Source organism: Paenibacillus sp. FSL H8-0548 (assembly GCF_038630985.1).
In the GTDB taxonomy this organism is placed as follows: Bacteria; Bacillota; Bacilli; order Paenibacillales; family Paenibacillaceae; genus Pristimantibacillus.
Genome location: NZ_CP152049.1, coordinates 2,139,988 through 2,197,658, shown reverse-complemented (window position 1 = coordinate 2,197,658; position 57,671 = coordinate 2,139,988). Strand labels below are relative to the sequence as shown.

Below are 57,671 nucleotides of genomic sequence, written 5' to 3'. Positions count from 1 at the left end.
AGTCGATCTGCTCCCTCTTGTATATTGCTCATTTTCACCGTCGAATAGCTTCTAATCGTTTGAATCGGCATGAGCAGCATTCGAGGAGAAATCGTGTCTCTCTTTTTCTTGCCTTTTGTGCTATGTTTTGTGTTAGTCAGAACTTTAATGAGAATACGCAAATAGATACGTGTAGATTTGGCGAACAAGCCCTCAGGCAGCTTGAAAATTTCAAAGCCAAGCCGATCAGCGCCCCGATGTATCATCGTTACGCCATAGACCGCTTTAATATCTTTAGCCTCGCTGTCAGCCGCTAGTTGATTTGCAAGATGCGGAAGCGCCTGCTCGACCTCGCGGAGCATTCGAATTCCAGTCGCTACCGGCGATTTGGAGGTTGCTGCAATTGAGGATAATTTTTTGTTGTCAAAATGTAATTCTGCAACTTGATCGCCTTTTTCCACTCGTCCACCTGCTGCAAGCTCAACGTTTTCTCCATTGTACGTTGTAATGCGATAATGGAAAGCCGCATCAGTCGTATCGCCAACTGTTTTCAATCGGAACATAATGTGAAACACTCTCTCCCACTGCAGCCAAAGCGCTATGATCGCTTTCTTCCAGACCGAAGTATGGGCTGCTTGCGCTGCCTCGGTTAGCTTCATCATTTCCACAATATCAACAAACCGATAGCCGAGCTTAGTCCCTTCCTTCAAGTATGCCTCCAGCGCAATAAGCATATTTTGCGGAGCATCCTTGTCTGCACCAAATGTCATGCCGCAATCATGCAGGAGCATCACTTCGCCTGGTCTAAGCTTCTTCAGCATTCGCTTCCCAAGGCGCTTATGACCCAGCCTAATTCGCCAATCACCAAACATCGCAGACCATAAAATAATTTGCAAATGGCCCAGGTTCGCATAATCGAACACGTTTACGATACCCCAGGGCGGTCGATAATAAGTTGAACGTATGCCCGTTGCATTCTCAATGACGTCATTTGTTCGTTCAATTTGGCGTTTAACCGTCCGAGGCCTCATCAGCCAATTCGATTTATGAACGTAATTATGAACGCCTAAAACATGTCCCTCATCCTTCATACGGCGCAGCAGCTCTTCCTGTCCCTCAGCATGCGAGCCTACGATAAAAAACGTTGCCTTCGCATTATAACGAGCAAGAAGATCGAGAAGCTGCGGTGTATAAACCGGATCAGGTCCGTCATCGAATGTAAGCGAAATTTCTTTTTCAACTCTGCCTTTCTTAAACACACGGAAGCCAAATGTCCGACTAATGAGTCCAGGAAGAAACGCATAGAAGGATGCAACGTATAATCCCCATAAGAACAAATTTTCCATTTTGTTTTCCCCACCGTTATATGATTTAATCGACGAATGAATAGCGGTACAAAACAACAACAGTAACTTTAATTGTAGCATAACGCAATAAAAAATAGGCATCTTTTTAGAAACTATAGTACAATCTTATTGGAAATACGATTATGGAAAAAGAAGGAGTACCCTATGCTGCCCTTTTATAGAAAATATTGGAGAACCGCCTTTGACATCGCTCTCATCGCACTCACTGTCTATTTAATTATGTATTCCTTCAGCTATTTGTACCGCATTGCAACACCTATATTTTTTTCTTTTGTTATTTTCTTATGTATCGAGCCTCTGGCTAGACGACTGAACAAGCTGGGAATGAAAAAATCAATCGCCTCCGGCATTTCCGTTCTTCTCTTTACACTGGTCATACTCGCCGCCTTCTCAGGCGCTGCTTATTTAATAACGAAGCAAGGCAATGAGCTGATTAGCAATTTCCCTAAATATCAAAAAATACTCGCCATCCAAATAGCGAATATTACGGAGGAGATACAGCTAAGGTTCGGAACAACCGCTGCTGACCTCGATTTAGTTCAGCGCTCCAAGGAGCTCATTGAGGGTGCTACTGCTACGTTTGCTAAATTCGGACAAAATCTGCTTAGCAATATCGTTGGTTACGTCTCCTCCTTCTCGACCTTCATTTTCAACTTTGTTGTAGGTATTATATTAGCTTATTTCTTAAGCATCGAGATTACGACTTGGAAGAAGACGGCAGAGGATAAAACGCCAAACACATTTAAAAACGCTTTTTTCTTCCTGCGCAACAACGTCTTCAAAGGCATTGCACTTTATATTAAAGCACAGGCGAAAATGATCAGCATCACCTTCATCGTCATACTCATCGCGCTTTTGCTGCTTAGAGTAGAAAATGCTTTTGTCATCGCTGTTGTTTCCGCTATTTTTGATATTTTGCCGCTGTTAGGCGTCGGTACGATCTTCATTCCTTGGATCATTTACTTGATTATTGTAGGCAAGGTTACGCTTGCGATTTGGCTCTCTGTACTGTTTTTAGCAGTCGTGCTGACACGCCAAATTCTCGAACCAAAGATAACAGGCGACTCCCTTGGCGTGTCCGCCTTCACGATGCTTGCTTTCATGATTGTGTCGTTATCCGTATTCGGCATATCTGGTGTCATTTTAGCGCCAATTCTCATGATTCTGCTTAAATCGCTTTATGATCAAGGCTACTTTCACCGCTGGATTCACGCTCCAATTGGGGAGTTCGACAATCCGCCAAATGAGAGCGATACAAGCAATCTAACCACACCAGTGGACCCGGACGCTGACGAGGAAGAAGATACGAGAATTTAGAGATAAGCAGAAAGCAGACCATGCGGCTAATCGCATGGTCTTTTTCTTGCAGCTCAGCTACAAGGAGAGGACAGCAAATCAGCTGTCCTCTCCTTTACTTCTTGCGCGGGCGGCAATATCCATGACGCCCCGGAATAGCTTAGTCGCCTGGTTGTTACTTCCAGGCGGCTTATTTTCCACAAGCACAGCAATAGCGTAGCGCGGCTTGCTGACCGGGCCGTAGCCCGCAAACCACTGGTGGTTGCGGGCGATTCCGGCCCGAGTCGTCACGGCGGTGCCGGATTTCCCGGCCACCGCCCACAGCCCTTGGCGGATCGATCGACCCGTACCATGGTCGACGACCGCCTCCATTCCGCGCAGCAGCGCATAAGCAGTGGCCGGATGAATCCGGCCGCTTGTTTCCTGCGCCCGCTGCGCGGGGAGCTTCACCATCCGCTGGCCGTTGGCATAGCGGATTTCACTGATGAGGCGCGGCTCCATTACGCGCCCCTCATTTAGCAGCGTTACAATCAAATTCGCCGCTTGAAGCGGCGACATTCTCACATCACGCTGCCCGATCCCGCTCTGCGCGAGCACGCCTCCATCTACCGCAGCCAGCATCGCCGCTCGTACGCGAGCCTTACGAGCGGCCTCCAGCTTCCCTAAGTTGTACTCGTCTTCTCCGTAGCTTCTCGCTGGCGCGAACAGCTGCCCCGCTTCCTCTTCCTCTAGCAGGCGAAGCGGATCACTGAATGGCCCAAAGGGCTTATCACGATGCCAGCCTGCCTGCTTGCCTACACCTAGCGCTTCTGCAGTCCTCTGCAGCTCCGCTGCCTCCAGCCGCTCCGCAATCGCCGCAAAAACGATATTGCAGGATTGCGCCAAGCCCTCCTGCAGCGTCAGATGGCCATGACCGCCTTCCTTCCAGCAGGACAAGCCATATTTGCCGTATTCTCCGTTGCAAAAAAAGGTTTCGTTCCGCTTGATCACTCCTGCCTCCAATGCAGCCGCCTCGGTCACAAGCTTGAACACCGAGCCTGGCGCTACAGCCTTTAACGCATGATTTGACCATTCCGAGCCGTCTCCAGTCAGGAATTGTCCAGGCTTAAGCTTTGGCCGCGACACCATTGCAATAATATCCGCGTTGCTCGCATCCAGCACAACAACTGCGCCCTCCTGCAAGCCTTGAGCGTCCACATAGCTTTCAATCTCATTTTGCAGCTGCAAATCAATCGTTGTCATGGTCTTAAGCGGATAATAACGGCTATCAGGCTGCGTAATGCGTATATCCAGTCCATGCATAGGCGCATTTTTCCCATCAATAAAGTAAGAAGCAGAGGTTGCCCCATTCCCGTGCAGCAGCTTATCAAGCGACTTCTCCAAACCCGAGCCTCCAACCTGCTCAGTCAGCCTTCTCTTTCCAGAGGCAAGCTCCTCTGTATACTTCTGCTGCAGCCATTCTGGATGCTGACTAGTAAAGCCAATCAGATGCTTCGCGTCAAAGGCCGCCAAATATCGATTGCGGTAAGGAAGTACACGAATCCCATTGAGATCAAGCTCATTAATTGCACTCGCTTCTGCGGCTGTAAGCCGCAGAGGCTGTTGCTCGCCCTCTGCCTTCCAAAATAACGGCTCCCGCAAAGCATCCCATCTAAGCAGCAGCTGTTTCTCTGTAATCCCTAAAATGGTGCTTAGCGCTGCCAAATCCTTAGTTTCCCCTCTCAGAGATGGCGGTATGGGAAATAAAGCGACAGCTGAGTAGGTTTCTCCTGTAATTGCCATTCCATATCGATCGTAGAAATCACCGCGCCCCGTATCCAACACCAAATTTCGCTGGCGCTGCATGACCGACAATCTATGCCAGCCTCCACGGCTATTGTTCGCTGATAGCACAGCCGCTGTTGAGCTGATAGGCATAAGCTGGAGCCATGCGAGACGAGCGATATACATTAGCATTATTATCGTAATGATCCATGCAGACAGCCATATTCGTTTAAACATGTTTGCTCACCATGAGAACGAGGCTCCTTTTTATTCGTGCAGCTATAGTCTGATTCACACTAACTAGCGCTGGACTTGTCATACGCTTATTATTCCTTTAACGCATTCCCTTCAAACCCCGCTCCAATACTTCAAAAAACAAAAAAAAAGAGCCATTCAGCAATCATTGCCTGAACAGCTCTTCCTCAATCTATCTATTTTATTCGTTCAAACTCTTTTGATTAATTAATTTTAAATTTCGACAGCGATTCTTTCAGCTCGCGAGATACCGTATCCAGCTTCTCGGAGAGTCGTACCATGCCGTCACTAATACTAAGCTGCTCTGAGCTAAGTGATGCAACTTCCTCGGAAGTAGCGGACGACTCCTCGGCAACTGCGCTGACGTTCGTCATCGCATCGGACAATACCGCTTGTGATTGATCCAACTGTCCAATCGAATCTGTAACTAAGTCCAGTCTTTGCACGAGCTCGCCCATTTGCCCCGATACAGTCAAGAAAATTTGATTCGCTTCTTTAACCGAACCGATTTGCTCTTTGAATAACGGATAAGCATCCGACAGTACATGAACAGTCTCGTCGATCTCGCCTCTGATTTTTTCAGTAATTTGTCCAACAACATCAATGGACTGACGGGATTGATCTGCAAGCTTGCGAATTTCATCTGCAACAACCATGAACCCTTTTCCCGCAGCTCCTGCACGCGCAGCCTCAATCGTCGCATTTAATGATAAAATATTCGTTTGCTTCGTCAAACTATTAAGCACATCCAAAATTTTAACGATCGAGCCCGTGCTCACCTTCAGTTCGTCAACCTTCTCGACCATGGAGCGCGTCATTTCCTCCGTCATGCCGGTCTTCTCGATAAGTACGCCCATATAAGCAGTACCTTGCTCACTCGCTTTCTCAACCTCTTGCGCAGAGCGGACCATTTGCTCATTCGCATCAATTACTTTTTTCATCTGAACGTCAATATGACCGGTCAAATCTGTACCTCTCTCCGCTTCAACTGCTAAGCTTGTAGCTCCTCCTGCTATTTCTTCCGTCGCGACAGCTATTTCCTTTGCGGATATAGCTGTTTTTCTGGAAGCATCGCTAAGCTCTGTTGCTGTTATGAGAACATCTTCAGCTGAGCGGGTAGTCTGAACCGCCAATGATTGAATTTGCGTCATCATAAGGTTGAAGCTTTCGCTAAGCTCACCGATCTCATCCTGACGTTTCTTCATGACGGAGCGCACTGTTAGATTGCCGCTTGCCCCCTCCGTCATCAAATTGCGAAGCTTCACTAAAGGCTGTGCTATGGTCATAATAACGATGAAACCAATCCCAACCGCCATAATAGCAGCTATCAATGCCGTAATCCAGGTTAAATTTTGAATCGACTTCGCATCTTTAACCAGCTCTTTAACGGGCACCGTTCCTACGAGTTTCCAATCCATAGTCGAAAAGGTTTGATAGGTTGCGAGCACGTCCTCAGCCTTATCTGTCTTCATCTTCACAGAGCCTTGCTGAGCATTGTTGCCTTCTTGCGGAAGACTCAGATTAACGGGCTTGCCAATGAGATCCGGATTAGGGTTGGTAATATAAAGACCATTATTGTCCACCATCGCTAGCTCGCTGCCTTCGCCAAGTACGACATCGTCATACCGATCAGCGAAAGAATCTACCCCCATCTCCATAAGCAATACATAAGATGCCTGACTTGTTGCTGAATCCTTAATAAGACGACTTAGTCCAAGCGTAACTACGCCAGATGACTTAGAAAATCCATCGGACTGAGGGGGAATCCAATTGGTTTTCCCTTCTTTTGCTACCGTCTCTTTAAACCACTCTGATTCCATTAGTTTCTCAGCACCGGCATTGGATGCCGATCCCGTTGCTAGGGGCTCCAGCTTCGGATTCAACGGCAATAGCATCAAGGAAACGATCGTGTTGTTGCCCATAATATAATTTTGCATTTTGTCATTTAAGCTTCGTGAGGCTTCAAACCTAGTGTAATCGTCCTGAGCTTCAATCATCGTGCGAACATAGGTATGAAAGTCCTTATCGATAATAATTTGCAGCGAAAGATCCTCATAGGTCTTATAAATAACATCCAAATTACTCGCTACCTGCTTGATCGTTTCAAAGCTAGCGTCAGATACTTTGCTTTCAATAATGGACTTGGATTTCGAATAAGCCATAAGACCTACGGTTAATACACAGGCTAAAATACTGAAAAAAATGATTAAAAATAGCTTCATGCCAACAGATCGAATCGGATTAGACAACTTGGCACCCTTCACACTTACCGTCGCTGCCTTTGCTGCTTGAGAAACCGCCTTCATTCCTGATTGCGCTTTCAAGCTTAAATCCGATTTTTCCTTGCTCGAGCTCCCCTGCTCGTTTTGTTGCTTTTGCACCGAATTGTTAATTTTTTGCTCTTCTCGATTTTTCATTAGGAAAGACACCGCCTTCAATATTGTAAGTCAAAATAGGTTCATAAGCTGCTAGCGAATCTTGCCGAAATATGTATTTACATTCTATTATTTTATATCGACATAACATTGTCAATCCATAAGCAATAAAATAAAAAAAGAGCCTTATTTTATTTTAAAAATAAGGCTCAAGTCGCACTTTGTTTTCATTTTCTATTTTATTGTTTTTTACCTATTTTCTTCCTCATCATATCCATCGGCTTGACAGGCTTTAGCGTACGGATGCGAATATGCTGAAGCGGATGACGTGCAGTATCCAGAGATACACCGTCGATATCCGTTATTTCAGTTATCGTTTGTTTGAAGAATGTACCCTGAGGACCTACAAACTCAATCTCCTGTCCCAGTTTAAAATGATTCCGCTGCTGAACGGTAGCAAAGCCAGATTTGGCATCGTATGCAAGCACTATTCCAGCAAAATCATAAGGCGCCGACTTCTCCTCCGGCTCATAAATATGATCCTCTGCGCCAGGAGTATCAAGGAAAAACCCTGTATTCAGCGGTCGATTAGCAGCCTTGTTAATCTCCTCCACCCATTCACGCTTCAACTCAAAATGCTCAGGGTCAGCAAAATAAGCATCAATGGCTTGTCGATACACATTAACGACTGTAGCTACATAATGAATACTCTTCATTCTGCCTTCGATCTTAAAGCTGTCTACCCCAACCTCAATAAGCTCAGGTAAATATTCAATCATGCACAAGTCTTTAGAGCCCATCGTAAATTTATCTTCATCCTCTGGATACATTGGCATATCATCAACAAACAGATCATATTTCCAGCGGCAGGACTGCGAACAGCCTCCGCGATTTGAGTCCCGATCGGTAAAATGATTAGACAGCACACAACGCCCAGAAAAGGACGAGCACATAGCACCATGAATGAATGCCTCGATCTCAATATCGACATGCTTCTTTATTTCAGCAATATCTTTAAAGCTCGTTTCACGGGCTAGCACAACGCGCGGCAGCCCTTCTTCCTTCCAAAACTCCACTGCCTGCCAATTGAGTGTCGATTGCTGGGTGCTTAGATGTACTTCAAGCTTTGGAGCAACGCGCTGTGCGGTCTCGATAATAGCAGGATCAGCCGCAATAATCGCAGCTATGCCGGCCTCTTCTAGTGCACGAAGATATTCCTCAATACCTTCTATATCCTCGTTATGCGCATAAATATTCGTGGCTACAAATACCTTGGCACCGTAACGATTAGCAAATTCAACGCCTTCCTTCATTTCTTCAAAGCTGAAATTATCCGCATTTGAGCGCAGACCATACTTTTGTCCACCAATATAAACCGCATCTGCTCCATAATGGATAGCAAATTTCAGCTTCTCCAAATTCCCAGCCGGGGCGAGCAGCTCGGGCTTATCGAGACGATTCCGTTTGCCCTGATAACGAGGAGTCGTTTTTTCTGTTGTCGTCATGTCTGTGCACCTCCTAATAGACTTGCTCTTTATAAAAGAATCCAAAACTTAGCTCGCGATCCGGATTCTGAACGTCCCGAATAGCATCCAGCCATTCCTCTTGAAAGGAGTAACCGGACGGATCTGCGATATAGGCGTCAATCACATGCCGATAAGCCCGAACGACAATTTCGTTATACTCGATAGATTTCATAATTCCTTCAATCTTCAGGCTGGTAATGCCAGCTTCCATAAGCTCATGCAGGTTCTCGAGCATGCAAATATCATCCGAGCTCATAATATGAGTGCCGTTATCATCCTCGAAGATTGGATAACGCTCATCCTGCCGCTCCGCTTCCATAACATATAAGCCGCGGTCCTTATCTTTACGAGGCAATCGGTCGGTATCTACTTGATGCACTAAATAACTATCCACGAGTGAGCGCTTAGAGTGATAAATATTCGTCATGCCATGTACTTGTACCTGAGTTTCAAGGTCTGTGCTGGATGCGGTCTCTACAACCTGCTCCATGTTCAGCTCACGAGCAAGGACATATCGGCCAGCACCTCTGCGTCCCCAATAATTCGCCGTAACATAATTGGTCGACGTCATTTCCGCATTCCAATGCAAGGCGATTCCAGGCGCATGCTTTCTCGCAGCCATAAGAACTGCGGGATCACCAAAAATAATAGCATCTACGCCTGCCTCAGCAAGGAAAGCAACGTAATCATTTAATGTTTCTACCGCTTCATTATCCATAAGATTATTAAGAGAAACATAAATTCGACTACCTTTAGGCTTTGCTATGCTCACCGCCTGAGCAATCAAATCCTTACTGAATTCGCCTGCCAATCGCATCCCGTAACGTGCCTCGCCGATGACAAAGGCGTCTGCGCCAGCAGCAATTAATCTTTCAAGCTCCTCTAGCGATGAGGCTGTAGCTAACAATTCCGGCTTGTGAGCCATGCTTAAATCCTCCTTAGCTGAATAGAACCAAACTAGTTAAACACTAAGCTAGTCTACCCTGCTGTCTGGTTGCTTTTCTCGATGTTTCTTAAATGCTCTTTATACGTTTTTGCGAACAAATGCGACTGGCTTCCGTCTTTCTTCGTCACATAAAATAAATAATCGGATTTCTCCGGATACAAAGCAGCCTCTATCGAATCAAAACTAGGGCTTGCGATAGGTCCAGGGGGTAAACCGTCCACTTTATAGGTGTTATATGGACTCTCTACTAACAAATCCTTCTCATAGAGCCGTTCCTTAGGCTTATCAAGTGAATATTGAACAGTTGCATCGATTTGAAGCATCATCCCATCAGCAAGCCTATTATAGATAATACCTGCTACAAGCGCTCTCTCCTCGTCTACAACAACCTCGCGTTCAACCAATGAAGCGATCGTTAACAGCTCATGGAAAGATATTTTCCTCTCATCGAGCACATCCATCCAGCCCTCTGGAAGCGAAGCGAGCTTTCGATCAAGCTCGGAAGCCATCCGTTTTATAATATCTTCCTCGGTGCTTTCCTTTTTCATTTCATACGTCTCGGGGAAGAGATAGCCCTCCAGCCGTTGATGAAGCTTATCGCTCTCCGGTATAGAGCGTACAGCCTCCACATCGCCCCAGTTTGTTTGTGATGCTACCAGACTAATAAACGTTTCTTTATTAATCAGATTCTCTGCTGCGAGCTTATCAGCCATTTGCAAAACAGTAAATCCTTCCGGTATTGTGAAGCGAATCGTTTCAGCTGCTACCGTATCCCCGGCATTCAGCTTTGCAATGATCGCATCTTTATCCATTCCTGGGCTAAGCTCATATATTCCCGCTTGAAAGCGAGTTCCCTGATCATTCAGCTTCAAATAATATTTAAATATAAACGAGTTCTTAATGAGTCCTTGTTGTTCAAGCAAATCTGCAACCTCGTTAGCTGAAGAGCCTTTAGGGATATCAATTTTTTGCACTTCTCCTGCGGCAGTAGGCTTCAAGCTGCTCCATACGTAAAAGGCTGCGCTTCCTGCTCCAATAATGATGATGCCAAGCAAGCTTAAAATGACCCATAATGTAATGCGGCTTCGCTTCGGACCGGATTCTGAATATCGGTCCTGCTGCTCAGGCTGCTGAGATAACTTGTCCAACCTTAGACCCCCTCTTTCTAAACCATAATGTGAGTTTTATCGATTTGCGCAAAATATAGGCTGAATATAAGGGGAATTAACTTATATTCAGCCTATATTTGAACAAAAGAGCGGCTCAACACCGCTCTCTCGTCATACTTCTATTATTGTTCATCTAAGGACGCTCATCGGTTGCAAATAACAAATCGTCATAAGCCTCCGAGGCAGCTTCCCACTCTTCGTCGTCTTCGATGTTTTCGAGCTGCGGCTCCCCGCCTGCTTGAATTACGCGAAACAGCTCTACATCTTCTTCGCCGCGCATCGGATCGGATTGAAGAGCTGCATAGATACGGTCACCAAGCTGAAACTCAGCTTTGATATCATATACTTCTATGCTTCCATCTTCCGCTTCCAACTCGATTTCATTACCGAAAGCCTCTCTCAGGCTGTTCAGTTTTTTTGGTGCCTCATGCTCTGTACCTGACATTAATTTTCTTCCTCCAACTCGCCAAGGAGCGTATTAAACGTTTCCTCAACCATGTTCCATTCCTCTTCGTCTTCAATCGTATAAAGCTTAAGATCGTCGCCTTCTTCTTCATAACGGAAAGCGTACACTTCATCTTCCTCGTCATTTTCACCATTGACAGGCACAACCATCATATATTTCTCATCGGAACCATCAACTTCAAATTTCATGATGACTTCGAATTCCTCTTCATTGCCTTCTTCATCCGGGATATAAATAATTTCCGGCTCTTCGAATTCCATTTCTTCTCTTGTCATGTTTACCCTCACCTTTTCGCTATAGAATCGAGATAATTTTGCAAAATAAGCGTTGCCGCCATTTTGTCTATTACGAGCTTTCGCTTCTTCCGGCTGACGTCCGCTTCAATGAGCGTTCGTTCGGCAGCTACCGTTGTCAGCCTTTCATCCCAAAGGTGTACAGGTATGTTTAATTTCTGTTTGAGCTGCTCTGCAAATTCAATACTAATCTCTCCGCGTGGACCGATGGTACCGTTCATATTTTTCGGCAGACCTAATACGATTTCACTAACCTCATGCTCCTTAACCAAGTCGGCAATCCGGTCTAACTCACTTCCATCGCGTCTGCGTTCAATTACCCCGGTACCTTGTGCAGTCCAACGAAAAGCATCGCTGACCGCTACGCCAATCTTGCGGTCACCATAATCCAATCCCATCAATCTCATGTCTTGTCCGGCCCCTACCTCATTAGTTAAAATATAAGAATTTATAAGTTTATCTGCTTATAAAGTACTTATATTTCTCTGCGAAACGATAGCTAAGCCTCCTAAGGAGGGCTTTAGCCGTTCACGCTTGTTGTTTCTTATGGTTTAGATAAAACCGGACAAGCTCTTCAATTAATTCGTCTCGTTCCTTCTTGCGAATTAAACTTCTGGCGTTGTTATGCCGCGGAATATACGCGGGATCTCCGGACAGCAAATACCCAACGATCTGGTTAATTGGATTATATTCTTTCTCTAGAAGCGCTTCATGCACAGATAGCAGAATGTCTTGAGAAGATTCAACCCCCTCCGCCTTCACGTTAAATTTCATAGTATTGTCCATGGAACTCATCGCCAGCACCTCGCTTTCCAAACCGCTTTTCAGTGGGATATACATTTATATCATATCACATTTGTTTGACTAAGAACTAGTTCTTCCGCAAGTTTCAAAGCTTCGTCCAGCTTAGAAATGTCTTTTCCGCCTGCTTGAGCCATATCTGGGCGTCCGCCTCCGCTGCCGCCGCAATGAACTGCAGCTTCTTTTACGATTTTCCCAGCATGGAAGCCTTTCTTGATCAGGTCGGCAGAAACCGCTGCGGCGAGATTGACTTTGTCTTCCGATACTGCTCCAAGTACGATTACGCTGGACTCCAGCTTCAGCTTCAATTCATCCAAAATGCCGCGAAGCGCGTCCATGCTTGGTGCATTTACTTTTGCGCACAATACGGTAATGCCATTAACCGTTTTCGCATTTTGCTCCAATGAGCCCGCTTCAATATGGCTGAGTTTCGCTTGCAGCGATTCATTGCTCTGCGAGAGCTCCTTCACTTGGCCAAACAACGTTTCAATTCGTTTCGGCACATCGTTCGTATTCGATTTCAGCAAAGCTGCAGATTGCTTAAGCACATCCAGCTGGCTTTCCAAGAAGTTATACGCATGTTTGCCTGTAACGGCTTCAATTCTCCGCACTCCCGAACCAATTCCACTTTCGCTTAGCAGCTTGAATAGTCCGATTTGTGAAGTATTGCTTACGTGACAGCCGCCGCACAGCTCCAGGCTATAGCTTCCGACCTGAACGACACGCACCTCATCACCGTATTTCTCGCCGAACAACGCCATAGCGCCCATCGCTTTTGCTTCATTCAACGATTTAGTCTCAATATTAACAGCTGTACTTAGCCAAATCTGCTCGTTTACTTTACGCTCAATCATGACGAGCTCTTCAGCAGTAATACTGCCAAAATGCGAGAAGTCAAACCGCAGACGCTCCGCCTCTACTAATGAGCCTGCTTGGTTAACATGATCGCCAAGCACCTCTTTAAGTGCCTTATGAAGCAAGTGGGTTGCTGTATGGTTTTTGATGACATCATCGCGCACCGCTCTCGTTACGATTGCTTCAGCAGCCTCGCCTGCACGAACAGAACCAGCCGTAACAATCGCATGATGAACGCTTTGACCATGAGGAGCCTTCGTCACATCCTCAACTTGAAGCGTGAAGCCTTCGCCGCTGATTGTTCCCTCGTCACCGACTTGACCGCCGCTCTCTGCATAGAAAGGTGTACGATCCAAAATAACAGCTACCTTGCTGCCCATAGCAGCAGCATCAACCAAACTATCGTCATGAACGATTGCGATAATTTTTGATTTAGTTACCAAATCATTATAGCCAACAAATTCGCTTTTAATCGTAAACTCGCCAAGCGGTCCGCCTTGAACCTTCATACTGCCTGTATCTTGGCGAGCTGAACGAGCGCGGTCGCGCTGAGCTTCCATTGCAGCATCGAAGCCTTCACGATCTACAGTCATGCCATTCTCCGCCGCGAAGTCCTCCGTCAAGTCAAACGGGAAGCCATACGTATCGTACAAGCGGAATGCGTTATCGCCGTTAATTTCCTTGTTGCCTGCTTTAGCTGCAGCAGCAACGAGGTCAGACAGCATTGCCAGTCCATCGGACAAGGTTTCATGGAACCGTTCTTCCTCTGTGCGAATAACGCGCTCAATAAACTCGCGCTTAGCTACAACCTCAGGATAATAAACGCCCATTACCTCGCCAACAATTCCCGTCAACTGATGCAGAAACGGACGGTCGATTCCAATCGTCTTGCCGTAGCGTACTGCGCGGCGCAGCAAGCGGCGAATGATATAACCTCTTCCTTCGTTCGACGGCATTACTCCATCCCCTACTGCAAAAGCAACCGTACGAATATGGTCAGCAATAACCTTGAGAGCTACGTCATGCTCTTCGTTAGCTTTGTAGGTCACTTTAGCAATCTCGCAGGTACGGTCGATGATTGGACGGAACAAATCAGTATCAAAGTTGGAATCCACGTCCTGCAAAATCGATGCAAAACGTTCCAATCCAGCGCCTGTATCGATGTTTTTGATCGGAAGCGGCGTATAGCTGCCATCCTTGTTATGGTTGAACTGCGAGAATACGACGTTCCATACTTCTAGGAACCGTTCATTTTCGCCGCCTGGCCAGCATTCCGGGTCGGATAGATCGCCATACTTGTCGCCGCGGTCATAAAAAATTTCCGTACAAGGGCCACAAGGGCCTTCGCCGATATCCCAGAAGTTTTCCTCCAGCTTGTAGATGCGCTCTGCAGGAAGACCGATTTTTGTATTCCAGAAAGTGAAAGCTTCCTCATCCTCAGGATATACCGTAACGGACAAACGATTCGGATCAAAGCCGATCCATTGCGGCTCGGTCAGAAACTCCCATGCCCAAGTAATTGCTTCTTCCTTAAAATAGTCACCGATGGAGAAGTTCCCCAGCATCTCGAAAAAGGTATGGTGACGGCGTGTCTTCCCCACGTTCTCGATATCATTCGTGCGGATACATTTCTGCGAATTCGTAATCCGCGGATTTTCAGGCACGGTACGTCCGTCAAAATACGGCTTTAACGGTGCCATGCCGGCATTAATCCATAACAGCGATGGATCATTATGCGGTACGAGTGACGCGCTTGGTTCAATTTTATGACCTTTGCTTTCAAAAAAAGCAAGCCATTTTGCACGAATTTCACTAGCTTTCATTAGTAAGAGCCCCCTTTAAATGATAAAACACAAAAAACGCCCCTGTCATAGACAGGGACGAATAGATTCGCGGTACCACCCTGGTTATTGCACAGCTGCAAGCAGCAAGCGCAATCGCCTTCATTAGACAATAACGGGTCCAGCCGGTGAAGTTCATTCACACTCCGAAAATAGCTTTCAGCCACTCTTCGTCATAAAAGCTTTCTCAACCGACGCAGCGCGCCTCCTAAGAAGCGATTTGCGAAGAAGCTTTCTCTCTGGCTAACGGGCATTGGCTTACTTCATTTCGTCAACGTTTTATGATCCTATTGGTAATACTTGATTATTTTAAAATTATAGCTACACCCTCTCCGCCTGTCAAATAATCTTTCTTCTTACGTAATAAGCAAACATATGCTGAATAATAACCTTACAAGCAGCAAAAATGGGAACTGCCAAAATCATGCCGACAATGCCCGCGATCTCGCCCCCAACCAGCAAAGCGAATATGATGGACAAAGGATGGATATGAAGCGTTCGTCCAACCACCTGCGGAGAGATGACATTTCCCTCGAGAATTTGGCACAGCACATTGATGATGCCGACAAGAATGACCATTTTAATAGAAACGGTCGATGCCATCAGCAGTGCAGGCGCTGCTCCGAAGAAGGGGCCTAGATAAGGAATGACATTCGTAATAGCCACAATACCCGCTAGCAGCAAAGCGTATGGCATTCCAACAACTAAATAGCCGCAGTAAGCCAATACGCCTACGATGACACAAACTAAAAACTGACCGCGAATATAGCTGCCGAGAGCTGTATCAATATCCTTGAGCAGTCTTACCGTGTTTTTGCGATGCGATTTCGGCACGTAAGTAATGACCGTACGTTCAAACACATCAAAATCCTTTAAAATATAGAAGGCAAGAAACGGAATGATAAACGCAATGAACACTGCATTGACCATTGATCCGATATTGTTTACAAAGTCGAATAAGCTCTCTGACATTTTTTTCTCGATATGCACGAGTGACTTATTTAAACCGCCTCTTAGGCTCTCCGGTAAAAAGGACGTATTGTTAATGTCGGTCACAATATTTTGTGCGCGCATCGACAGCTCTGGAACATGCCTGTTCAGCTCCTGTACCTGATCGATGAACATCGGAATTAAATTGACAAGCAGTACCGTAATAACCGCGCAAAATACCGCATAAATAAGGAGCACAGCAATCGTTCTAGGCACCTTCCGATCATGCAGCATCGTAACGATCGGATTCAATACATAGGAGATAATCATAGCAATAACAAAAGGTGCAAGGACCGCTTTCAGAAAAATATATACATTTACAATTATCGGTTTAATAAGCAGCAGCAAATAGACGGCGAGCAAACCCAATATGAGATAGATCAGCCAAACAAACAGACGGTTCTTCGTAAAGCGCTCCACCGCCCTCACCCCCGCGCACTCTTTATTCTACTTGCCATTCATGCTGGACAAGCGGAACTAATTCAGTATATGTAAACAGGGTGAACTTCATCCATAAGCAGCAAAAAAAAGGACGGTCAAAGACCGTCCTTTAATATTCATGATTATTAATCTTAATTAGTTAACTTGAATTTGCGATATTTCCTCTTCGAAGAACAAATCATCAAGCGAGCTTAACGTACCGTCCTCTTCTACTTGGTAAACCGACATTTTGTCGCCGTTAACCGATAGTTCAATAAAGCAGCCCCAGCAATAAAATTGATGGGAACCAATCTTTCCGATATCTTTCGAATTACAATTCGGACATCTCATCATCTTTCATTTCTCCCTATTCTGTGAAATTGGAAGCTGCGACAGGCTCCAATTCCGCTTCACTGACAGCAGGAACAATAATCGCGTCTTCCCCGAGCAACACGTTTTCTGGATCACTCGGTGACTTCAACCATCTGCGTCCTTCCATCAGATCCGAAACAAAACCGTCCGTAAGCTCATAGCCTACTATTTGTGTTCCCTGTTTTGGATAAAAATAAACATCAGACACTCTGCCAAGTTGGACACCTTGTACAGTGATCACGGGTAAATCCTTTAATTTCACTACTCCTGTGTAAAAAGAGCGCAGCAATTGCTTCGACTTCATCCGAATAATCTCTGCTTCATTTGCTATAATAACGGTGTCCTCTCCGCAGGATAACACGGAAGACCACTCCACTATTTTTACAGTTGAAACAAACCACCTAGGGCAATCGAGTATTAAGCCCTTCAGTTCCCAATGCTCATTAAACCAAGCATCCTTAACGGTTCCTACAAGCTTGCCGGAATGGATGACGATAACGGGAAGCCCAATAAGCTGTTGAAGTTTAATCACGCTTAGCCGGAGTCCTCCTAGTAGTTATTACGAATACGCCTCACGATTGCTCCAACCTTCTGTGCGGCATCTTCTAATTCCTCTAAAGTATTCCCCAAACCGAAGCTAAATCTTACAGCGGAATGAATTTGCTCCTCCGGCAATTCCATCGCCCGAAGAACATGAGAACGCTCAAGAGCACCCGAGGTACAAGCTGAGCCGCTTGCAGCAGCAATACCTTCCATATCCAAATTCATCAGCATCGTCTCTGTGTCCACGCCGATAAAGCTGATATTTACAATATGAGGTAAATAATGATGCTCACTGCCGTTAATAACGATGGGGACTTCAACCTGCTCTCTGAGCAGCTCTATCCATCTTTTACGAAGCTTGTCCATAAAAGGTTGCTTATTTTTTCGCTCGTTCACACAAATGTCAACAGCAGCTGCAAAGCCAACGATGCCAGCAATATTTTCAGTTCCTGCGCGCCGCTTTCTCTCTTGAGATCCGCCATGCTGTATAGTATCGATAGGTGTTCCAGCCGCAATGTACAGCGCGCCAACCCCTTGCGGTCCATTAATTTTGTGGGCGGAGAAGCTCATTAAATCAACGGGGAGTTCATGAAGACGATAATCGACCCAGCTTAAGGCTTGTACAGCATCCACATGAAAAACTGCGCCGCTGGCCTTCGCTATTTTACCGATTTCTTCGATAGGCTGAAGAGTGCCAATCTCGTTGTTGCCATGCATGATGCTAATGAGTCCCGTCTCAGGCGTAATTGCCGCTTGTACGAGTTCTGGTGAGGTTTGTCCGGTAGAATCAATAGGGAGAATCGTTACGGTAAAGCCTTCTGACTTCGCCAGCCATTCACAGGTGTGAAGCACTGCGTGATGTTCGCCAGCTGACGTGATGATGTGGTTTTTACCGTGTTTTTTTTGTGCTCTGGCTGCACCGATCAATGCCGCATTGTCGCTTTCTGTGCCGCCAGAGGTAAATAATAGTTCCGTAGGTTTACAGCCAAGAGCTGTTGCTATAGAATCACGTGCGCGATTGAGCTGCTGTTTGGCCGATCTTCCGAATGCGTGCATGCTAGACGAATTGCCGCCAGGTCCTTGCATGACCTCAAGCATCGCTTTAGCGACGCTTGGATGCATAGGAGTAGTGGCGGCATGATCAAAATAATGATTTTTCATAGGTTAGCTTCCTTTAAATGTAGAACATATAGCTGTCAGGTTTGCCTTCATCTTCAAAATTGATCAGGTCCGCAAGCGTTGTCGAATCCAACACCTCTGCGATGCTGTCACGAATACGCAGCCACAGCTGACGTTTAGCCGGATCATCCTCTTCCGTAAAGTCTACAGGTGAGATTGGCCCTTCCAAAATCCGAATAATATCACCTGAAGTAATCGTTTCCGGGTCCTTGGACAAAATATAGCCACCATAAGCGCCTCGAACACTTTTTACTAATCCTGCATTTCGCAGCGGTGCTACTAATTGCTCCAAATAGTGCTCGGAAAGCTGATTTCGTTCAGCAATGCTCTTGAGCGAAGTCGGGCCTTCACCAAATTTAGCCGCAAGCTCCATCATAATCGTTAAGCCGTAACGGCCTTTCGTCGATATTTTCAAAGTGGCACCTCTTTTATTTGTTTTTATGGTCGTTTCTAATGGTGTCTAGTTACGAAAGCTTTATAAACCTCTGTATTCCCATTTCACTTATATGTTAACATATCACACTAGGCTCGTGTGTAAAAAGCTTTACATCTTCATGAAAAAGTTTTCTGCCTATGATACAATAAGAGTTGTTTGATTCGAGCAAGGTGGTGTTTACGATGGAAAAACCAAAAGCTTCGACAAGAGTTGTCGTCGGCATGTCAGGCGGCGTGGACTCCTCTGTTACTGCCCTGCTGCTGAAGCAGCAAGGTTATGACGTTGTCGGCATATTCATGAAAAACTGGGACGATACTGACGAATTTGGGCATTGTACTGCGGAAGAAGATTCAGAAGACGTTCGCCGCGTATGTGAGCAAATCGGTATCCCCTACTATACCGTTAATTTTGAACGGCAATATTTTGACAAGGTATTCACCTATTTTCTGGATGAATACAAGCGTGGACGCACGCCGAACCCGGATGTCATGTGCAATCGTGAAATTAAATTCGGTGACTTCCTGCAGCGTGCAATGGAGCTTGGAGCAGATTATTTGGCGACAGGACATTACGCTAGAGTTGAACGTTCCGAGGATGGCATGACGAAGCTGCTGCGGGGTGTGGATTCCAATAAGGATCAAACGTATTTCCTTAGCGCTCTGAGCCAGAAGCAGCTTGCGAAAGCGATGTTCCCTATCGGACATCTGCCGAAGCCCGAAGTGCGGCGTATTGCTGAGGAGGCTGGCCTTTATACAGCTAAGAAGAAGGATAGCACCGGTGTCTGCTTTATCGGCGAACGTAATTTCAAAACCTTCTTAAGCGGCTATTTGCCTGCTCAAGCAGGTGATATGATCGATGTTCAGACGGGCGAGAAGAAGGGCCAGCATGACGGCCTTATGTATTACACGCTTGGACAGCGCCAAGGACTTGGCATTGGCGGCTCAGGCTCAGGCGAGCCTTGGTTCGTAGCTGACAAGGACTTGGAGCGCAATATCCTCTATGTTGTACAAGGCGAGCAGCATCCAAGCCTTTACTCAGAGAGCCTAACTGCAAGCGGCATGAATTGGATGGTACCTGCAGGCGCTCACGATACGCTTCGCTGCACTGCGAAGTTCCGTTATCGTCAGCCCGATCAAGGCGTTAGTGTGACCGTCCTCGAGGATGGCAACGCTCATATCGTATTTGATAAGCCTCAGAAGGCCATTACTCCTGGACAAGCAGTCGTGCTTTACGACGGAGAGGTTTGTCTTGGCGGCGGTACGATTGAAACGGTTCGAAAGATTAAAGCAGCTTCCGCTTTAGCGAAGCAAGCATAACCAGCAAGCTTCAAGCTGCAAAATAAGGCTGTCACCTCTGCGCATCCAAACGCTGCAGGTGACAGCCTTGTTTATTTACCTCCGTATAGGCTTAGCCCCATTGCTGCTTCTCAGGCCCTTCGAGACTGCGGCCTAGCATGCGGATGTTGACCCGCGAAATTCGCAAATGATCCGTCTCTTCAATCATAAATTCACAGCGGCCCTCATACTGGACACTTTGGCTTTTGACAGGAGGAATTTCAAGCTTGGAATACATCCATCCCCCAATCGTATCGTAATCGTCCGTCTCGATATCGAGACCGAAGAAGCTGTTCACCTCTTCAATAAGCATCAAGCCGCTAACGGAATACGTGCTGTCCTCCAGTTTTTCCAGCTGCTCCCGCTCCTCGTCAAACTCATCTTGAATTTCGCCGACGATTTCCTCCATAATGTCCTCTAGCGTGACAAGGCCCGAGGTTCCTCCGTACTCATCAATTAAAATAGCAATTTGTGATTTCCGCTTTTGCATCAGCTTCAGCAGTGTACTAATTTGCATCGATTCCGGAACAGTCGTGATCGGCCTCGTAATTTGCCTAATATCACGCAGGCTCTGCGTCGTATCCTTCAGCAAATCCTTAATATGAACGAAGCCGATAATATTATCCTTGTCGTTCTCGCATACAGGATAACGGGTAAGCATCTGCTCCAGAGCAAGCTGCTTGTTATCCTCCAGTGTATGGCTGGTGTTCAGACAGATCATTTCTGTACGAGGAATCATAATTTCACGAGCATTCGTTTCTGTAAATTCAAAAATATTATCGACGAGCGTAAGCTCCGTATTGTCTATAAAACCATTTTTGTGGCTCTGCTTCATTAAGATTCGAATTTCATCCTCGGTATGTGCGGAATCCTTCTCCGTCACTGGTTCAATTCCCATTTTTTGAAGAAGCAGATTTGCCATAGCATTCAACAGCCAAATAACGGGATACATGAGCTTATAGAAATAAGCAAGAGGCAGCGCTGTTAATAGCGTTATCGTTTCTGCTTTACGAATAGCTACCGTTTTCGGTGCCAGCTCACCCAATACCATATGAACAATGGCCATGATCGAAAACGCAGCTGCGAACGAGACCGTATGAATTAACCACTCATGCTGAACGCCGATATAACCAAATAACGGTTCAATCAACCTCGCAACAGCCGGCGCTCCCACCACGCCGAGACCTAGCGAGGCTAATGTAATGCCCAGCTTGCAGGCGGATAAATACGTATCCAAATGATTGGTCATATGCGAAGCCAGCTTTGCCTGCAAATAGCCCTCAGAAACTAGAGCATCCATTCGGCTTCCTCTAGCCTTAACCATCGCGAATTCGGCTGCAACAAAAAATCCATTCATAAAAACAAAAAAGAAAATAAGAATTAAGGATAAGCTATTCGGTAAGGGGTCATTCAACGCTTCCCTGCCCTTCGCCAATTAAGCATGCCTAATGCGATGGCAGGCGCACCTCCTTTGGGAACAAAGATACGGCGATCTTTGTGTAGTGTAATACCTCTTCTGGATGCTAAGCCGCCGCGTCAAATAATAAAATGTTACTCCATATGTAGTTATATGTATTCATCATAGGCTAGCCTTTATACACGGACAGCAGGCATTTTCCTCCATTTTCATAAGGCATATGCTATTCTTTTCGAATATGCCTCTGAAAGTTCATAAAGACGCAACGATTGGTCCTGCAATTGCAAGCTAACGCTTATTCGAATCTGTTATAATGCAATCAGTATACTAAGAAAATCAGTCACTATTATTTGTAGGAGGTTCAAAATGAAAAAAATATTGTTTATTTGTCTAGCCATGCTTTGGCTCGTTCCAGGAGTTGCCATGGCGCATTCCACACTAGAAGAGGCTGCACCTGCACAGGATAGTACGGTTGCTGTATCGCCTGAGCAGATAGAGCTGACCTTTAATACTAAGATTGAGAAGCTTAGTAATTTTAAATTGTTGAATGCTGCCGGCGAGGACATGGATAAGAATAAAATCGAGGTCGATGGAATGACGATGAGCAGCGCTCTTCCAACCGTTTTGCCTAACGGTATTTACACTGTAAAATGGACCATTATTGGTGCTGACGGCCATTCTGTTGAAGGCAGTTATGCTTTTACAGTTGACGCTCCTGAGGTAATTGCAGATCCGACTGCTGAACCAGAAGCAGCAACTGAAGCTCCATCGGATGCTGAGGATGTTGACCTGGCAACCCCTGCCCCGGCAGTTGACGAACAAGCTGACAATAACGATAAAGCTGCCACGAATACCGATGATCCTAATTACACACCTGCAATTGTCATTGGTACGATTATTGTCATTGCCGCGTTTATTATGATGCTTCGGAGACGTAAATAATGATTTATATAAGCGAAGGTCTATTATATATTTGCTTCGCGATTTTGACGGGTGCTTTGCTGCTGAAGCTCATTCCAGAGAATAAGAAACCAAACATTGTGGTGCCGAATGGTTTGCTTCTCGCCTGTACAATAGCCATTCCAATTTTGTCCTTTGTACCGATTCACAACCTTGCTCTTTTATTTGCCAAAGATTTTGATATGAGCTATGGCTCTATCATGAAGAGCATCTTGCTTGATATCAATACCGGCAAGGCTTGGATTTGGACAGCCATTGGTTCTGCGGGGCTTGCTTTTCTACTAGGCCTCAAAGCGTTCCAGAATGACAAGCACATGCCTAAGGTCGCTTTATTCGTCACTTTCCTGCTTATTGTCTGGCTTGGCTATGCAGGGCATGCTTCATCGCTTTATGGATTCAGAGGGCTTGTAACGCACGCTGCTCATTTTTTAACTTTCAGTGTATGGATCGGCATTTTGTTCGTAACGAGCTGGTTTGCCAAAGACAATGCTCACTGGCATTCCTTTCTGCGCTGGTTCTCGCCTGTTGCTATCGCTTGCGTGCTGATTACGCTTCTAGCAGGCTTTATACTGATGACGTTCACTACGCCTGAGTATATCAACTCATGGATGCTGCCATACGGGCAAATGCTTCTGATCAAGCATCTGCTAATTTTGCCGCTGCTCCTATTCGCATATACGAACGGCTTCGGCTATAAGAAAATGGCAGAACGAAATCCTTCGTTCAATCCAAGGCGTTGGCTAAGAGCGGAAAGCGTGATCGCATTGCTCGTACTCGCAGCAACAGGGGCGCTTGGTCAACAAGCACCGCCGCATACCGTGAAAGAAACGCTGCAAACCGTGTCTCCCTCACCTCTATTTACAGCAATCTATAAGGGCAGCTTCAGCCCTGATATCGCTTTGAAATTCACGCTGCATTTGGAGAGCATCCTTATGTTTGGCGCTGCAGCGCTGATGGCTGGAGGAGTCGTATGGATGTATCGCTCTAACAAGCTAATTCCAGCCTTCGCCATGGGCATACTAACGACTGTATTCATGTATTACGGACTTATGTTTTCGATCGCTTAACTCTCTCCCGGGCAGCCCCTATCCTGCATATTTGCAGGACAGGGGCTGTTTTCTCGTGCAGACCCGTGTCTATGTTGTACATACGTACGATAGAGCGCCTACGAGGAGCATGCAGCATTGAAACCTAGCTATTCTAATGCAGATATGCAGGATAGAGTCCCTCGCAAGGCAATTCACTACGCAGTTACTGCAAATGTGCAACATAGCAACATAGCAGCAGGCAGCAGCTCGGCCGAGACAGGTAACACCCTTATTCCCATCTGAAGCTAAAAAATCCCCAAAAAGAAGCAAATTAAATGATAGCCTACACTGCACTTAGTACAATAGAAACCTCACATAGGAGCTGTTTCAGACGGCTACAATGTACTATTGCAGTAGAATGAGCTCCAAACCAACGACTATCGCTCCATAATAGGCAATCTATTGCACAAACTACAGTGTACGTATCGAGTTAGGCTAGTAATGTCGATTACGTTGTACAAACTGCAGTATAGCGCGAGAACTTCATTTTTTTAAGTTCAACAATATAGTAATATAAATCATTAAGGAGCCTTCTTTATTAGTTGGCTAAGTTAGACTATTTTCATGGTGAGAGCGAGGTATGTAATGAACAGTAAAGAAAGGTTTTCAAACCGAGTCGATTCGTATACGAAGTACCGTCCCAGTTATCCGAAAGAGGCAATTGATTATTTGTACACGATCGTCGGATTGCACATGAATTGCGAAGTAGCGGACATCGGAGCAGGAACAGGCATTTTTTCAGAGCTGCTATTGGATCGAGGAAGTCGTGTAATTGCGATTGAACCGAATCAGAAGATGCGAGAAGCCGCTGAAAAGAAGCTTGGAGGAGATCAGAATTTCCGTGCTTTGCCGAGCTCTGCTGAGATGACCGGACTCCCTGATCAATCTGTAGATTTTATCGTTTGTGCTCAAGCTTTTCACTGGTTTGATCACTCCTTGGCGCAAGCTGAGTTCAGACGAATTCTGAAGCCCGGAGGAAAGGCAGCACTGATTTGGAATTCGAGACCGAGTCATGGCAGCCCCTTTTTAGAAGAGTATGACCAGCTGCTTCAAATCTTCGGCACCGACTACAATAAAGTTAATCACAGAAACGTATCACCGGAAGTACTAGTCTCCTTCTTCAAAGTTGGCGAAATGCAAGAAGCAGTTTTCACAAATCAACAAGTGTTCGATTTCGAAGGTCTGAGCGGTCGATTGCTTTCTTCTTCCTATAGTCCAGTACTTGGCGATCCCAATTACGAGCCCATGATGAAAGAACTTCGGAATGTGTTTGAGCGAAATAATCAGAACAATAAGGTGTTATTCCAATATGAGACTCAAGTATTTTGGGGCGAGGTTTAGCCTACTGATTCCTGAAGCACAATTCCAATTCCATAATAGAACCATCTCATAGCTCGACCATTCTCGATATCATCTAACCTTTCAATCGTACAGCTATCCCGCATATTTGCAGGATAGTTGTACGTTGGTTATTAGCTGCGACTGCGCTTCTGTTGATTTTGCTTGATCTTATCTTCCATCCCTTGCTCTGTTGCCTTGTAAAAGGTCATGTTTCCTAACGTATTCGGCAAATATTGCTGCTTCACATAATGGTTAGGAAAGTTATGCGGATATTGATACCCCTCATGTCCAAGCTGCTGCGCACCCTTGTAGTGGGTATCCCGCAAATGAAGCGGCACCTCGGCACCTCCTGCCCGTTCCATGGCCGCCTCGGCGTTGCCAATCGCAATTGCCGTAGCATTGGACTTAGGACTCTCTACCGCAAAAAGTATCGCCTGCGAAATATTGTATTTCGCTTCCGGCCAGCCGATCTTATGATAGGCATCCATAGCGGTTACCGCTTGGATCATCGCCTGTGGGTTGGCAAGTCCAATATCCTCGCTGCATGCAACAATGAGTCTACGAATAAAGGTCATCGGGTCCATGCCCAGCTTCTCCACCGCGTACAAAAACCAGAACAGCGCGGCATCGCTCGACCCTCGCACACTCTTATGAAATGCCGACAGCACATCATATTGTGTAGACATGTCCGCGCGTATAGACGGCTTCCGTATGGACTCCTGAGCCACCTCAAGCGTTAGCCTTACAGATCCATCCATTTCTGAAGGGGTCGTTACAGCAGCCAGCTCCAGCGCATTGAGCGCCCTGCGTATATCCCCTCCTGCCATCGCAGCTATATGCAGCAGAGCATCCTCGTCTGCCTGCAAATCCATAAAACCAAGTCCGCGTTCGCGGTCAACCAGCGCCCGCTTCATCGCCTCATAGGCATGCTCCTCGCCCAGCGCCTCCAGCTGAAACAGCGTCGATCTGGACAGAAGCGCTCCATTGACATGATGAAACGGATTTTCCGTCGTTGCACCTATGAAAATAATAATCCCTTGCTCCACTGCTGGCAGCAAAGCATCCTGCCTAGCGGTATTAAAGCGATGCACCTCATCCAAAAAAAGAATCGTCTTCTTGCCATACATCGCTTTGCTCGTGCGAGCCTGGTCAATCACCTCACGTACATCCTTTACTGACGCGTCCACTGCGTTAAGCTTGATGAACTCGCCAGCGGTACGCATAGAGATAATATGGGCGAGCGTCGTTTTCCCGCAGCCAGGCGGACCATACAGCAATATCGATGACACCTGATCTCCTTCAATGGCTCTGCGCAGCAGCTTCCCTGCTCCAACTATATGCTCTTGCCCGATATATTCATCTAAAGTCTGCGGCCGCATGCGATCTGCCAGCAGCCTTGCACGCGGCAATTCTTCCTCTTGATAGGAAAATAAGTCCATTTCGTTCCCCAACTCTCTGCCTTCTGTTCCTTTGATCATAGCATATAAGCACATTTGTTCGCTATATAAGTGAAACTAGATATTATGGTTTGTTCGCTGCGCGAGAAGAACATTCTTACGATCGCTGTTGCAGCCAGATTCTTTGATTTCCTAAGACATTTAAAGTTAAGAATAAGACTGCAAAGGCGAACACTTCGTTTCTCCAGAACGATCTTCTCGCTTCGCTTAATCTTCATTTTTTTCAAGTTCAAGTTAAATGGAACAAGATGAAACTGATACTCTCCTATATTTGCACAAAATAGCCGTTTCGCAGAAAATGGCGAAATCCACCTTTTTCTCGAAACGGCTATCTCTTTATCGTTTATTTATCAAGCACAAATGCCGTCATATCCGGCGCCTAGCGCAGCTTCTTGATGAGCGCTTTATTCATAGCTCAATTCCGCCGGCATCAAGCAGATCCTTCACAACGACGCTGACCATAATTAGTCCAGCAACCGGTGGAACGAATGCGTTGCTAGCCGGAGGCTGCTTCGCTTTGCGAATTTCTGGCGCATTCTCGGGAACGATTTTTTTCGTAACATCCTCACGCGGCTTCATTGGCAATTCTGTTGAGAATACGACCTTTACACCGCGCTTGATCCCATCCTTGCGCAGCTTCGTCCGGATGACACGCGCCAAAGGATCGGTATGCGTCTTCGAAATATCAACGACCTGAAATTTCGTAGGGTCCATCTTGTTTGCTGCGCCCATACTTGAAATAATCGGTATTTTACGCTCTAAGCATTGTTTGATCAAATGAATCTTATACGAAATCGTATCAGACGCATCTACAACATAATCAAGCGGATATTCGAAAAACTGCTCGTACGTTTCCTCTGTATAGAACATGCGCAGGGCCACGACATCACACTCGGGATTAATCAGCTTAATCCGATCGCGCATAAGCTCTGCCTTTGGCTGACCGACAGTGGTCGTGAGTGCATGGACCTGACGGTTAACGTTTGTAATATCTACAACGTCCTTGTCTACAAGAATGATGCGTCCAATGCCAGTGCGCGCAAGCGCCTCAGCTGCAATACCGCCAACGCCTCCAATGCCGAGCACGGCAACCGTGCTCCCCTTCATTAGCGCTAACCCCTCTGGCCCAATAGCCAGTTCTGTACGTGAAAATTGGTGAAGCATCAGGCTGCCGCCTCCTTAACATGGATCACTTATTTTTCGCTTGCTTCTGCATTTGGAGCTGCTGCTGCCGCTACCGGCTGCTTAGGCTTAATTACTGTACGGATATGCAATTGCTCAAGCTGCGAAAGCTCAACCTCGGACGGTGCATCGCAGAGCAGGTCTGTCGCGCTAGCCGTTTTCGGGAATGCAATCGTCTCACGAAGGTTCGTACGTCCAGTCAATAGCATCACCAAACGGTCGAAGCCGAACGCAATACCGCCATGCGGAGGAGTTCCGTATTCGAAAGCATCAAGCAGGAAGCCGAATTTTTCTTGTGCTTCTTCCATGCTGAAGCCAAGCGCCTTGAACATTTGCTCTTGTACTTCACGTTGGTAAATACGCATCGAGCCGCCGCCTACTTCATAGCCGTTCAGAACAAGGTCATAAGCCTGTGCGCGAATTTGTCCTGGATCTGTATCGAAGAAGTGCAGATCGTCCTCGTTCGGACGCGTGAACGGATGATGTTCTGCAACATAACGTTTTGCATCCTCGTCCCAGCCAAGAAGCGGGAAATCGACCACCCATGCAAATTTAAACTTCGATGTATCAATCAGACCAAGATCCTTGCCCAGCTTGGAGCGAAGGTTGCCTAGTACATCAGCAACGACTTTTTTCTTGTCCGCTGAGAATGTAAGCAAATCTCCGTCTTCAACCTGAAGACGCTCTGTTAGCGCCGCAATCTCTTCCGGCTTCAGGAATTTAACGATTGGTCCGCGCCATTCGCCTTCTTTCACTGTAATCCATGCAAGGCCTTTACCGCCGTAGCGAGCCGCGAATGGCTGCAGGTCGTCAAGCTCCTTGCGGCTCCAGCTTGCACAGCCCTTAGCGTTCAGCGCTTTAACAACGCCGCCGCCAGCAGCTACACTTGCAAATACTTTTACATCGCTGCTTGATACGATATCTGTAATATCTTCAATTTCAAGGCCAAAACGCAGATCTGGCTTATCGGAGCCGTATTTGTTCATCGCATCCGCATAAGTAATCCGTTGGAAAGGAAGCTCAAGCTCCGCGCCAACTGTTTCTTTTAGAAGCTTAGCCGTAAGCTCTTCCATCATGGCAAGCAATTGATCCTGCGATAGGAAGGAAGTCTCGATGTCGACTTGCGTGAATTCCGGTTGACGGTCTGCACGGAGATCCTCATCACGGAAGCAGCGAGCGATTTGATAGTAACGCTCAATACCGCCTACCATAAGAAGCTGTTTGAAAATTTGCGGCGATTGCGGCAATGCGAAAAACTCGCCTTCATGAACGCGGCTCGGCACCAAATAATCGCGCGCGCCTTCTGGCGTGCTTTTTGTCAAAATTGGTGTTTCTACATCAATGAAGCCCTCTCCGTCTAGGAAATCACGGAAAATCTTAGCTGCTTTGGAGCGAAGGAACAGCGTTTTTTGCATTTCTGGACGACGCAGGTCCAAATAGCGATATTTCAAACGAAGCGACTCATCTACCTCTACGCCATCTTCAATAGGAAATGGAGGTGTTTTTGCAGCGTTCAATACTTCGATTTTAGTTACACGCACTTCAATTTCTCCTGTAGCTAGGTTGGCGTTATACGTTTCTGCATCGCGCTCAACAACTGTACCTTGAATGGCTAGAACGAATTCATTTCGAGCGCGGTCAGCGATCGCAAGCGCATCTCCTGAGAAATCCGGGTTGAATACGGTTTGAACAATGCCTGAACGGTCGCGCAAATCAATAAATAGTACGCCGCCAAGATCGCGACGACGCTGTACCCAGCCGTTTAGAATAACTGTTTGACCAACGTCCGCTTTCGTTAAGCGGCCGCAATGATGTGTTTTTAACAACATAGTTTCCATGCTCCTCAATTTGTTGGATTTAAATATAGGTTTAAATTAACCGCTGATTTCATCGGCTAGCTTATCAAGCGCTACTACGCGCTGCTCGCCTTTGGTCATATCCTTAAGTGATATTTCTCCGCGTTCCAGCTCATCGTCACCGAGAATGGCTGTGTAACGCGCCTGAAGCCGGTCTGCGGACTTCATCTGTGCCTTCATCTTACGGCCTAGATAATCTCGCTCTGCACGTATACCGCGCTGTCTAAGCTGGTAAACGAGCTTCGTCACCTCACGTTCAGCAGCTTCGCCTAGCGCAACCACATAAACGTCAATCTGATTAAACACCGGAAGCTCTGTTTCTTGATGCTGAAGCAGCAGAATCGTTCTTTCTAGACCTAGACCTAGACCGACACCCGGCTGATCCGGCCCCCCGATTTCTGATACTAGACCGTTATAGCGACCGCCGCCGCCGACCGTGTCAATGGTACCGATGCCCTCTGCCTTATACTCAAAGGCGGTATGCGTGTAATAATCAAGTCCGCGAACGAGTCGATGATTGATTTCGTAAGGAATGCCCATATCAGTCAAATACATTTTCACTTTATCAAAATGATTTTGACATTCCTCGTCCAAGCTGTCCAAAATCGAAGGCGCATCGGTAAAATGCTGCTGATCGACCTTGCAATCAAGCACGCGAAGCGGATTGCGATCCATTCGCGATTGGCAATCCTTGCAAAGCAGCTCGCGCTTCGGCTCAAGAAAAGCTAACAAGCGCTCACGGAATACAGCGCGTACAGCAGGCGTTCCTACGGAATTGATTTCTACACGGACACCCTTAAGGCCAACCTCTGTGTAGAACGTATAACCAAGCGCGATGACCTCTGCGTCTATAGCGGGATCAACCGAGCCAAGCGCCTCAACGCCGAATTGATGCAATTGCCTGTAACGGCCTGCCTGCGGACGCTCATAACGGAACATCGGTCCAATATAATACAGCTTGGTAACGTCCGGCTCCCCATAAAGCTTGTTTTCCACATACGATCTTACGACGCCTGCGGTGCCTTCCGGACGCAGCGTCAAGCTGCGATTGCCCCGATCGGTGAAGGTATACATTTCTTTCTCAACGATGTCTGTCGTCTCACCCACGCCGCGCTGGAACAGCTCGGTGGATTCGAAGATCGGCGTACGAATTTCACGGAAGTTGTAGCGCTGACAAATATCACGCGCCTTCTGTTCTACGTACTGCCATCTCTCTACCGCGCCAGGCAAAATATCCTGCGTGCCCGGCATTTTCTGAAATGCCATTGAATAGCCCTCCTGCCTCCGTCATTACACGGTTAATATTCGAAAAACGCAAAAAACTCCCGTTCCTAACAGCTTGCGCCGTAAGGGACGAGAGGAATCTCCCGTGGTACCACCCACATTTCGAGCCTGCATTCCATGCATCAGCTCGCTCAAAGACGGTTAACGTCCGTCATCCGCAATCCAGCTACTGCTCTCCAGCTGCAAGCTGAGTGCCTGCTGCCATCGATGGTTCACCGTTTGTTCTCCGGGAGGTCTCTTCATTCTGCCGTTATAAGGACGCTTGCAGCCAAGTGACGTCCCTCTCTGGATATAGCGCATAGAATTACTTTATCCCATCATCGAATCCATATAAAAACCTAACATACTAATAATTTATTTTACCTCTGGCCATGAGTAAAGTCAAGATCGATCTGGACTTGCTGTCGATCCCACTCCATATGGACAGAAAAAAACCTACAAAACGTGTTTGTAGGTCCAAAAGTAAAATATATTTTTAAAAAGGGGGTCGAGGTTTATTATAGGATAATGATGTTAAAACAAAGTTAGAAATTGATTACAGTAATATTACAATTTCGAAAGCGTTTTACAAAAGGCGTGTCGCTCAATAGAAAACCGCCCGAGCAAGCAGCACGGACGGTTCTCTATCGATACCTATTAGTGACCCAAATAATCTCGGCGCGGCGGCTGTGGATAACCCATCCATTCTTCAGCCGCCTCCATATCTTCCTCTAGCTCAGCGAATACTTTAGCTTCTCTGCGATCAGGATGCAGCAGCCTTCGGGATGATCGTTCCATTCCCTGCTCCTTGCGTGATTGATGCATTCGTGGTTTCCCCCAATACAACACTTGGCTCGCTAGCAGATTGTAATGCTCCTGCCAGAGCTTAATGTATATTGTTTCCCACGAAACCCATCTTAAGCGCCGCTCTCCAAAATTATCGTAACAGGTCCTGAGTTAACTAGCTCAACGTCCATCATCGCGCCAAAACGCCCTGTTTCTACAGCGAGTCCGAGCGAGCGAAGCGTTTCATTGAATTGATGATACAGCTGCTCTGCTTGCTCAGGCTTGGCCGCATTCATAAAGTTTGGTCGCCGGCCCTTGCGGCAATCGCCATATAACGTAAACTGCGATACCGAGAGCAGCTGTCCACCTATATCCGTAACGGAATGATTCATTTTTCCCGATTCATCCTCAAATATCCTTAAATTAGCTACCTTATCCGCCATCCATTTAATATCTGCTTCCGAATCCTCATGTGTAATCCCAACAAGCAGTACAAGCCCAAACTCAATTGCCCCCACGACATCACCGTCAATGACAACCTTTGCCTGCTTGCTGCGCTGAACAACAACCTTCACAGCCTCTTTACCTCCGATATTCATTTCGCCAAAATTCTTATATGCCAATAAAAACGAAGCGACTATTGCATAATACGCTGAACAGAATAAACTTCCTGCACGCGTTTTATTTTTTCGACGACTGCATTCAGATGCTCGATGTTGCGAATGAGCACGGTAATATGAATGAGCGCCATATTTTTAACTGTCCGACCCGTAACGGCGGAAATATTCGTTTTGCTCTCGGATACCGCCTGAAGCACCTCGTTGAGAAGCCCTCTGCGGTCACTGCCTGTAATTTCGACATCAACGCTGTAATTCGACTCAATCGATTCTTCCCACTCAACTTCAATAACGCGATCGCCCTCTTCGCCTTGATCGCCAAATGGTATGTTCTGACAATCCATCCGGTGTACAGAGACGCCGCGTCCGCGAGTAATGTAGCCAATGATCGTATCGCCCGGCACTGGATTGCAGCAGCGTGCGAATCTGACCAGCAAATTATCGATGCCCCGTACAGTAACGCCTTGATTCGGTCTCGACTTCCGATTGGCATACGATTTGATTTCCTTAATCTCGCTAGTCAGCTCAAGCTGATTGGCAAGCTCAGCTTCCTTACGCATCTTCTCAGTCAGCTTGGTACATATTTGTGCTGCTGTAATGCCGCCAAAGCCGATGGCAGACATCATATCCTCAACGTCGTTAAAAGCAAACTTCGACGCAGCCTCCAGCAGCTTATCCTCCTGCATCCATGCCGACGGCTCAAGGCCGAGCCGCTTCAGCTCCCGCTCAAGCTGATCCTTGCCCTTCGCGACGTTCTCCTCGCGGCGTTCCTTCTTAAACCATTGCCGAATTTTGCTCCGCGCATGTGAGGATTGTGCAATCTTCACCCAATCCTGACTCGGACCATACGAATGCTTCGACGTTAAGATCTCTACAATATCGCCGGTTTTCAGCTTGTGATCAAGCGGTACGATCCGTCCGTTCAGCTTAGCGCCAATCGTACGGTTACCAACCTCCGTATGAATTCGATAAGCAAAATCAAGCGGAACGGAGCCGGCAGGCAGCTCAATAACCTCACCGCTAGGTGTAAATACAAACACAAGATCGGAGAAGAAGTCCATTTTGAGTGATTCCATGAACTCGGATGCATCTCGCGCCTCATTTTGCAGCTCCAAAATCTCGCGGAACCATGACATCTTATCCTCAAAGTTGCCGCCTGGTACGAGTGAGCCTTCTTTGTATGCCCAATGCGCAGCAATACCGTATTCCGAGGTGCGGTGCATCTCCCAAGTCCGAATCTGAACCTCAGTAGGCTCTCCATTTGGTCCAATAACCGTCGTATGCAGCGATTGATACATGTTCGCCTTCGGCATAGCGATATAATCCTTGAAGCGGCCAGGCATCGGTTTCCACAACGTATGAATGATGCCAAGCGTCGCGTAGCAATCCTTAATATTATCAACGATAATCCGAATCGCAAACAGATCATAAATCTCGGAGAACTGCTTATTCCGGTCCGTCATTTTCTTGTATATGCTGTATAAATGCTTCGGACGTCCGGAAATATCACCCTCGATCCCCATCTCTTCGAGCTTCTCCGTTATGCGGGAGATGACATCGTGAATAAATTGCTCCCGCTCAGCACGCTTCTTCTTCATGAGATTGGCAATGCGATAATATTGCTGCGGATTCATATACCGAAGGGCAATATCCTCCATCTCCCACTTAATAGCGGAAATACCAAGGCGATGAGCAATCGGGCAAAAAATTTCAAGCGTCTCGTAAGCAATGCGTCTCTGTGCTTCTTCTGATTGAAACTTAAGCGTGCGCATATTATGCAAGCGGTCAGCCAGCTTAATTAAGATGACTCGAATGTCCTGAGCCATCGCGACAAACATTTTACGATAATTTTCGTTCTGCTGTTCTTCCTTTGAACGAAATTGAATTTTTTCGAGCTTTGTAAGACCGTCTACCAGCATCGCACAGGTTTCGCCAAATTTTGCACGAACCATCTGCAAATCGACCGTAGTATCCTCAACGACATCATGCAGCAACGCTGCAATAATCGACAGCACGTCCATTTGCATATCAACAAGTATATCAGCAACCGCTACGGGGTGTAGTATATAAGGCTCTCCCGATTTTCTCACTTGTCCGTGATGGGCTTTCTCCGCAAAGACATAGGCTTCCTGGATGCGTATAAGGTCCTGCTCTTTCATATAGGCGGATGCCTTCTCGAGTAAATGCTCAATGCCCATGAAACGTCCCTTTCTGTTTACACTCCTGGTAGATCCCATTCATGCGTTTTCCGAGTTTTTTATAATATTATGCCTGTAATAGCAGTACCGCGTCAACTACTTGGAGTCCTTGAACAATAAAATAAAACCGCCACCCCTCTTCGCAAGAAGCGAATGATGGGCTAGCGGTCCAATTTATTTTTGGTTTAACTTTTTTTGTTACTCGTAGGTCATGATTGAAACTACGTCGATTCCATCTAGCTTCTCGCGACCCTGCAGGTAAGCAAGCTCAATAAGAAAAGCTGCGCCGACAACATTTCCGCCAAGCTGGCGTATCAAATTGATAGAGGTTGCAATCGTGCCGCCAGTTGCAAGCAAATCGTCAGCAATCAGTACACGCTGGCCTGGCGATATTGCATCTTTATGCATAGCCAGCTGATCATTTCCGTATTCCAGATCATAGCTTGCAGTTATCGTCTCCCCTGGAAGCTTGCCGCTCTTGCGAATTGGAGCAAATCCGACGCCTAGTGCAAGCGCAAGTGGAGCGCCAACAACGAAGCCGCGCGCCTCTGGTCCTGCAATGACATCGATTTCCATATGCTGCACTGCTGCGCGCATCTCTTCGATTACAGCGCGGTACGCTCCTCCATCTTTAAGCAGCGTAGTAATGTCCTTGAAACGGATACCTGGCTGCGGGAAATCATGAATGACCCGGATGTAATCTTTGAAGTTATATTGTGTATTAGACACGTACAGTCAACCCTTTCCATCTCAACAAATTAATTATGCATTCAAGCTGAATACCGAAATCTGTAGTGCTTCAAACTGCTGCTTTGCTTCGATATAGCGCGTCGATGCTGTCAAATCACGTTTCTGCGGGGAAGAAGCCGCAATCATCATGCCGTTGCTGCGTTCAATGAACGCAAGCTCCTCAAATATGTCAAGCATCAGATCAACCGTTTCTAAGGATAAACCAGTTTGCTGCGATAATCGAGAGCCTAATCCTTCCAACGGAGCTTGGCTAAGCTTTTTGATCAGCTGATATACCTTGCCAAAGTGTTCTCTTTCTGGAAACTCCGCAGCCGCAGGGTCAAAATGCACATCATGAAGCTGCAGCTGCGGCTTTCTCTGGCCATTCCATTCATTAATTGATAATTCACCAATAATATCAATTTTGCTGCCTGGCTTTAGCTGCTCTGCCATCGCGCCCATGCTGAAGCCTATGCCATCAAGCAGCGGGCGAGCGCTTCCTAGCGAAATCTTCAAATGCTTTGATTCCTTCCCGATGCTGCGACGATCGGCAAGCTCGGTTCTCCGGAATAACAATCTAGGCGATGGATTGCCCATTCCAAACGGCTCCAGCTGTGACAGCTCGTTAATCGTATCGATGGTCGCTTCGTTAACCGTGCAAACAAGATCGACCGATGTTTTAGGTATCCAGTCGTCAGCAGTGAGCCACTCCGCTGCCAGCTCGCCGAGTCTCTGCTCGAACTCTGGCAGACGATCGCGGTGCAGACTCATGCCTGCCGCAGCCTGATGGCCTCCGTAGTGATCGAGGAGCGCATCGCAAGCCGTAAGCGCTGCGTGAAGATCAAAGCCCTCTATCGAGCGCGCAGAGCCTTTACACATCCCGCTCTGCTCGTCTATGCCCAAAATTATAACAGGCTTATAATTACGTTCAAGCAGCTTGGAAGCCACAATGCCAATGACGCCTACATTCCAGCCCTCACCTGCAAGCACAATAACTGGCGGTGCCAGCCTGCCTGCGAGTGCAGCTTCCTCGCATTTGTCCTGCCATTGCTGTTCGGCTTCTTTCACAATACTCTCGACTACACGCTGTCGTTCCTTGTTAAGACTATCCAGCCCGATTGCTGCTAATATAGCATTGTCATAATCCTCAGTCGTCAGCAGCTCAACCGCACGCTTCGCATGTTCGAGTCTACCAGCCGCATTAACACGCGGAGCCATGCCAAAAGCAACGTTAGTTGCCGTAAGATTATCCAGCTCAATGCCGCCAGCCTCCGCCAATGCTCGAAATCCGATGCTCGTATGCTTGCGCAATCGTTCAAGGCCGTATTGAACCAAAATTCGGTTCTCATCCTTAAGGGGCATCAAATCTGCAATCGTCCCCAAGCTCACGATATCAGCCCATTCCAGCGGTGGACGATCCAACAGAGCGTGTGCCAGCTTAAAAGCAACACCTACACCAGCAAGTCCTTTAAATGGATAGCCGCACCCCTCTTGCTTCGGATTTACGACTGCACAAGCAGCTGGAATTTGCTCAGGCGGCTCATGGTGATCCGTTACGACCACATCAATGCCAAGCTCCTTCGCATATGCAATCTCCTGCACAGCGCTAATGCCGGTATCAACCGTAACGATTAAGCCAATTCCTTCTTCAGCAGCAAGCTCAATCGCCTTCTTATTCAAGCCATAGCCTTCTAAAGCACGATGAGGAATGTAGTAGTCAAAACTGTAATTCAAGGAACGGAATAAATGTACCAAAAGGGCAGTACTCGATACGCCATCTGCATCATAATCGCCATATATTCTTATTTTTTCATGATTTGAAGCAGCTAGGCGTATGCGATCAACCGCAGCTTTCATCCCTAGCAAGAGATAAGGATCATGAAAGTGCTCCTGTCCGCCCCGCAAAAAACGTTCTGCTGCCTCTACCTCTCCATAACCCCGCTGTACAAGCAATTTTGCTACAAGCGGAGACAATTTCAAATGCGCTGCAAGCTGCTTAGATTGCTGTTCATCCGTTAACGACCACGGTGCTACAGCCCATCTTGTCTTCCTATGAATCATGTTGCACTCTCCTCTCCTGCTGTTTGCAGAGCTTATTGCAGCAGTGTCGGCATCTGCTCCTGATTCGGATCATGATTGGACTTGTACGGATAACCAGGATCATAAGGCTCAACAAAAATTGATACATCCGTTACATGTATACAACGCTTCAATAGAAGCTGCTTTACCCGCTTCGCAATCTCCTGACCCTCAAGAACAGAAATACGCGGATTAACGCTAATTACGATTTCTGCGAGGACATAATGTCCATGCTCTTTAGTACGCAGTGATTGTACAGTAATAACGCCTTCAACTCGCTGAACAAGCTGCATCAGCTCATCGGGATTTTCTTTAGCAGCATTATCCTTGCTCTCTTTCTCATTATCCACTCTAGCCATGCGATAGCCTTGATAAACAACGATGAGTGCAATGACCATGGCTGCTGCTGGGTCAAAATAATAGAGCTCTGGAATAGACAGCATGCCTCCGATAATGGCTCCGCTTGCTCCAATTAGGGCAGCTATCGAGCAATATAAACCAAACAACTGCTCCTTGGCAGGAAAAAACAGCTGCTGAACGATCAAAGAAAGAGCAATAACTGCAGCAGCGCTCCAATGAGGTGCACTTAGCACGCCACTCGTTATTTCTCGAATAGCGGATAGTCCGATTTCTAGTCCAATGATGAGGAGAACAACAGACAACATAATTCTTCTCGCCGCCCTGCCTCTCGTACTCTCGGCATCCGCTGCTGTAATTGATTTTGTCTTGTTGCGCTGGTAGCCTGCCTTCAAGCCTGAGAGAGCAGCGATCCCGGCTGCTGCCTCAGCAGCCGTTCGAAATGCATCTGCAAGCAGCGCTTTACTTCCTGACAACCAACCTACTACGCCTTTGAATAGTGCCAGCAGCATGTTTCCCCATAAGCCGACCCAAATGGCAGACTCTGCTTTTGCATATCGCTGTGTGGTTGACATGTTAACCTCCTAAAAGGTTTTGCGAATGCAAAACCTACTTCGTAAGCATGTGCTTAGGTTTTGCGAATGCAAAACCTACTTCATAAACCTATCTAAGCCGTAGTTTTAACAACAGCTTTTGGCTTCTGTCTTCCTTTAAGAAGCAGCCAAAGCGGGCTAGCGATACAAATCGAGGAGTATGCTCCGCTTGTTAGACCGATAATTTTCGCAAGCGCGAACAGCTTGATCGATTCGCTTCCGAAAATGAACAAGCAGATCGCAACGATCAGCACAGCTAATACCGTATAGATATTCCGAGCCATCGTTTGCCAAATACTCGCATTGACCATATCCGCTAGCTGATCACGGTTTTTGAATTGACCGAAACGTAGATTTTCGCGAATCCGGTCAAAAATAACGATTTTATCGTTGATTGAATAACCGATGGTCGTCAATATTGCTGCGATAAACGGGAGGTCTACTTCCAAACGGAAAATAGAGAATAACGCTACAACAACAAACGCATCATACAAAATCGCAATATTCGCCGCGAGCGCAAAGCGCCATTCAAAACGAATCATCACATAAAACATAATGGCAACACTCGCAATTAGAACTGCCCAAATGGTTTTTATGCCAAGCTCCTGCGCCATATCTGGAGAAACTACATTCACCTCGGAAGATACCTGATCTCCAAATTTAGCTTTAAAGCCTTCTTGAATTTCAACGATTTTAGACTGTTCAAGCACCTCGTCAAAACGGGCAGAAACCCGCTCGTTATCAACGCCGCCTACCGTAGGTGTAATGCCTTCAATTCCAGCCTGCACAATAATCTCTTTCGCATCCTGCTGTGTAACGGCCTTGCCAACTAATATATCCATGTTCGTACCTGCTTTAAAATCAACACCGAAATTAAGGCTGAAGATAAGCAAGGACAATATTCCTATTATCGTTAACGAGATTGAGAACAGAAAGAACTTGTTCCGGTTAGCAATAAAATCATAACGAATTTTTGTATTAAAGTTCACGGATTTCTGCCTCCTTCACGCCATAGTAGCTTGGTTTTGTGAATAGATTACTTTTGATCAAGAGCATAATTAAAAATCTAGATAAGAAAATGTTTGTAAGCATACTGACCAAAATACTGAAAATCATCGTAAGCGCAAAGCCGCGGATAGCGCCATTTCCGATATAGTACAATACCGCACTCGCAATAATATTTGTAATATTCGCATCCATAATCGTACGGAAAGAGTTTTTCGAGCCTGACTTCAGAGAGGACAGCAAGCTCTTGCCGCTGCGAATCTCCTCTTTAATCCGCTCATACATAATGATATTGGCATCGACTGCCATCCCGATCCCGAGTACAAACGCCGCGATACCTGGAAGCGTGAGAGTCGCATTCATTAAATTAAATACAAGGATGAGAAGCCAAGTGTACGTAATTACGGTAATACCAGCTACAACGCCTGGAATTCGGAACAACGCAACGAGACCTATTAAAATAATAACCGTTCCAATGATGCCCGCCTCAACTGTTTCCTGCAAAGATGCAAGACCCAGCTTGGCTCCAACGCTTTGAGTATACTTCTCTGTAAGCTTGAGCGGCAAAGCGCCTAGATTGATCATATCTGCCAGCTCTTTCGCTTCATCTACCGTGTAATTACCTGAAATTTGCGCAGATCCTCCGGTAATCGGAAAGTTAACCGACGGTTTGGAAAGCTCTTTATCATCAAGATAAATCGCCAAATATTGGCCCGTTAGACGCGTCGTAATTTCCTCAAACTTAGCAGCATTTTTAAGTTCAATTGTAACAAAAGGCTTGCTTAAATTATCATAGCCGATCCCTGCACCGTTAGGCTTAAAATCACCGCCATCAAGCTCGATGGTGCCATCGGGGCCGCGGAAGGTCAAATTAATCGGTTTAGCGAGAATTTCTCTTACTTCATGCTCATCAGCTACTCCTGCTAATCTCAAACGAATTCTATTCGAGCCCTCCGTAGTAATTTCAGGTTCCACAATACCGAGCTCATCAATCCGTTTCTCCAAGCTTCTTGCTGTTTCCTTCAGTGATTGCGGTGTAACCGCCTCTCCGCCTTCCAGCGGGGACGCTTCGTACAAAACCTCAAATCCGCCTTTTAAATCCAGGCCTAGCCTTACGTCTTTTACTAGCGATGGGCTTGTCCAAGCGATTACGCCAAACATAATGACTACGATCGCAAGGAAGGCAATTATTCTCTTCCCGAACATACGTCTAAATCCCCCTTATGATCTCAATATTCCTATTATACAGACGTGATAAAATCGAGTCAAAAAAAAACAGTTCTAATCCAAATTAGTTTCTTTGAAAATACGAAAAAAAGAACCCTTCTAATTAGAATTGGGTTCCTTTATATGCGCTTATGGTCATGAAATTCATAAACTTCATAACCTTAAGAGACAAAATATCGTTTACTAATTCATGCAGCTCAGGCTGCCCTGTTTTTTTGTATTTCTCACTCACGCATTCCCATACCTCTTCGCCTGACACATGCTCATAGCCAATGAGCTGAAATTCCTCGGCCTTGCTGTTGCATAGCTCCTCGATCACTTTAACTAGCTCTTCGTCTGCCATGCTGCGCCTCCTACTACCTTATTCCTACGCCTATCTCAACTATTCGCTATGCGAACCTCATATTCCTTCCTATTCTAAATGCTATCCAGAAAATGACTGACATGTAATCGGACATGCTGCGCATAAACATGATAGTATCAGCCTGTCTTATTGCTTCGTCTTATAGCCTTGGCAGGATGGTAATCGCTATTCTACGAAAGAGAAGAGGGTATTTTATTATGACGAAGCAAACCTTTATAAAAGGAGCAATGATCCTGCTTGCCGCCGGTATCATTAACAGGCTGCTTGGCTTCGCACCGCGAATTGCGCTTCCACGCATTATTGGTGCAGAGGGTGTCGGCATTTATCAGCTCAGCTATCCGTTTTTGACTGTTATGCTAACGATCATTACAGGCGGCATTCCGCTTGCGGTTGCCAAGTGGATTGCCGAGGCCGAATCACAGGGGGATAGTGCTCGCGTAAAGTACATTTTCCGAACAGCTATGGGGCTTGTCACTGTTCTTGGCATCGTTATGACCGCAGTCATGCTGCTTGGAGCAAAATGGATAACCACGCATATTTTACCCGATGCTCGTGTTTATCAAACCTTCATTGTCATGACGCCGATGCTTGTTATTATTGGTATTTCATCCGTTTATCGCGGATATTTCCAAGGAAAACAAAATATGATTCCAACAGCAGTCTCCCAAATTGTAGAAACTGTGCTGCGTATTATAGCATCGCTTTCGTTTGCTTATCTCTTGCTTCCTTATGGATTGGAATGGGCTGCTGCGGGAGCTATGCTCGGCGCGGTCATTGGAGAGATTGGCGGGTTAGCTGTACTTCTGTGGAAATATTACAAAGACAAGCGGTCAGATAAAAATCATCCCTCCATCGAGAAAGCTCCATCTGCCTCCAATCATGTTCCTGTACTGCGGAGATTGCTTAGCTTATCTATACCTGTAACCGGCAGTCGAATGGTTGGCTCCTTCTCGTACTTATTAGAATCGATTCTTACTGCTCGCAGCTTGGCAGCAGCCGGTATCGCTACCGGTATTGCAACCGCGCAATATGGCGCATTGCAGGGCATGATTATACCGCTTCTGCTTTTGCCAACCGCACTAACCTATTCCCTTGCCGTGTCGTTAGTTCCCTCTTTGTCAGAAGCAGCTGCTCGCGGTGATCATGCCTTAATTCACAAACGGCTGCATCAATCCTTGAGACTCGCTCTTGTCTCCGGTGCTCCCTTTGTTGTAGTGATGTCACTCTTCGCTGAGCCCATTTGCCGGATACTATATGCACACGCCGACATTGCGCCCATGCTGAAGCTTATTGCTCCTGTCGGTATTTTCATCTATTTGCAGGCACCACTTCAAGCTGCGCTGCAAGCGCTAAATAAGCCTGGTACTGCGTTAATTAATACGTTAATCGGTGCGATCGTCAAGCTGTTTCTAATTGTACAGCTCGCATCCAATCCGGATTTTGGCATCTATGGCGCTTTAATTGCAATCAACGTAAATATTGTGCTCGTTACAATTCTGCATGGAATCAGCGTGCTTCGTTTTATTGGCTTTCATATGAAGCTCGCGGATTTCATAAAAGTCGGGGCAGCGATGGTCATTATGGGAGCATCAGCACAATTTACGATGAACCAGCAGCTAATTTCTGCAGAATGGCTTAATCTAATCATTGCTTCCGCAGCAAGCACACTCGTTTATTTGATGCTGATGGTTGTGATGAAGATCATTGACCGCCATGATATTCAGCGTATTCCGTTTCTAGGTGGTTGGTTTAAGACATAGAAGGTTCTCCCGAACGTTCTTCTTACTTCGCTATAACTTCATTTTCTAAGTTCAGCTTATATAGAATAATAAAACCACGGTAAAGAAAGGAGAACCAGCTCCCTTTCTTTATCGTGGTTTTTTGGAAAATATATCAACAAACAGCTTTCCTTTATGGTCAATCGTGCAAAAGAAAACGTCCTTGAAATCGGTGACTCCTTTTTCCTGAAGCACATTTTTAAGCCAAAATCTCGTCTTCTCCAGCTTCGCTAAATTTTCATCCTGCACCTTCCCATCCATAATCAACGGAACAGGCAAAATTTCAAATCGGTATTTTGGAGGAATAACTTTGGTTTGATTGTACGTTTTCAAATTTTTATGGTTCTTTGATTCTTCACTGTCTTGTCCTTTATCCAGTATGTCGTCAGCGGTAACAGAGCCTTCTTTCGGTATGACAGAAAGCTTTCCGCTTGTCTCAAGAATGGCAAACTCAACATCGGACACAGCACTTATTTTATTTTCCCTTAATTGGAGCATTAAATCATCCAGATTGTAGCGCTGCTTGCGCATAACGTCGCTATTCAGCTTTCCTTTGTCAATGATTACGCTGGGTTTGCCATCAAACAACAGTCTCAGTCTTCTGCTTTTCATCGTCATAAAAGCGCTGCCCACCTGAATAAGCAGTAAAATGATCATTGGCAAAATTCCACTCCACATCGATCGTTCCATATCCTCAATGACAATGACCGCAATTTCAGCGATCATAACCGATATCACGAGATCAAACACAGATAACTTTCCGATTTCTCGTTTCCCCATAAAGCGCATGATCAGAAACACGACAAAATAAATAACCACTGTCCGGATCAACAGGCTCCAAAATTCCAAAGGAAACCGCCTCCTCGACTTTATCATACGAGCTGATGTCAGACTCGTTTGTCCGTACAGCTATTCTGACCTACCGCTAATGACATCATACTTAACTGCCTTACACGAATATATGGCAATAGCACAGCAAACTTCAATAATAATATACTTCTACACCTATAGTTGTACTAATCAGCCTAGCTTGACCATATGGATAAGTAATAAGTACCTTGCTGGGGGGATTTTGATGAGTTCCGTTAAACAAGCTCCTAAACCGCCTTTAATCGCTTCACCATTGCTTGCCGGTGTAATCTTTTCAATTATTTGGCTAGCGGCAGGCGCCTTGCTGCTCTCACTTCTTTTACACTTTACTGGTATGAAGGAAAGCAGCTTGCCATCAACTGCGCTGATTGTTCACGGCTGTGCTTCGCTTGCCGGCGGTTTTACTACAGGCCGCCGTTCGGAGAAAAAAGGCTGGTATAACGGAGCGATGCTTGGATTATTGTACGCTGTAATTGTCATTATCATCAGCTTTCTCGCGTCTGATGCTTCTATTTCAATGCATAGTGCTGTATTGCTTGGCGCTGCTCTTCTCGCTGGCGCTTTTGGTGGAATGATCGGGGTTAACATGAGAAGATAATAACCAGACTAGACAAAGAAACGGCTGACATGCAGGCATGTCAGCCGTTTCTTTTTGTTTATTTCTCTAAATCAACTACTGCTGGTGCAGAGTTAATGATGTTATTAATTGCGCTGCGCTCAAATGTCATTTTTGTTGTATCGTTTACACGAAGTACAACAGTGTCATCACTAAGCTCAACGACTGTACCATGCAATCCACCAACTGTTGAAATTTTGTCGCCTTTTTTCAATTGGCCAAGCATTGAAGTACGTTGCTTTTGTTTCTTCTGCTGCGGACGAATAAGTAAGAAATAAAACACCGCGAACATAAGTACAAACGGCCAAATCATACTTAAAATATTAGTTGATCCAGCTTCTGCTGCTTGCAACATCGAAATCCCCCCTCTCAAAACCCTTTCTCATTATCGAACAGGCCGTAGCTTGTAAAAAATGAATTCCGGAAGTCGAGCAGCCGGTCCTCCATAATCGCTTGCCGAACGTCCCGCATGAGTTGTAGTAAGAAATGCAAATTATGGTACGTGGTTAGTCTCATACCAAAGGTTTCATCCGCTTTAATTAAATGCCGGATATAAGCTCGGGAATAGTTCTTGCATGTATAGCATGAGCATTCCGGATCCAACGGACCAAAATCTTCAGCATATTTAGCATTGCGAATAACTAATCTGCCTTGGCTTGTCATCGTTGTCCCATTACGTGCAATACGTGTCGGTAAAACGCAATCGAACATATCAATACCACGCATCGATCCTTCGATTAAAGCATCTGGTGAGCCAACACCCATAAGATAACGTGGTTTATTCGCCGGCAAAATGGGAACGGTATAGTCGAGCACATCATACATTAAATGCTTAGGCTCGCCAACACTCAGTCCACCAATAGCATAACCCGGGAAATCCATGGAAGTCAAATCATTTGCACTTTGAATGCGCAAATCCTTGTACATACCACCTTGAACTATGGCAAACAGCCCTTGATCGTGAGGTCTCGCATGCGCCTTTAGGCAGCGCTCTGCCCAACGCGTCGTTCTCTCCAGTGACTTCTTCACATATTCGTGCTCTGCTGGAAACGGCGGGCATTCATCAAATGCCATCATAATATCAGAACCTAGAGCGTTTTGAATTTCCATAGCAACCTCAGGAGAAAGAAACTTCTTGTCTCCATTCAGATGTGAGCGAAAGTGAACGCCTTCTTCTGTAATTTTACGCATTTCACTTAGACTGAAAACTTGAAATCCGCCGCTATCAGTCAAAATAGGTCTATCCCAGTTCATGAATTTATGCAGTCCACCTGCATTTCTTACCGTCTCATGTCCTGGTCTGAGAAACAAATGATACGTATTACTCAAAATAATATGGGCATCCATCGCTTTAAGCTCTTCTGGGCTCATCGTTTTGACGGTCGCCTGTGTTCCAACCGGCATAAAGGCAGGCGTCTCAATAACGCCGTGCGGGGTATGAACACGCCCAAGACGTGCTCCAGTTTGCTTGCATTGTTTAATTAATTCATATTTAACAGCCACAATTCACGCTTCCTATTCCTATTTAGTAAATAAACATTGCATCGCCAAAGCTGAAAAACCGATAATCCTGAGTAATCGCTTCTTCATAAGCTCGCATAACAGCATCACGGCCAGCCAGTGCGCTTACCAGCATAACCAGTGTAGATTTTGGTAGATGAAAGTTGGTGAGCAGTGCATTGACAAGCTTAAACTCATAGCCTGGAAAAATAAAAATCGATGTCCAGCCGCTGCAAGCCTCAATTGCTCCACCTTCAAAACGATCGGCCACCGTCTCAAGCGTTCGTGAAGAAGTCGTACCTACAGCAATAATACGTGCGCCTCGCTGTTTGGCTTCATTAATTATCGTTGCATTTTGCTCATTCAGCTCGTAATACTCGGCATGCATTTCATGCTCCTCGACCAGCTCTACAGACATGGGGCGGAATGTGCCGAGTCCTACATGCAGCGTAACATAAGCAAGCTTTACACCCTTTGCTTCAAGCTTCTCCAGAAAAGCATCGGTAAAATGTAAGCCTGCTGTCGGTGCTGCTGCTGAGCCTGCATGCTTGGAATAGACGGTCTGGTACCGCTCTCGCTCTTCCAGCCTCTCCTTAATATAAGGAGGCAAAGGCATCTCTCCAAGGCGGTCAAGCAGCTCCTGAAAAATCCCCTCATATTTAAACCGGATGGTCCGTCCACCCATCTCGCCCTCCTGCTCAATAACTGCGCGCAGGAGCGGATTGCCGTTTCCATCATCACCAAATGATAGCTCAGTTCCCGTCTTTAACCGTTTAGCCGGCTTGCCAAGCGCTTCCCAGCGATCTCCCTCGAGCTGTTTCAAAAGCAGCAGCTCGATCTTAGCTCCAGTATCACTTTTCACACCTGTAAGTCTTGCAGGGATGACTCTCGTATCATTTAAAACAAGCACATCTCCGGATTGAACATACTGCTCCAAATCCGTAAATTTATTATGTGTGATCTCTCCTGAATGCTTATTAAGTGCAAGCAGTCTAGAAGCCGTTCTGTCCAGCAGCGGTGTTTGCGCAATTAAGCGCTCCGGCAATTCGAAATCAAACCATTCTACATTCATATCGTTTCAATCATTCCTTAGCGATGATTACATCTTTGTAGTAGTATTTCAAAATATATTGATAGTCATACCCCTGCTGAGCTAGGCTCAAGGCTCCATATTGAGATAAACCTACACCATGCCCATTTCCTGAGCCTACAAAACGGAAGGTTGGCTCCTTCGTTGCAGCTCGTACTTGGTTATTTCCATCCAATATAAACAGATTTGTGTTGGCAGCCTCAGATACTTTGCCTCCCGCACCAATGGTGTATATAGGAGAACTGTCTGCTGGTTTGGAGCGCGTTGCCGATCCAGCTCCAAGTACAGTGACCTTAGCTGTCTCGTCAATTTGGAACAAGGTGCTTGGCAGCGAGCCGTCTACACCTAACGTGCCGCGAAACGAATCTGGTGCGCTTACGGATACTAGTTGTCCGTTTGCCAAAATTTCCGTAGCCCGGCCTGAAGCACCGCGCTGACTAACCTCTAACGACTTCAGAGGCGCTGTAATTTTCGTCTTTGCTTTAGCGTTAATAACATTCAGCATTTCCTGTGCTGTATAGGGTCCTCTTGTCCAAGTCATAGCATTGGATTCAATGGTTTTCTCCAGTACAACAACCTGCAAGCCATTGTCTGCTGTCGCAATCATAGGGATTGTATCTTGAATTTGCGGTTGCTTGCGCACCTTAGTGCCATTCGCGTTTACTCGCATAATACGACTTCCAGCCGCTGTCGTTTCTCCCGTCTCATCGAGGGAATCCTCACGAATATAGCCAATTGCCCCGCTTGGAAGAACTACGCGGTACCAACTGCGCAGTCCAGTCTCCGAAGAAATATCAGGGCTCTTCACAGCCTGCAAGTACGGAATCGAATTTTTCCATATTTCCACAGCGTCAGCTGTCATACCTCCACTACTTGCCGAAAATAACGCTTCGATTACTTTCCCATTGTATAAAGCGACTTCTCCAGCAGTTGCATCAACAGCCGCTATTGTCGAAGGATACTCTGAGCCTACCCCATAATAGGCTTGACTTAACGTCGTGTCTACAACATGGGCAATTTGATAACCGAAGCCTTTATTCAACGCATAAGAGCGTGCGGCAACGGCTTGAGCCTTCAAAGCTTCTGCCGGCCAAGATGCGTACATCTCTATTCCAACAACAGAATAAAGATATTGTTCAAAAGGAAGCTCGTTAATAACAGCCATACGTCCATTAAGTGCACTCAGTTCAAACAGTCCGCGGTAGCTGCGATTGCTTCGCTCTGTTAGCTTGATCGGCTCAGCACCTGCTGCGGAAACCGTTATTTTGGCATCGCCGCCAGCATACAAATAAAGCTCTGAGCTGCTTTCAGCTTTCACGCTTACCGAATGATCGTTTCTTATTAATAAATAAGCGGCTTGTGCATTTGCTTCTATTAAGCTGCCGCCTCCTGCTTTGGCAGCTGCTGCCTTCACAATCTGAAGCTCAGCTTCTGTTGCTGTCGCTCCTACCATAACCGAATAGCTGCCGGCTCCGCCTTGCCCAGATCGAACCGCCACATAAGCATCCAGCCCTATAGCTCCATACCCGCTTGCTGCTGCGATTGCGGCATCCTTACTGGGGAGTGGGCCAGTCTCCAAATAATGGGGTCCTTGAAGTACGGCCTTGAAGCTGCCGATAAGCTTAGTAAGCTCACTGTCGCCGTTCCACTTGGTTTGTGCGGCAGTTGCTTCTGCTGCTGTTTTATATGTACCTTCTGTAACCTGATAGATTATAGCTCCACTCTTGGAGATCGAGGTTAGAAATGCTGTCCCCTTCAATGCTTTCAGCCTGTTGTACACAGCCGCTGCTGTAGTGAAATTAGAGGATTCAAATAGTTTAACCTTATAGCTGTCCAATGCAAAACGTGCGGATGCAGCTCCTTCAACGTTAAACCAATTATTGATGCCTGAAGGCTGTCGTTCTCCAATACTCATGCCAGTGGCTGAAGAGAAGGTAGCTACAGCAGTAGTCTCCTCATATTTCCCAGGCAATTGCATAAATAAAGCAACTCTAATGTTATCAAGCTTAGGTACAGCCGCCTGTGATGGAGAGCCTGTCCACACAGAAGCGAGCAGCAGAATTGCCGTTGCTAGAATCATGTACCGCTTGATTGAAATTTTAATTGCCATGCTTGTTATTCTCCCCTCTGCTTTGCGGCAACTCGCAGCCATTCAATGAGCAGCTTTGATCCGCTTTGCCAAACCAATCGTATCTTCGATTCGCTACATATCGATATATTCGATCAGCGGTGGGCTTCATTCCAGGTATTCGATAAAAAGCAGCTAGCCAGCGCAGTCCTTTCACCGTTCTCAGGACGCGGACAACGCCGTCTGCACCTGCAAAGAGCTGTCCGCTCTCGTCTGCCACATGCATTTTCTCATAGAGCTCTGAAAACTTAAGCGGACCTAGATGCGGTACAAGCTGCTTCGCTTCCCCCACTGCCTCCAATTGCTGAATTTGCACAAACTGCAAATCCGCCTTTGAATTCATCTCCTTCAGCCTAGCTACCGAGGCTAAACATAGATTGCAGTGTCCATCGTAGATTACATAGAGCCGCTCCGCTGATCCCTTCATCGCTGCATCCATCATGAACTACCTCCCCGGAATCGGAATACCCAAATGCCGATAAGCGTTCTCGGTAGCGATTCGTCCGCGCGGTGTTCGCTGTAAAAAGCCAATTTGCATTAAGTATGGCTCATATACATCTTCAATGGTTTGACTCTCTTCACCAATTGTCGCCGCAATCGTATCCAGACCAACAGGCCTGCCGGCAAACGTAGTCATCATCGCTTGCAGCATTTTGAAATCGATATTGTCCAGTCCCATAGGGTCGACTTGAAGCAGCTCAAGTGCCGAACGAGCGATATCATGCGTTATGACCCCATCGCCGCGAACTTGGGCGAAGTCCCTTACGCGCTTAAGCAAACGATTGGCAATACGAGGTGTCCCTCGCGAGCGCATAGCGATCTCTGTCGCAGCCTCGCCTACAATAGTGACGTCGAGGATCTCTGCTGTTCTAGCAACGATAAAAGCAAGCTCGTCGATGGTATAAAACTCCAAGCGACTAACGACACCGAATCGATCACGCAGCGGAGCCGACAACAGACCTGCACGAGTAGTCGCGCCTATCAACGTGAAGGGCGGCAGATCCAAGCGGACAGAACGAGCGCTTGGGCCCTTACCGATCATAATATCCAGCGCAAAGTCCTCCATGGCTGGATACAAAACTTCTTCTACCGTCCGGTGCAGACGATGTATTTCATCAATAAAGAGCACATCGCCCTCCTGCAAATTCGTGAGCAAAGCAGCAAGATCGCCCGGCCTCTCAATTGCAGGACCCGATGTCGTCCGAAGATGGACGCCAAGCTCATTGGCAATAATATTCGAAAGTGTCGTTTTTCCAAGTCCGGGAGGTCCATACAGGAGCACATGGTCAAGTGCTTCCTTCCGCAGCTTAGCCGCTTCAATATAAATCTTTAAGTTTTCCTTGGCTGTTGTTTGTCCGATATATTCAGCCAGATAGCGTGGACGCAGGCTAAGCTCCACCGCCTGGTCATCCATCATTAGGTTGGCGGAAATGATTCTATCATCCATCTGCGTTCATCTCCCTCCGTCAGCCTTTAAACAGCTGCTGCAGCGCCCGCTTCATCAAAGCATCCACCGTTTCCTCCGCCGTCACACTATGCTGTAGTCCAATCCACGCTTTATCAAGCTCTGCAGCCGTATAGCCAAGAGCAGCAAGACCCTCTCTTGCTTCCTGCCATGCCGTGCCAGCACCCTGTCCTGAGTGTCTGCTTGACGTAAGATCAAGCGCAACGCCTGCCGCTGTCAACAAGCCTCCGTCGAGTCCAGCACCGATCAGCTTATCCTTCAGATCCAAAATCATACGCTGCGCCGTCTTCTTCCCGATACCCGGCAGCTTCGTGAGAAACGCTATATTTTCTTGCTGGATCGCTGCGATTACAGCATCTGGCCGTCCCCCTGACAAAATACCCAAAGCGACGCGAGGTCCTATCCCAGATACTTCCAGCAGCTTGCGAAACAAGGTCTGCTCCTCTCTCGTCTCGAAGCCGAACAATAAAATAGCGTCCTCACGGACGTTATGATGAATATATACGGTTACTGGCTCTTCCTTCTTGGCAAAAGCATATGGATTAGGTGTAAATACGCGATAGCCTGTATCTCTTACGTCCAAAACGATATATTCAGATTCCAGATGGACGACATTCCCTCTTAAAAAATCAATCACTAACGCTTCACCTCATTAATTTTTTGGGTCAAAACAATAGAATGAGCATGGCAAATCGCCACCGCAAGTGCATCGGCAACGTCATCCGGCTTCGGCACAGCTGAGAGCTTTAGAAACATTTTAACCATTTCCTGCACCTGTTTTTTCTCTGCTTTGCCGTAACCTACGACCGCCTGCTTTACCTGAAGCGGAGTATACTCTCCAATAGGTAAGCCTCGCTGCACCGCAGCTAATATAATCGCGCCTCTTGCTTGCGCTACATCAAAGGCTGTCGTCACGTTCCGGTTAAAAAACAGCTTCTCCACACCAACCGTATCAGGTTTATATTTATCCATTAAAGCGCAAGCAGACTCGTACACCTGAAGCAATCGCTGCTCTGGTGCCGTATGTGCTTCCGTCTGAATAGCTCCATATTGAACGGGTATAAGCTTATGGCCGATCTTATCTATAAATCCGAATCCTACAATTGCATAACCAGGGTCAATTCCAAGAACGCGCAAGCGGCCATCTCCTCAAAAGTTTTACAGAGTAAAACTTACTTCGTAAGCATTTACGTAAAGTTGCTTTATCCATTATAGCAAAAGATAACGCGAATGAGAACGCGCGTTTGATATTTGAGCTGATAGGCATAGACAAAGAGACCGCAAGTTAACATTGCGGTCTCTTTCGCATTTCAATTATTGGTTGAATTTCAACTTAATAAGCAGGCTTCATAGCCCTCTGATTTGGCTCAATTGCATAGTCGCTGAACGTTGATAGCACACTGTTGTACTCATCCATGTCACTTATTCGTATCCCGTTGCTAAGCTGCTTCAGCTTATCTTGCGGCAAGCTGCTTTCCATATAGCGGACGTCCAGCTGAAAAAATGTTCGCAGTACCTTTTCCTTCTTTGGGACACCGTCAAATAAGGCCAGATTTCCTTTTTTATCAACACTCATATACGCATTAGCCTTGCAATGTTCGGATAAATCCTCGATATGCTGCAGAGCATTGACCGTTCCCTTATCCTCGTCCAATACAGCTTTCCAATCTGAATGAGCGTGCAGTAGCTCAACAACCTGCTTTCCCGTCATGCGCCCCAGCAGTCGAACCTCTTCACCGCAAATATAGACACGATGAAGCTTAACAGACAGAGGCTGCTCTTGCTGCTTTAGCGCTTCAAGGATGCTGCTTTGCTGCTCAGCTTGCATGGGTGCTGCCATAACCCCATCACTATTAACAAACAACAGCCAGCTCAAAAGCAGGCTAAGAAGGATAGCGCCTAAAGACCACATCGAACGGCGATTTCTCCGAAGTCGCTTTTTAATTTTTTTCCATAAACTAAATACCATCATGGGGAAGACCCCTTCTTTATATTTTTTGATAGTATGCTCCAGTATTGCATAAATATTCAAATGATTTTTACAATTAAATTTGCATACGATACTTATCCGCTAATAAACAAGCGTAAACGGCTGTCACGGGCAGAGTTCGTGCGGCCGCTGCCTTTGTTCTAGGCATGTTTGTACATCCCCCCTATACTTCACAAAACTAACACACACATCGTCTTTTCCCTCAACTTTCCCCACGCTCCATGCCGCTCCTCAAATCCTCACTTCCCCTACTCCCAGCGCGAAAGCTATCCTGCACTTTTGCAGTAACTTCGTGCGATTGGGGTGCTCTAGCTGACCTATCCTGCACTCACGCATTATAGCTCGTCATTTCAGCTCATCTAAAGCCATCTGATCTCCATTGTTGGCAGCTATCCTGCATACGTGCAGGATAGCTGCCCTAAACCATTAAAAAGAGTAGGCTACCCTGCAAATGTGCAGGATTGCCTACTACTACTCATTCTTATGATTGACTGTCACGGCAAAGCTCGTGCTGCTGCCGCCTTTGTTCTAGGCAAGTTTGTATAGGCTCCATATCCTTCACACAAACGAACACACGTATCGTCTTTTCCCTCGACTTTCCCCACGCTCGATGCCGCTCCTCAAATCCTCACGTCTCCTACTCCCGTGCTGAGGCTTTTGCAGTAACTTCAATGCTATTGGGACGCTCTCCCAGCTGAGCTAAGCTCCCACGATCATTTTCATGCCATTCTTTAGGGTAATGTAACCAACGATACGTGGACTCCCAGCGCTCGGTATTACACTGCCCAATACGGCTGGTTTAAAACTTTTCTTATTTCCCATGACAACTCTCGCAAATCGACTATAAAAAGTTCAAGCATAATGAATAAAATCATCCTTGCCGGTAATTGGAAATCGCAGACGCGTCAGCTCACACTTCTAACGGAAACCACAGACGCTAAATCGCCTTTATTTTTCATTTCAAGATTGTAACGGAAACACAGGCCTCTATTTGCACCCTACATGCCCGATCTCGCTTCATTTCTGCGGAATAGCGTCTCCCACTTCCGTTAAAATGTGAGACTAACCCTAAATGGCAGTTTAGCGTCTCTGGCTTCCGTTAGCTTTCGTTAGCCGCTCTCCCACTGCTTCCGCAGCATCTTTATCAACAGATTCGGAGATTGCATAGTTTCCTATGCAACAAAAAAAGCCCCAAGAGACAAAAGGACTCTTGGGACTGCTTTCACTTTACTTATTTCGTTTCAGCCAAGGCTGATTGCTGTTAGCTCTTGTTTTGTCAGGACGAGTAGTTACTGTGCGGATAACTGCTTTTTTATTATTTTTACGCGGTATGGCCGTCTTCACTTCTTTTGGAGACTCAGCATCCGCGAGTGCTGCGGAAGCTGGGTCCGAGCGATTTCCCTTACAACCGCAATCAGATTGATCTGCGCCCGCTACGCCGGCCGTTTGCGGCCAGCTCGGATAAGGTGTTCCAGTTGGATATCCGTAACCGCCGCCTTGCCCCATCCCCGCTGGTGAAACAGCTGAATGGCTATATCCGTAGCCGTACTCCGGCTGCATATTTACTGGCGCAACCCAGCCTTGATTCGGCTGCACTGCTGACGGGCTTACCATTCCTTGGTTCGGCTGCGTTGCCAGCGGCGATACCCACCCTTGATTCGGCTGCACTGCTGACGGGCTTACCATCCCTTGATTCGGCTGCGTTGCCAGCGGTGATACCCACCCTTGATTCGGCTGTACTGCTGACGGGCTCACCAACCCTTGATTCGGCTGCACTGCTGACGGGCTTACCATCCCTTGGTTTGGCTGCGTTGCCAGCGGCGATACCCAACCTTGATTCGGCTGCACTGCTGACGGGCTTACCATCCCTTGGTTTGGCTGCGTTGCCAGCGGCGATACCCAACCTTGATTCGGCTGCGCTGCTAGCGGGCTTACCATCCCTTGATTTGGCTGCGTTGCCAAAGGCGATACCCAACCTTGATTCGGCTGTGCGGATTCACCTGCAACCAGTTGGCTGTTCTCTTGCACTCCCTCTACCATGGAATGGCCATAGCCCCAGCCCGGTCCTGCTGCTGCTGGCAAAGTAGATGGCGCTGGATAGTTGCCGACAAATACAGTACCAGGAGGGCAATCAAATGGAGACTCATTGCTCTCGCTGAGAGGGCTGACCATATTTCCAAAAGGTACAGGCTGCTGCCAGTTCCCATAGCCCGTTTGTGCTGGACTAACCATCGGCTGACCATAGCCATGGCCCGTTTGTGCTGGATTAACCATCGGCTGACCATGACCATAGCCATGGCCACTTTGAGCCGGGCTAACCATTGGCTGTCCGTAGCCATAGCCGGTTTGCGCTGGGCTGACCATCGGTTGACCGTAGCCATAACCGCTGAAAATCGGCTGCTGTGCCGCTGGAGCTACTGCTTCAGGCGCCTTCGGCAAATCATACAAAGATAATGCTTCAGTGGCCGGAATACCATATTGCTTAAATAAATCGACATTAGGTTTATATTCCGAATGAATGGGCTTCAGCTTTTTCTCCACCGGTTTTTCGATCGGCAGCGCTTTTTTCGCTGGCTCAATCACTTCTGCTTTTGGAGCAGGAAGAGGAGCAGGCTTTACAGGCTTCACAATAGGAGCCGTTTGTTTTTTCTCTTGCACAGGTGCCACAGGTGCTGGAGCAATAGGTGCGATAGGTGCCGTTGGCGTCTTGCCTGTGATAGGTGCTGTCGATGTTTTACCCGAATTTGGTGCTGTGGAAAGCTTTCCGACCCAGCCTTGAACGCCCTGCATCAAAGAGGTATGATGCTGAGCATTTGCTCCGCCAGTACCATGAGCAGCATTATGTCCGCTAGACACATTCTCGCCTGACTCCATCGCCTTAGGTATGTTTACAACTTCCCCCGTAAGCAGCACATTAGGGTTTTTCAACTGCGGATTTGCTTTAATCATATCCGCAAGCGGCACACCCCATGCCTTCGACAGCTTCCAAAGTGTATCCCCTTGCTTCACAACATGCTGATGCATGATGTCCATACCGCCTCCTGAGCCGCCTGTATGATCTGACGGAATTTTCAGCTTCAATCCTACATCAATGACATCTGGATTGGTAATTCCCGGATTTAGCTTTAAAATCTCTTCCAGCGAAACATTATACTTTTGCCCAATGGAGTATAAAGATTCACCCTTTTTTACAATATGGATTTTCACTCGCTGTTAGCCTCCTGTCACGTTCTGAATAACCAGGCACTGCTAATGCCTATTATCAATCCTTACATCCTATGCAGAATATGGGCAGGTGTCTCCTGTTTCACAAAAAAAATAGTAAAAAACCGAGCACACTCCAAAGAGCGAGCTCGGTTTTTACGTTTCATAGCATTATTTTATATATTCAGAAAAGCTTGGGTAGCTCCCCAATATGCGTACATGACAGCCAATTGCTTCAATTTCTTGAATGGCTGATGGCAATAGCACCGAATCCAGTGCCATATCGATGTCGATAAAGAAATAGTAGTTGCCAAGCTTCTTCTTGGTTGGGCGTGATTCAATCCGAGATAGATTGATTTTGCGCCAAGCGAACGCCGCAAGCACCTGATGAAGCGCACCAGGATAATCTTCGGGCAGCGTTACTAATATGCTCGTTTTTACTTGCTTGGATTGGCAAGCCTTATATGGCTCAGAGCCTACCAAAAGAAAACGGGTGTAATTGTTGTCATGGTCAGTTATCCCGCTCGCAATGACATCAAGACCTTCATTGGCGGCCGCAGTTTTAGTACCGATAGCTGCCCAACCGGAATTCGGGTTGTTTTTGGCAATTCTAACGCCCTCAGCAGTGCTGCTTACATGCTCAGTCACGGCATGAGGGAGCTTCGTACGCAAAAACTGCAAGCACTGTGCGATTGCCACAGGGTGGCTGATTACTTTCGTGATCCGCGAATAGTCGATTTGCCCAGCATCGTCCAGCAGCTCCGATTGAGGTCCGATTAGATTTTGAATAGACGGATATACCCATTCTGCTTGTATCGGAATATCCACCTCATGGACAAGCCAGTCCATATGCAGGCTGACAGAGCCCTCAATCGTATTCTCGATTGGAATAATGCTGTAATCGCTTATGCCATTAACGGTGGATAAAAAAACATCTGAAATCAAGCGATGATGCTTGTAATTAATTTCTTCTCCACGGAAAAAATGCTTCGCCGCCTCATCTGATACCGAGCCGGCAGGCAGTACTGCTATCGTCTTCATACCATAACCTCCCCTTTAATTCGATCGGGAAGTGGAATGGCCGGCACGGCGGCAATATCCTCTACCGTAATTTGCGGACCGCTGACGCATGGTGACAGCCATAGCGTCTGCGCATCAATACCCTCTTGCTTTAATGTATCAAGCAAAAACTTCTCCAAGCCAGAATCGTTCGGAGCATCTTCCATAGGAGAGGCTGCATCCTCCACAAAAGCGATCAGCGTCGGCCCTGCTCCGCTTAGCGCAACGCCCAGCGCGCCATGGTCTACAGCGCGCTCCAATATGGTCGTCATGCCGGGAATTAACGCTGCACGATAGGGCTGGTGCAGTCTATCCTTCATCGCATGACGTATGATGCCCAGCTCGCCGCTGGCAAGCGCGGCGACGAGCAGAGAGCTGCGGCCGACGTTGAATACGGCGTCTGCCATACTAATTTGCGACGGCAGCGCGTGACGCGCTTTCTCCGTCGACAGCTGAAAGGCAGGGATCGCAACGAGCGTCTTCAGCTTAGGATGCGGATCAAGACGAACATAATCCGCCCGTTCACCGTCCCATGCAGAAACGACAATGCCTCCAAATAAAGATGCGCCAACATTGTCAGGATGTCCCTCAAGCGCCGTTGCCATTTGGAACAGCTTATTATCGGTCAGCGGACTTCCAATTAAAGCATTCGCTGCTACTAGAGCCCCTACGATCGCCGAGGCGCTGCTGCCAAGGCCCCTAGTTAACGGAATATCGCTGTACATCGAGATTGAAAGCTCCGGCAGCCGGACTCCCGCCTCCTTGAACACGAGCTGAGCAACCTTATAGATCAAGTTCGATTTGTCTTTTGGCAAACCTTTCATTTGATCTCCAAAAAAAAGGAACTGCGTCTGCTCAGCCTCGGTCAGCTCGATCCATGCATACAAAGAAAGCGCCATGCCCAGCGTATCAAAGCCTGGGCCTAAATTTGCTGTGCTTGCGGGTATTTTTACGATGACTCTGCGATTATTCATGGGCTTACCCTTCTACGCGGTAGACGCTCTTCACTCTGTGAACGACTTCCAGCGATTCAAATGTCGCAAGCACCTTCTGAATAGCTGCTTTGTTTGCATCATGAGTAATAATGATAATTTCAGCTTCTGGATTCGAAGGCGTCGGCTGCTGCAATACAGACTCCAAGCTTACTTCAAAGTCGGCAAACACTTGTGTAATACGTGCAAGCACACCAGCACGATCAGCTACTTTAAGCAGCAAAAAATATTTAGACGAAATTTGATCATCAGA

General features: G+C 46.7%; 52 protein-coding genes (2 of these 52 only partly in view). 7 read left to right on the top strand and 45 right to left on the bottom strand.

Going from position 1 to position 57,671, the window contains the following annotated elements; genetic code table 11:
• On the bottom strand, positions 1 to 1,325 hold the 5' portion of the coding sequence (locus tag MHI37_RS09295; RefSeq protein WP_076337417.1) for a polysaccharide deacetylase family protein. It extends 79 nt beyond the left edge of the window; 1,325 of the gene's 1,404 nt are visible here — the first part of the coding sequence; the start codon lies at positions 1,323 to 1,325; its stop codon lies off the left edge, out of view.
• Between the two features lie 165 nt (positions 1,326 to 1,490).
• Between MHI37_RS09295 and MHI37_RS09290 the strand changes: the two genes are divergently transcribed.
• A complete protein-coding gene (locus tag MHI37_RS09290; protein ID WP_076337416.1) occupies positions 1,491 to 2,663 on the top strand; it encodes an AI-2E family transporter in 1,173 nt (390 codons plus the stop codon).
• Between the two features lie 78 nt (positions 2,664 to 2,741).
• Here MHI37_RS09290 and MHI37_RS09285 read toward each other — a convergent pair whose 3' ends face one another.
• The 15 genes from MHI37_RS09285 to MHI37_RS09215 all read right to left on the bottom strand — a co-directional run bounded on the left by MHI37_RS09285 (position 2,742) and on the right by MHI37_RS09215 (position 18,852).
• Complete coding sequence (locus MHI37_RS09285; protein ID WP_076337415.1) at positions 2,742 to 4,643, bottom strand: penicillin-binding transpeptidase domain-containing protein; 1,902 nt, start codon at positions 4,641 to 4,643, stop codon at positions 2,742 to 2,744.
• Between the two features lie 221 nt (positions 4,644 to 4,864).
• Positions 4,865 to 7,078 (bottom strand): methyl-accepting chemotaxis protein, encoded by a 2,214-nt coding sequence (locus MHI37_RS09280; RefSeq protein WP_083676311.1) that lies wholly within the window; start codon positions 7,076 to 7,078, stop codon positions 4,865 to 4,867.
• Between the two features lie 197 nt (positions 7,079 to 7,275).
• Positions 7,276 to 8,541: a U32 family peptidase gene (locus MHI37_RS09275; RefSeq protein ID WP_076337414.1), complete on the bottom strand. Its 1,266-nt coding sequence runs from the start codon at positions 8,539 to 8,541 to the stop codon at positions 7,276 to 7,278.
• Between the two features lie 13 nt (positions 8,542 to 8,554).
• Positions 8,555 to 9,487: a peptidase U32 family protein gene (locus MHI37_RS09270; RefSeq protein ID WP_076337413.1), complete on the bottom strand. Its 933-nt coding sequence runs from the start codon at positions 9,485 to 9,487 to the stop codon at positions 8,555 to 8,557.
• A 53-nt stretch (positions 9,488 to 9,540) separates the two neighbouring features.
• Positions 9,541 to 10,656: an endolytic transglycosylase MltG gene (gene mltG, locus MHI37_RS09265; RefSeq protein ID WP_083676310.1), complete on the bottom strand. Its 1,116-nt coding sequence runs from the start codon at positions 10,654 to 10,656 to the stop codon at positions 9,541 to 9,543.
• A 154-nt stretch (positions 10,657 to 10,810) separates the two neighbouring features.
• Positions 10,811 to 11,122: a DUF1292 domain-containing protein gene (locus MHI37_RS09260; RefSeq protein WP_076337412.1), complete on the bottom strand. Its 312-nt coding sequence runs from the start codon at positions 11,120 to 11,122 to the stop codon at positions 10,811 to 10,813.
• Positions 11,122 to 11,418, bottom strand: a complete 297-nt coding sequence (locus tag MHI37_RS09255; RefSeq protein WP_076337411.1) for a DUF1292 domain-containing protein — start codon at positions 11,416 to 11,418, stop codon at positions 11,122 to 11,124. The genes MHI37_RS09260 and MHI37_RS09255 overlap by 1 nt, the downstream gene beginning before the upstream one ends.
• 8 nt (positions 11,419 to 11,426) lie before the next feature.
• A complete protein-coding gene (gene ruvX, locus MHI37_RS09250) occupies positions 11,427 to 11,843 on the bottom strand; it encodes a Holliday junction resolvase RuvX (RefSeq protein WP_076337410.1) in 417 nt (138 codons plus the stop codon).
• A gap of 121 nt (positions 11,844 to 11,964) precedes the next feature.
• The gene (locus MHI37_RS09245; protein WP_076337441.1) at positions 11,965 to 12,231 is read right to left on the bottom strand and encodes an IreB family regulatory phosphoprotein; all 267 of its coding nucleotides are present in this window, start codon (positions 12,229 to 12,231) and stop codon (positions 11,965 to 11,967) included.
• Positions 12,232 to 12,281: 50 nt separating this feature from the next.
• Positions 12,282 to 14,915, bottom strand: coding sequence for an alanine--tRNA ligase (gene alaS, locus MHI37_RS09240; RefSeq protein ID WP_076337409.1), 2,634 nt, complete (start codon positions 14,913 to 14,915; stop codon positions 12,282 to 12,284).
• A gap of 357 nt (positions 14,916 to 15,272) precedes the next feature.
• Positions 15,273 to 16,343: an AI-2E family transporter gene (locus MHI37_RS09235; protein ID WP_076337408.1), complete on the bottom strand. Its 1,071-nt coding sequence runs from the start codon at positions 16,341 to 16,343 to the stop codon at positions 15,273 to 15,275.
• 156 nt (positions 16,344 to 16,499) lie between these two features.
• Entirely contained in the window at positions 16,500 to 16,697 is a 198-nt protein-coding gene (locus MHI37_RS09230) for a hypothetical protein (RefSeq protein ID WP_076337407.1), read from the bottom strand.
• Positions 16,698 to 16,710: 13 nt separating this feature from the next.
• Positions 16,711 to 17,247, bottom strand: a complete 537-nt coding sequence (locus MHI37_RS09225; protein ID WP_083676309.1) for a PRC-barrel domain-containing protein — start codon at positions 17,245 to 17,247, stop codon at positions 16,711 to 16,713.
• Between the two features lie 17 nt (positions 17,248 to 17,264).
• Positions 17,265 to 18,419 carry a cysteine desulfurase family protein gene (locus MHI37_RS09220; protein ID WP_076337406.1) on the bottom strand — a complete coding sequence of 385 codons (1,155 nt, stop codon included), beginning with the start codon at positions 18,417 to 18,419 and terminating at the stop codon, positions 17,265 to 17,267.
• 13 nt (positions 18,420 to 18,432) lie between these two features.
• The gene (locus tag MHI37_RS09215; protein ID WP_076337405.1) at positions 18,433 to 18,852 is read right to left on the bottom strand and encodes an Rrf2 family transcriptional regulator; all 420 of its coding nucleotides are present in this window, start codon (positions 18,850 to 18,852) and stop codon (positions 18,433 to 18,435) included.
• Between the two features lie 203 nt (positions 18,853 to 19,055).
• Here MHI37_RS09215 and mnmA point away from each other — a divergent pair, with 203 nt between their 5' ends.
• The gene (gene mnmA, locus MHI37_RS09210) at positions 19,056 to 20,189 is read left to right on the top strand and encodes a tRNA 2-thiouridine(34) synthase MnmA (protein ID WP_076337404.1); all 1,134 of its coding nucleotides are present in this window, start codon (positions 19,056 to 19,058) and stop codon (positions 20,187 to 20,189) included.
• Between the two features lie 91 nt (positions 20,190 to 20,280).
• On the opposite strand, the gene MHI37_RS09205 is transcribed toward mnmA, so the two are convergent.
• Positions 20,281 to 21,621 (bottom strand): hemolysin family protein, encoded by a 1,341-nt coding sequence (locus MHI37_RS09205; protein ID WP_076337439.1) that lies wholly within the window; start codon positions 21,619 to 21,621, stop codon positions 20,281 to 20,283.
• Positions 21,622 to 21,990: 369 nt separating this feature from the next.
• Here MHI37_RS09205 and MHI37_RS09200 point away from each other — a divergent pair, with 369 nt between their 5' ends.
• The 3 genes from MHI37_RS09200 to MHI37_RS09190 all read left to right on the top strand — a co-directional run bounded on the left by MHI37_RS09200 (position 21,991) and on the right by MHI37_RS09190 (position 25,013).
• Complete coding sequence (locus MHI37_RS09200; RefSeq protein ID WP_076337403.1) at positions 21,991 to 22,566, top strand: copper resistance CopC family protein; 576 nt, start codon at positions 21,991 to 21,993, stop codon at positions 22,564 to 22,566.
• Positions 22,566 to 23,651: a CopD family protein gene (locus MHI37_RS09195; protein WP_076337402.1), complete on the top strand. Its 1,086-nt coding sequence runs from the start codon at positions 22,566 to 22,568 to the stop codon at positions 23,649 to 23,651. Before MHI37_RS09200 ends, MHI37_RS09195 begins: the two co-directional genes overlap by 1 nt.
• Before the next feature lie 606 nt (positions 23,652 to 24,257).
• A complete protein-coding gene (locus tag MHI37_RS09190) occupies positions 24,258 to 25,013 on the top strand; it encodes a class I SAM-dependent methyltransferase (RefSeq protein ID WP_076337438.1) in 756 nt (251 codons plus the stop codon).
• A gap of 131 nt (positions 25,014 to 25,144) precedes the next feature.
• Here the strand turns inward: MHI37_RS09190 and MHI37_RS09185 are convergent, their stop codons facing one another.
• From MHI37_RS09185 to MHI37_RS09120, 14 genes are all read right to left on the bottom strand, one after another.
• Positions 25,145 to 26,452 carry a replication-associated recombination protein A gene (locus MHI37_RS09185; RefSeq protein ID WP_076337437.1) on the bottom strand — a complete coding sequence of 436 codons (1,308 nt, stop codon included), beginning with the start codon at positions 26,450 to 26,452 and terminating at the stop codon, positions 25,145 to 25,147.
• Between the two features lie 426 nt (positions 26,453 to 26,878).
• Complete coding sequence (locus tag MHI37_RS09180) at positions 26,879 to 27,634, bottom strand: tRNA threonylcarbamoyladenosine dehydratase (protein ID WP_076337400.1); 756 nt, start codon at positions 27,632 to 27,634, stop codon at positions 26,879 to 26,881.
• 29 nt (positions 27,635 to 27,663) lie between these two features.
• Positions 27,664 to 29,481 carry an aspartate--tRNA ligase gene (gene aspS / locus MHI37_RS09175; RefSeq protein ID WP_076337399.1) on the bottom strand — a complete coding sequence of 606 codons (1,818 nt, stop codon included), beginning with the start codon at positions 29,479 to 29,481 and terminating at the stop codon, positions 27,664 to 27,666.
• Positions 29,482 to 29,526: 45 nt separating this feature from the next.
• The gene (hisS, locus tag MHI37_RS09170; protein WP_076337398.1) at positions 29,527 to 30,774 is read right to left on the bottom strand and encodes a histidine--tRNA ligase; all 1,248 of its coding nucleotides are present in this window, start codon (positions 30,772 to 30,774) and stop codon (positions 29,527 to 29,529) included.
• Positions 30,775 to 30,933: 159 nt separating this feature from the next.
• Positions 30,934 to 31,092 carry a hypothetical protein gene (locus MHI37_RS09165; protein WP_179090232.1) on the bottom strand — a complete coding sequence of 53 codons (159 nt, stop codon included), beginning with the start codon at positions 31,090 to 31,092 and terminating at the stop codon, positions 30,934 to 30,936.
• A gap of 336 nt (positions 31,093 to 31,428) precedes the next feature.
• Positions 31,429 to 31,596 carry a hypothetical protein gene (locus tag MHI37_RS09160; protein WP_179090231.1) on the bottom strand — a complete coding sequence of 56 codons (168 nt, stop codon included), beginning with the start codon at positions 31,594 to 31,596 and terminating at the stop codon, positions 31,429 to 31,431.
• A gap of 92 nt (positions 31,597 to 31,688) precedes the next feature.
• Positions 31,689 to 32,132 (bottom strand): D-aminoacyl-tRNA deacylase, encoded by a 444-nt coding sequence (dtd, locus tag MHI37_RS09155; protein WP_076337436.1) that lies wholly within the window; start codon positions 32,130 to 32,132, stop codon positions 31,689 to 31,691.
• Positions 32,133 to 32,194: 62 nt separating this feature from the next.
• Positions 32,195 to 34,372, bottom strand: a complete 2,178-nt coding sequence (locus MHI37_RS09150; protein ID WP_076337397.1) for a bifunctional (p)ppGpp synthetase/guanosine-3',5'-bis(diphosphate) 3'-pyrophosphohydrolase — start codon at positions 34,370 to 34,372, stop codon at positions 32,195 to 32,197.
• 198 nt (positions 34,373 to 34,570) lie between these two features.
• Positions 34,571 to 35,101, bottom strand: a complete 531-nt coding sequence (locus tag MHI37_RS09145) for an adenine phosphoribosyltransferase (RefSeq protein WP_076337396.1) — start codon at positions 35,099 to 35,101, stop codon at positions 34,571 to 34,573.
• Positions 35,102 to 35,134: 33 nt separating this feature from the next.
• A complete protein-coding gene (gene recJ, locus MHI37_RS09140) occupies positions 35,135 to 37,162 on the bottom strand; it encodes a single-stranded-DNA-specific exonuclease RecJ (protein ID WP_076337395.1) in 2,028 nt (675 codons plus the stop codon).
• A 32-nt stretch (positions 37,163 to 37,194) separates the two neighbouring features.
• Positions 37,195 to 38,112, bottom strand: coding sequence for a cation diffusion facilitator family transporter (locus MHI37_RS09135; protein ID WP_076337394.1), 918 nt, complete (start codon positions 38,110 to 38,112; stop codon positions 37,195 to 37,197).
• A 92-nt stretch (positions 38,113 to 38,204) separates the two neighbouring features.
• A complete protein-coding gene (secF, locus tag MHI37_RS09130) occupies positions 38,205 to 39,119 on the bottom strand; it encodes a protein translocase subunit SecF (protein WP_076337393.1) in 915 nt (304 codons plus the stop codon).
• Positions 39,109 to 40,341, bottom strand: a complete 1,233-nt coding sequence (secD, locus tag MHI37_RS09125) for a protein translocase subunit SecD (protein WP_076337392.1) — start codon at positions 40,339 to 40,341, stop codon at positions 39,109 to 39,111. Before secD ends, secF begins: the two co-directional genes overlap by 11 nt.
• A gap of 124 nt (positions 40,342 to 40,465) precedes the next feature.
• The gene (locus tag MHI37_RS09120; RefSeq protein ID WP_076337391.1) at positions 40,466 to 40,705 is read right to left on the bottom strand and encodes a post-transcriptional regulator; all 240 of its coding nucleotides are present in this window, start codon (positions 40,703 to 40,705) and stop codon (positions 40,466 to 40,468) included.
• Between the two features lie 218 nt (positions 40,706 to 40,923).
• On the opposite strand from MHI37_RS09120, the gene spoVB reads away from it, so the two are divergent.
• Entirely contained in the window at positions 40,924 to 42,486 is a 1,563-nt protein-coding gene (spoVB, locus tag MHI37_RS09115) for a stage V sporulation protein B (protein ID WP_076337390.1), read from the top strand.
• A 108-nt stretch (positions 42,487 to 42,594) separates the two neighbouring features.
• Here the strand turns inward: spoVB and MHI37_RS09110 are convergent, their stop codons facing one another.
• A complete protein-coding gene (locus MHI37_RS09110; protein WP_083676308.1) occupies positions 42,595 to 43,353 on the bottom strand; it encodes a DUF421 domain-containing protein in 759 nt (252 codons plus the stop codon).
• A 226-nt stretch (positions 43,354 to 43,579) separates the two neighbouring features.
• Here MHI37_RS09110 and MHI37_RS09105 point away from each other — a divergent pair, with 226 nt between their 5' ends.
• Positions 43,580 to 43,972: a TIGR04086 family membrane protein gene (locus MHI37_RS09105; protein ID WP_076337388.1), complete on the top strand. Its 393-nt coding sequence runs from the start codon at positions 43,580 to 43,582 to the stop codon at positions 43,970 to 43,972.
• A 58-nt stretch (positions 43,973 to 44,030) separates the two neighbouring features.
• On the opposite strand, the gene yajC is transcribed toward MHI37_RS09105, so the two are convergent.
• The 13 genes from yajC to MHI37_RS09040 all read right to left on the bottom strand — a co-directional run.
• Entirely contained in the window at positions 44,031 to 44,345 is a 315-nt protein-coding gene (gene yajC, locus MHI37_RS09100; protein WP_076337387.1) for a preprotein translocase subunit YajC, read from the bottom strand.
• A 14-nt stretch (positions 44,346 to 44,359) separates the two neighbouring features.
• Entirely contained in the window at positions 44,360 to 45,496 is a 1,137-nt protein-coding gene (gene tgt / locus MHI37_RS09095; RefSeq protein WP_076337386.1) for a tRNA guanosine(34) transglycosylase Tgt, read from the bottom strand.
• 19 nt (positions 45,497 to 45,515) lie between these two features.
• Positions 45,516 to 46,562: a tRNA preQ1(34) S-adenosylmethionine ribosyltransferase-isomerase QueA gene (gene queA / locus MHI37_RS09090; protein ID WP_076337385.1), complete on the bottom strand. Its 1,047-nt coding sequence runs from the start codon at positions 46,560 to 46,562 to the stop codon at positions 45,516 to 45,518.
• Between the two features lie 10 nt (positions 46,563 to 46,572).
• Positions 46,573 to 48,690, bottom strand: coding sequence for a SpoIID/LytB domain-containing protein (locus MHI37_RS09085; protein ID WP_076337384.1), 2,118 nt, complete (start codon positions 48,688 to 48,690; stop codon positions 46,573 to 46,575).
• Positions 48,680 to 49,150, bottom strand: a complete 471-nt coding sequence (locus MHI37_RS09080) for a DUF393 domain-containing protein (protein WP_083676307.1) — start codon at positions 49,148 to 49,150, stop codon at positions 48,680 to 48,682. Before MHI37_RS09080 ends, MHI37_RS09085 begins: the two co-directional genes overlap by 11 nt.
• Before the next feature lie 3 nt (positions 49,151 to 49,153).
• Positions 49,154 to 50,155: a Holliday junction branch migration DNA helicase RuvB gene (gene ruvB / locus MHI37_RS09075; RefSeq protein ID WP_076337382.1), complete on the bottom strand. Its 1,002-nt coding sequence runs from the start codon at positions 50,153 to 50,155 to the stop codon at positions 49,154 to 49,156.
• 19 nt (positions 50,156 to 50,174) lie between these two features.
• The gene (ruvA, locus tag MHI37_RS09070) at positions 50,175 to 50,810 is read right to left on the bottom strand and encodes a Holliday junction branch migration protein RuvA (RefSeq protein ID WP_076337381.1); all 636 of its coding nucleotides are present in this window, start codon (positions 50,808 to 50,810) and stop codon (positions 50,175 to 50,177) included.
• Positions 50,810 to 51,310: a crossover junction endodeoxyribonuclease RuvC gene (gene ruvC, locus MHI37_RS09065; protein ID WP_076337380.1), complete on the bottom strand. Its 501-nt coding sequence runs from the start codon at positions 51,308 to 51,310 to the stop codon at positions 50,810 to 50,812. The genes ruvA and ruvC overlap by 1 nt, the downstream gene beginning before the upstream one ends.
• Before the next feature lie 196 nt (positions 51,311 to 51,506).
• Positions 51,507 to 52,145: a BofC C-terminal domain-containing protein gene (locus tag MHI37_RS09060; RefSeq protein ID WP_083676306.1), complete on the bottom strand. Its 639-nt coding sequence runs from the start codon at positions 52,143 to 52,145 to the stop codon at positions 51,507 to 51,509.
• 1,245 nt (positions 52,146 to 53,390) lie between these two features.
• The gene (locus MHI37_RS09055; protein ID WP_342556543.1) at positions 53,391 to 55,370 is read right to left on the bottom strand and encodes a LysM peptidoglycan-binding domain-containing protein; all 1,980 of its coding nucleotides are present in this window, start codon (positions 55,368 to 55,370) and stop codon (positions 53,391 to 53,393) included.
• A gap of 168 nt (positions 55,371 to 55,538) precedes the next feature.
• Positions 55,539 to 56,408 (bottom strand): prephenate dehydratase, encoded by an 870-nt coding sequence (pheA, locus tag MHI37_RS09050; RefSeq protein ID WP_076337378.1) that lies wholly within the window; start codon positions 56,406 to 56,408, stop codon positions 55,539 to 55,541.
• Positions 56,405 to 57,400: a homoserine kinase gene (gene thrB / locus MHI37_RS09045; protein ID WP_076337377.1), complete on the bottom strand. Its 996-nt coding sequence runs from the start codon at positions 57,398 to 57,400 to the stop codon at positions 56,405 to 56,407. The genes pheA and thrB overlap by 4 nt, the downstream gene beginning before the upstream one ends.
• A gap of 4 nt (positions 57,401 to 57,404) precedes the next feature.
• A protein-coding gene (locus MHI37_RS09040; RefSeq protein ID WP_076337376.1) for a homoserine dehydrogenase crosses the window boundary here: on the bottom strand, positions 57,405 to 57,671 show its final stretch. The gene runs 1,020 nt beyond the window's last position; only the last 267 of its 1,287 coding nucleotides appear in the window; the start codon falls outside the window, past its right edge; it ends in the stop codon at positions 57,405 to 57,407.

Coding starts and splice junctions, on each gene's coding strand:
- MHI37_RS09290 (WP_076337416.1), top strand. CDS start 1,491: ATGCTGCCCTTTTATAGAAAATATTGGAGAACCGCCTTTGACATCGCT.
- MHI37_RS09285 (WP_076337415.1), bottom strand. CDS start 4,643: ATGTTTAAACGAATATGGCTGTCTGCATGGATCATTACGATAATAATG.
- MHI37_RS09280 (WP_083676311.1), bottom strand. CDS start 7,078: ATGAAAAATCGAGAAGAGCAAAAAATTAACAATTCGGTGCAAAAGCAA.
- MHI37_RS09275 (WP_076337414.1), bottom strand. CDS start 8,541: ATGACGACAACAGAAAAAACGACTCCTCGTTATCAGGGCAAACGGAAT.
- MHI37_RS09270 (WP_076337413.1), bottom strand. CDS start 9,487: ATGGCTCACAAGCCGGAATTGTTAGCTACAGCCTCATCGCTAGAGGAG.
- MHI37_RS09260 (WP_076337412.1), bottom strand. CDS start 11,122: ATGTCAGGTACAGAGCATGAGGCACCAAAAAAACTGAACAGCCTGAGA.
- MHI37_RS09255 (WP_076337411.1), bottom strand. CDS start 11,418: ATGACAAGAGAAGAAATGGAATTCGAAGAGCCGGAAATTATTTATATC.
- ruvX (WP_076337410.1), bottom strand. CDS start 11,843: ATGAGATTGATGGGATTGGATTATGGTGACCGCAAGATTGGCGTAGCG.
- MHI37_RS09245 (WP_076337441.1), bottom strand. CDS start 12,231: ATGAGTTCCATGGACAATACTATGAAATTTAACGTGAAGGCGGAGGGG.
- alaS (WP_076337409.1), bottom strand. CDS start 14,915: ATGAAAGCTAGTGAAATTCGTGCAAAATGGCTTGCTTTTTTTGAAAGC.
- MHI37_RS09230 (WP_076337407.1), bottom strand. CDS start 16,697: ATGATGAGATGTCCGAATTGTAATTCGAAAGATATCGGAAAGATTGGT.
- MHI37_RS09220 (WP_076337406.1), bottom strand. CDS start 18,419: ATGAAAAATCATTATTTTGATCATGCCGCCACTACTCCTATGCATCCA.
- mnmA (WP_076337404.1), top strand. CDS start 19,056: ATGGAAAAACCAAAAGCTTCGACAAGAGTTGTCGTCGGCATGTCAGGC.
- MHI37_RS09200 (WP_076337403.1), top strand. CDS start 21,991: ATGAAAAAAATATTGTTTATTTGTCTAGCCATGCTTTGGCTCGTTCCA.
- MHI37_RS09195 (WP_076337402.1), top strand. CDS start 22,566: ATGATTTATATAAGCGAAGGTCTATTATATATTTGCTTCGCGATTTTG.
- MHI37_RS09190 (WP_076337438.1), top strand. CDS start 24,258: ATGAACAGTAAAGAAAGGTTTTCAAACCGAGTCGATTCGTATACGAAG.
- MHI37_RS09185 (WP_076337437.1), bottom strand. CDS start 26,452: ATGGACTTATTTTCCTATCAAGAGGAAGAATTGCCGCGTGCAAGGCTG.
- MHI37_RS09180 (WP_076337400.1), bottom strand. CDS start 27,634: ATGCTTCACCAATTTTCACGTACAGAACTGGCTATTGGGCCAGAGGGG.
- aspS (WP_076337399.1), bottom strand. CDS start 29,481: ATGTTGTTAAAAACACATCATTGCGGCCGCTTAACGAAAGCGGACGTT.
- hisS (WP_076337398.1), bottom strand. CDS start 30,774: ATGGCATTTCAGAAAATGCCGGGCACGCAGGATATTTTGCCTGGCGCG.
- MHI37_RS09165 (WP_179090232.1), bottom strand. CDS start 31,092: ATGCGCTATATCCAGAGAGGGACGTCACTTGGCTGCAAGCGTCCTTAT.
- MHI37_RS09160 (WP_179090231.1), bottom strand. CDS start 31,596: ATGCATCAATCACGCAAGGAGCAGGGAATGGAACGATCATCCCGAAGG.
- MHI37_RS09150 (WP_076337397.1), bottom strand. CDS start 34,372: ATGGGCATTGAGCATTTACTCGAGAAGGCATCCGCCTATATGAAAGAG.
- recJ (WP_076337395.1), bottom strand. CDS start 37,162: ATGATTCATAGGAAGACAAGATGGGCTGTAGCACCGTGGTCGTTAACG.
- MHI37_RS09135 (WP_076337394.1), bottom strand. CDS start 38,112: ATGTCAACCACACAGCGATATGCAAAAGCAGAGTCTGCCATTTGGGTC.
- secD (WP_076337392.1), bottom strand. CDS start 40,341: ATGTTCGGGAAGAGAATAATTGCCTTCCTTGCGATCGTAGTCATTATG.
- MHI37_RS09120 (WP_076337391.1), bottom strand. CDS start 40,705: ATGGCAGACGAAGAGCTAGTTAAAGTGATCGAGGAGCTATGCAACAGC.
- spoVB (WP_076337390.1), top strand. CDS start 40,924: ATGACGAAGCAAACCTTTATAAAAGGAGCAATGATCCTGCTTGCCGCC.
- MHI37_RS09105 (WP_076337388.1), top strand. CDS start 43,580: ATGAGTTCCGTTAAACAAGCTCCTAAACCGCCTTTAATCGCTTCACCA.
- yajC (WP_076337387.1), bottom strand. CDS start 44,345: ATGTTGCAAGCAGCAGAAGCTGGATCAACTAATATTTTAAGTATGATT.
- queA (WP_076337385.1), bottom strand. CDS start 46,562: ATGAATGTAGAATGGTTTGATTTCGAATTGCCGGAGCGCTTAATTGCG.
- MHI37_RS09085 (WP_076337384.1), bottom strand. CDS start 48,690: ATGGCAATTAAAATTTCAATCAAGCGGTACATGATTCTAGCAACGGCA.
- MHI37_RS09080 (WP_083676307.1), bottom strand. CDS start 49,150: ATGATGGATGCAGCGATGAAGGGATCAGCGGAGCGGCTCTATGTAATC.
- ruvB (WP_076337382.1), bottom strand. CDS start 50,155: ATGGATGATAGAATCATTTCCGCCAACCTAATGATGGATGACCAGGCG.
- MHI37_RS09060 (WP_083676306.1), bottom strand. CDS start 52,145: ATGATGGTATTTAGTTTATGGAAAAAAATTAAAAAGCGACTTCGGAGA.
- pheA (WP_076337378.1), bottom strand. CDS start 56,408: ATGAAGACGATAGCAGTACTGCCTGCCGGCTCGGTATCAGATGAGGCG.
- thrB (WP_076337377.1), bottom strand. CDS start 57,400: ATGAATAATCGCAGAGTCATCGTAAAAATACCCGCAAGCACAGCAAAT.